Raw genomic sequence first — 43,038 nt, 5'->3', positions numbered from 1 at the left:
TGTTCGAAGACCGCTTCCCGATGGCCTAACAAAACACGTCAGGCACAAAATTCGGCACAGTCTCGCCATAAGAATCAGTTCGCGGCTGTGGGCTTCGGTGAATTCTTCCCAGTCCTCATCTGAGCAATTGTGATTGACGGTAAAGAGCGCGAATTGCCCGTTGGGACCGCGAATCGGAATTGAATAACCCTGATTGCCGACCCCATGCGCCAGCGCGTCTTTCAGAAAAATACGCGCCGATTTGGTGGACCATTCGAGCCGCTTCCAATCGACCGGATGAAACCGCTGATAACAACCAATGATGACCGGATCGGTCCGCAGATAGCCCTGCTCCAGATAGCGCTGGACCCAGACATCATCATAGGTGCCACAGCCGTATTGCTCGCCTGCGCTATCGACCCAGTGATAGACGATATGATCGATCTCAAAGGCATCCCGGACGCGCTCGGTGATCTTTTGCAGACCCTCAAGTGTCGTGGTGGCATCCAAGTCCTCCAGGATGCCGTCCAGATCTACCGTTTTCCCCATAGGATCGCGTACCGTTGTCATCAAGCTGAGGCGTGATCTCTGCATAAGCAATATCCAGCGCGATATCGAGCTGGTCGCCTAGCCTCCCCAGACCTTTTGCAGCGGCAACCTCTCTGAGGTCAACGAGAACGTCCAGAATCCATTCATTTTTTGCCATATCGGCCCCCCCTTGAGCCTATGTCACCCAAGGACAGCCTAATTTTGCGAGAATTTTTCGTATATTCGCAGATTTTCCTTCCCCAGAAATGGTGAGGAAAGCCCAGAGTAACATTCTGAAATTGTTATATTTTAAGATTCAGAAAACAAAAAAGAGCGAACCACTTGAAATGATTCGCTCTTCTGATTTTCAGCAATAGAAACCCGGCAGGGCGGGATTATTTGCCCGCTTCGAGAACGTCCTCAAGGGTGCGAAGACCGGTCTTGGGCGCCTGCACCAGAACCGACATATTGCCGGGCAGATGTTCGTTGCGCAGCATCTTCATGTGCGCCTCAGGCAGGTCGTTCCAGGTGAACACTTCGGACATGCAGGGATCAAGACGACGCTCCAGCATGAGCTTGTTCGCGGAAGACGCCTGTTTCAGGTGGGCAAAGTGGCTGCCCTGCAGGCGCTTCTGGTGCATCCACATGTAGCGCACATCGAGCGTCAGGTTATAACCGGTGGTACCTGCACAGATCACCACCATGCCGCCTTTTTTGCAGACAAAGGTGGAGACCGGGAAGGTCGCCTCACCGGGGTGTTCGAACACCATGTCGACGTTCACGCCCTTGCCGGTGATTTCCCAGATCGCGGCGCCGAACTTGCGCGCTTCCTTGAACCAGGCGGCATATTCCGGGGTGTTGACCGTCGGCATCTGGCCCCAGCAGTTGAAGTCCTTGCGGTTCAGAACGCCCTTGGCACCCAGGCCCATGACGAACTCCCGCTTGCTCTCGTCCGAGATCACGCCGATGGCGTTGGCGCCGGCGGTGTTGATCAGCTGGATCGCGTAGGAGCCAAGACCACCCGACGCGCCCCAGACCAGAACGTTCTGGCCCGGCTTCAGGTCGTGCGGCTCGTGGCCGAACAGCATGCGGTAGGCGGTGGCCAGCGTCAGCGTGTAGCAGGCGCTTTCTTCCCAGGTCAGATGCTTGGGGCGCGGCATCAGCTGCTGGGCCTGCACATTGGTGAACTGAGCAAAGGAGCCATCGGGAGTTTCATAGCCCCAGATACGCTGGCTCGGCGAATACATCGGGTCGCCACCGTTGCATTCCTCGTCGTCGCCGTCGTCCTGGTTGCAATGCACCACGACCTCGTCGCCGACTTTCCAGCGCTTCACCTTGGATCCAACCGCCCAGACGATACCCGCGGCATCGGAGCCGGCGATGTGATAGGGCGCCTTGTGACCGTCAAAGGGCGAGATCGGCTTGCCCAGCGCGGCCCAGACACCATTGTAGTTGACGCCGGCGGCCATCACCAGGACCAGCACCTCGTGGCTGTCCAGCTCGGGCACATCCACCACTTCCTCGACCATGGCAGTGTTCGGCTCACCGTGGCGCTCCTTGCGGATGGTCCAGGCGTACATCTTCTTGGGGACGTAACCCATCGGAGGGATTTCGCCCATCTCATAGAGATCCTTCTCGGGCGCCTCGTAGGACAGAACGTCGGTCTGCGTGTCCAGAGCCATGATGGCCTCCTTCGTTAAAACGGTTTTGCCGCAATGCAGAATCGCGGGTCTACCTAGGGAATAAAAACGGCAAGGTAATAATGCAACCCCATTTGAGGTTGTTTTGTAATTTTATGACCTCGCAGACGCAGAAATTTCCTTGGCGTCTGCAGCATCCGTAGGCAGGGCCGCTGCAGGCAGCAGGTGACGAATGGAGTTGGCATAGTAGGTCAGCAGGTCCCGTTTGGCGGGCACCGGCACGTAACGCCCGTGTTCGGAGCGCAGGATGCCGCGCCGCACCAGGATCCGCAGCGCTGTTTCAACCGCATAGGACCGGCTGTCGCGGGGCAGATGAATATGGGAGAGTGGCATCCGCTCCAGCAGCGCCGCAAGCCGCTGTTCCAGCGCGCTGCGCGTCATTGCGCCTTCGGACAGCAGCAACCAGCAGACCGCGGGTACCGGCAGTACCGGTACAATATCACCGATCCGCTCCATCAGCTCCTGCGACAGGGGTTCGGGTAGATCTGACGCCGTGACCGGCCCAGAAGGATCGGCAGCCTGCTGCGCGGCGGTGAATTCCGCAAGGCTCAAAGGGCGGCCAAAGTTCACCGCAGCATAGCCGAACCGGTGATAGCGACCGGTCATCCACAGCCACAGCTGCCGCAGCATCCGCGCCATCACCACGCCGATACGGGCGCGGAACCGGCGCTCTCCGGCGCGCCCGGCCGAGGTCAGGATCTTGTCCTCCAGCACCCAGTCGTAATTCAGCCCCACCGGCACAAAGACCACATCCCGCCCCGCCCCGGCCGGGTCCCGCGCGTCGACAATGTATTTCAGCAGCCCAAGACGCGGCGGCGCCAGCGCGCCGTCCAGGCTAAGCCCCCCTTCGGGGAACATCGCCTGCGTAGCCCCGCCCTGCGTGGCAAGGCGCACATAGGTGGCCAGCACCCGGCGATAGAGTTCATTGCGGGATTTGCGACGGATGAAATAGGCCCCCATGGCCCGGATCAACCGCGACAGCGGCCAGACCCGCGCCCACTCCCCCACCGCATAAGACAGGGCCGAGCGCCGCGCTGCCAGATAGGTGATCAGCACGTAATCCATATTGCTGCGGTGGTTCATCACGAAAACCAGCGTCGCCTCCGGGTCGATGCGGCGCAGTGCCTCTTCGTCCTGATGGCCCAGACGCACCCGGTAGATCGCATTGGACAGCCAGCGCGTGACGCGAATGGCAAAGCTGAAATAGGTGAAGGCGGAAAAGGAGGGCACGATCTCGCGCGCATAGCGCCGCGCCTCTTCAAAGGCGACGTTGTCGGGAATGCCTTCCGCCGCCGCGTGATCGGCCACCGCCTGCGCCACCTGCGGATCATAGATCAGCCGCTGGATCATGTCATAGCGCCGCGCCAGCCGGAATGGCTCGATCGGGCGCTCCAGCCGCTGGTTGAGCCGTGCCACCGCCCGTTCCAGCCGCCGCCGGAAGAACCAGCGCACGGATGGAAACAGGAAATGCGAGGCAAAGGTGACCGCAGCAAACAGCAGGATCAGCACAAACAGCCAAAGCGGAAGCTCTACGGTACTCGTCATGGCCCGACTGTGGCAGCAAAGGCCTGCACGGGCAATTGTAACGCAGGATCAGCGCCTGACGCGGTGTTCGCCGCAACGCAGCGAATTGACATGGGTTTATTATTCCGCTTTACATCGCCACAGCGAAATAAAATTACCCACCACAGAATCGCGAGGCCCGCCCATGTCGCAGACGCAGAATGACCGCAAAGCCGATCGTCCCTGGCTGATCCGGACCTATGCCGGACACTCCACCGCCGAGGCCTCCAACGCGCTGTACCGCTCGAACCTGGCCAAGGGTCAGACCGGCCTGTCCGTCGCCTTCGACCTGCCGACCCAGACTGGCTATGACAGTGATCACGTCCTGGCGCGCGGCGAGGTGGGCAAGGTCGGTGTGCCGGTCAGCCACCTGGGCGACATGCGTACTCTCTTCGACCAAATCCCACTGGAGCAGATGAATACCTCGATGACGATCAACGCGACCGCGCCCTGGCTGTTGTCGCTTTATATTGCCGTGGCCGAGGAACAGGGCGCTGACATCAGCAAACTGCAAGGCACGGTACAAAACGATCTGATCAAGGAATACCTGTCGCGCGGCACCTATATCTGCCCGCCGAAACCCAGCCTCAAGATGATCGCGGATGTGGCTGAATACTGCTACACCAATGTGCCCAAGTGGAACCCGATGAACGTCTGCTCCTACCACCTGCAAGAGGCGGGCGCGACGCCCGAGCAGGAGCTGGCCTTTGCGCTGGCCACCGCACAGGCGGTTCTGGACGAGCTGCGCCCGCGTATCGCGCCCGAAGATTTCCCGGCGCTGGTGGGACGGATCTCGTTCTTCGTGAACGCGGGCATCCGTTTCGTAACCGAGATGTGCAAGATGCGCGCCTTTGTCGATCTCTGGGACGAGATCTGCGAAAAGCGCTATGGCGTCGACAACCCGAAGTTCCGCCGCTTCCGCTATGGCGTGCAGGTGAACTCCCTTGGCCTGACCGAGCAGCAGCCGGAAAACAACGTCTACCGTATCCTGATCGAAATGCTGGCGGTGACGCTCTCGAAAAAGGCCCGCGCCCGCGCCGTGCAGCTGCCCGCCTGGAACGAGGCGTTGGGCCTGCCCCGCCCCTGGGATCAGCAGTGGTCGATGCGCATGCAGCAGATCCTGGCCTATGAGACCGACCTTCTGGAATACGAGGACCTTTTCGACGGCAACCCGGCGGTAGACCGCAAGGTCGAGGAATTGAAGGACGGCGCCCGTGCCGAGCTGGCCAACCTCGATTCCATGGGCGGGGCGGTTGCCTCGATTGAATACATGAAATCGCGTCTGGTGGATTCCAACGCCGAACGCCTGAACCGGATCGAGCGCAACGAGACCGTCGTGGTCGGCGTCAACCGCTGGACCGAGGGCGAGCCCTCGCCGCTGCAGACCGAAGATGGCGGCATCATGGTCGTCGATCCTGCCGTAGAGCAGCAGCAGATCGCCCGCCTCAACACCTGGCGCGCCGAACGCGACAATGCCGCCGTAGAGCAGGCGCTGGCCGCGCTGCGTCAGGCGGCCAAGGACGGCAGCAACATCATGGAACCCTCCATCGCGGCAGCCAAGGCAGGCGTCACCACCGGTGAATGGGCCGAGGAAATGCGCAAGGCCTATGGCACCTATCGCGGCCCGACCGGCGTCTCCGGTTCCCCCTCAAACAAGACCGAGGGTCTTGAGGACCTGCGCGATGCCGTCAACGCGGTCAGCGACCAGCTGGGACGGCGGCTCAAGTTCGTGGTCGGCAAACCCGGCCTTGATGGTCACTCCAACGGCGCCGAGCAGATCGCCTTCCGCGCCCGCGACTGCGGCATGGACATCACCTATGACGGTATCCGCATGACGCCGCAGGAACTGGTGGCTCAGGCTCAGAAGGACGACGCCCATGTGATCGGCCTGTCGATCCTGTCCGGCAGCCACCTGCCACTGGTCGAGGACATGATGCAGCTGTTGCGCGATGCCGGACTGGATCACATTCCGGTGGTTGTCGGCGGTATTATTCCCGATGACGATGCCGAACGGTTGAAAAAAATGGGAGTGGCGCGGGTCTATACGCCAAAAGACTTCGAGCTAAATTCAATTATGAGCGACATTGTCGACCTCGCAAAACCACCCGCGATTGCATCTTAATGGGTTGATCACGATTTTTTTCCCAAAATGGGGAAAATTCCGCTAATATTTCCGGGTCAATATCGTCATATAGGGCCGCACGAAAAATCGGGTGTGGCCCTAACGATCCGGAGTATCACAATGAGCATTGATCTTTCTTCCATGTCGCGCAGCGAACTTGTTGAGCTGAAATCTCAAATTGATGCGGCAATTAAATCGGCAGAAATCCGCGAACGTCAGGAAGCCCTGAAAGCCGCCGAAGCCGCTGCTGCCAAATACGGTTTTGCTCTGGAAGAGATTACCGGTGGCAACCAGCGTGGCGGCGGTAAAAAACAAAAAGCGGCCGCCAAATACCGCAATCCGAACAATCCCGAAGAAACCTGGAGCGGCCGTGGCCGTAAACCGCACTGGGTGCATGCTGCCCTGACCGCCGGAATGGATATCTCGGATCTGGAAATCTGATCCTGACCGGACTGGAGAAACGCAGTGACAATCCATATTGGCGCCAAAAATGGCGAGATTGCCGAAACGGTTCTGATGCCCGGCGATCCTTATCGCGCGAAATGGGCGGCAGAAACCTTTTTACAGGACGCCCGTCTGGCAAATGACGTCCGGGGCATGCTGGGATTTACCGGCAGCTGGAACGGCAATCCGGTGACAATTCAGGGGAGCGGCATGGGAATGCCATCGCTTTCCATTTACGCAAATGAGCTGATCCGGGATTTTGGCGCCAAAACCCTGATCCGTATCGGCTCCTGTGGTGGCATGCAGAAAACGGTTGGACTGAGAGATGTCATCCTCGCGATGACGGCCACCACTGCCGGATCCCCCTCGGACACGATCTTCAAAGAGGTCAATTTCGCCCCTTGCGCTGACTGGTCGCTGCTGCAGGCCGCTGCGCGGGCCGCCGAGGCGCGTGATGTCACCACCCACGTGGGCGGGATTTATTCTTCGGATACCTTCTATGACGAACGGCCCGATCTCAATGAACAGATGGTGCGTCACGGCATTCTGGGCGTCGAGATGGAAGCCGCCGAGCTCTACACCCTCGCGGCGCGCTATGGCTGCCGGGCGCTGGCGGTGCTGACGGTGTCGGACCATCTGCAAACCGGCGAAGCGCTGCCATCGGATCAGCGCGAGCGCAGCTTTGGCGATATGGTGGAAATCGCGCTGGAAGCCGCCTTCGCCTGAGACCGGCGTGGTCACGATCTCTAAGGAACATAAGAAAGGCAGCGGATCGCCTCCGCTGCCTTTTTTCATGCGCTTGCGTCAGGCGATGGCGCAGCGCGCGGCACGCGCGCTGCCGGGCCCAAGGCTATTATGACCCTGGCAGAGGGCTGCAAAGAGGCGCGGGAGAGCCCGCTTTAGCGGCCGTGGCTGCGGTCGTAGCCATTCACCGGCGGGCTGCTCCATCCCTCCAACGCGCCCGCAGCGGGGGCAAAAACCTCTACCAGCAGCGGATGGCACGCAGCGGTATCACTGGAATGCTCGGAGGAGCAATCCCCGCCGGGGCAGGCGCTGAGCGCCCCCAGCAGATCGATCTCGGCAAAGAATTCCAGATAATCGCCGGGGCGGACCGGGCTGGCCTTCATGAAATACTGCCCGGTATCGCGGGTGAAGCCAGTGCACATGAAAACGTTCAGCACATCATGCACATGCGGTTCCGCCTCCACCAGGCTCACGCCGAGATGATCGGCAAGCGCCCGGGTCAGGTTGGAGTGGCAGCAATGGTGGTACTGGCTGCCCGCCAGCAGATTGCCCGTATAGGGATCACAGCGGGTGCCGATCACATCGTGCACCGATCCGCCATAGGCATCCATGCCGTACCACTCCAGCGTATCCTCGGTGATGGTGGCCATTGGGCGCAGATACGGGAAACTGGTCCACATGCGCTCCCCGCTGGTCAGGTGGGTGCCATGCAGGGCGCGGCTCTTGCCGGAATAGAAACGCTCGGACAAGTCATTGCGGTTCCACAGGTTGAGATCCCCCACCTGCGGCCCCTCGACCGAGGAGATGCGGAAGAAATGCCCGGCAGGCACTTCGAAACAAGCGGCATCGCGGGCCGGAACCAGCACCTCGCCGGTCTTCTCCGCGCTCTCGCGCGCCGCCCGGTAGAGCGGTAGATCCGGCACCGGCAGTGTTTCATTGGGATAGCAGATGACCGGTTTGACGGCCTTGCGGGCCTCGGCGTCTGCCGGGGCGGGATGATGGGTATGGGTCATGGTCGCAAGGGCTCCTCGTATCTGGGTACCGTGTCTCCTCTTCCATTGCGCGCAGGACAGGCCTCGCCCGTGGTGGGGGCAAAGCCCCCGCCTTGGGGGCGGGCGGGGGCTGTCCGGCCTAAGGCCGAACAAGCGGTCGATCTGCGACGATGGGCGCGGTGTCCGGTTGTCGTTCTCTGCATTCAAAAAACCAAAGGCGTCCGGGTACAAGCCCCGAACGCCCTTGCGACCTTCAAATTTCCCTGATCATGGCCCGCGCCGGCGTCAGATCACCACCACATCCAGCGGCGGGAAGCCATTGAACCCGACCGAGGCATAGGTCGAGGTATAGGCGCCACAAGCATGGATCACCACGCGATCCCCTGCCTTGAGGCCAAGCGGCAGCTGGTAGGGCTGCTTTTCATAAAGCACATCCGCGCTGTCGCAGGAGGGCCCCGCCAGAACGCAAGGCCCAGTGCTCTCATGATCGCGGTCAGAGGTGATGCGATAGCGGATCGCCTCATCCATGGTTTCCGCCAGCCCCGAGAACTTTCCGATATCCAGATAAACCCAGCGGTGCAGATCTTCGTCGTGTTTTTTCGACACCAGCAGCACCTCGGCTACGATGGCGCCTGCCTCGGCCACCAGACCGCGGCCCGGCTCGGCCATCACCTCGGACGCATCGGGGAAACGTGCATCAACCTGCGCCATCACCGCGCGGGCATAGTCACTCGGCCCCATCACGGTATTGACGTAAGACGCCGGAAAACCGCCACCGATGTTCAGAAGGCGCATGGAATGGCCTGCCTCTTTTGCGGCCTGCCAGACAACGTGGACCTGATCCAGCGTCGCCCCCCACATCATCGGATCACGTGTCTGCGAGCCGACATGGAAGGACAGACCATCGGCCACGAGGCCCAGCGTGCGCGCACGATCCATCAGCGCCAGCGCCATATCCGGGGTGCAGCCGAACTTGCGGCTGAGCGGCCAGTCGGCACCGGTGGCATCGACCAGCAGACGCACACAGACGTGGGCGCCGGGGGCGTGTTCGGCCAGTTTCTCCAGCTCCTCCACCGCATCGACAGCGAAATGACGGATGCCAATGCCATGGGCAAAGGCGATGTCAGCCGGGCGTTTGATGGTGTTGCCAAAGGTGATCTGATGCGGCGCGGCACCGGCGGCCAGGCACATCTCGATCTCGGCGCGGCTGGCCGCATCGAAGTTGGAACCCGAGCGCACGAGGCGACGCAGCAGGGCTGCTTCGGGGTTGGCCTTGACCGCATAGTGGATGCGCGCCCGGCCCAGACCATTTGCCAGCGCCTGATACTGGCGCGACACTGCGGCGCCGTCGATCACAAGGGTCGGACGTGCGAAAGCGGTGTTCGCGATATACTCGATGTGGCGTGCTGCAGGTACGACTTCACATTCGCGGGCGATTTGCCCGGTGACGTTTGCGTTCATGGTCATCTCCAAAAGACCCGGCCATCTATGACCGCTCACTTCAATCAGAGACGTTACCGTCGCTACGTAACCCTAGGGCTTTGAGCCCTTTCGACAGAGGCGCGTGCGTTGGCGTCTTAAGCGCGCATATCGGGCAAACCTTTGAGTCGTTCAAGTGGTTTTCTGCACGAGGCTGCGGATTTTTTCAGCGCCCCGATAGCTGCACTGAATCGGCAACGCCCGCGCCTAGCCTATGGGTGCAACCCTCGCGTCAGAAACACGCCATCTGCCGCGTGTCCCGCGCCGCGCATCGCGCGGCGCTACGCCCAAGGGCGAAAGGCAGCCTCCGGCTGCCGTGTCGTGCGCGGGAGATCCCCCGGCGCCCCGATCAGCGCCCTCCCCTGCCCTGTCTTGCCGGGTTCAGGCATTGGCGCGGCGCCGCATCGCCCTGCTGTACCGCACCGCAGAAGGTGCAGCGCCACTGGCCCTTGCTGCGCTCGGCGCGCCAGCGGCAGTTGCGGGTCAGCGAAGACGTGGTATGGCGCCAAATGAAATAGGCAAAGACACCGGCGAGAAGGATCAGCAGAAGAATGGGCATACGCGCTGTCTAGCGCCCTCCTGCAGGCCTATCAATCCGGCCTCAGCCAAGGTGCCCGGGTCAGGCTGCCTCGTAGTAAGGCGCGTAGGCGGCAACCGGCTGCTCTTCACGCGGCTGCGGCAGGGCAGCGGGGGTGAAATAGGCCCATGCCTGCTCCAGATCCTTGAGCGCTGCGGCGGCTTTGTCTTCGATCAGTTTGGCGGTCTGTGCGACGGTATTTTCCATGGAAACATGTCCTTGTGTTCAGGCTGCTTCCTCCCTTGGCCAGAACATATGCAAGGAACGCAGGCGTGAGCAGGTCGCTTTTGAGCAAAGTCGCCATGCAGAAATGACAAACCTTTGACCCAAGAAGACCTGGCGCAGCGGCAGCTCTGCCGCCCCACAAACGGGCCATCGCTGAACAGCCCGCACATCATCCGATCAGCAGATGCCCGGCCAGCCCAAGCGCAAAGCCTGCCACGGCCCCCAGCGACGGCGCCGAACTGCCCGCCTCATGCACTTTCGGAGCAATGTCCTGAAACAGCAGATACAGGATCCCGCCCGAGGCAAAGACCATGATCACGTCCAGGATATGCGACTGCTGTTCCAGCCAGATCAGCCCCACTGCGGCACAAAGCGGTCCAAGGGCTGCCAGGCCGACAAACAGCAGCAGCACGTGCCAGGCAGGACTGTCGCAACGCCAGATATCGCGGAATGCGGCAAAGCCTTCGGGCACGTTCTGCAAAAAGATCATCAGCGCCAGCAACAGCGCGGTGCCGTCCTCCGCACTCAGCATGGCGCCAAGGGCCAGCGCCTCAGGCAGGAAATCCAGCAGCATGGCAAACAGCAGCGCCAGGCTGCCCTGCCCCCGGGACATGCCCTTGTCGATCCAGTAGAACGCGAGCCCGCCTGCCCCCAGCCAGAACAGGGCCTCCATCGGCGTCAGCATTCTTGTTCCCTCGGGGATAAGCACCAGCGCTACCGCGCTCAGCAGGGCGCCACCGCCAAAGGAGGTAACCCAGGACAGCACCGCTTTGTGAAGCTCTGCATCGCGGATGTTCTCGATCCACGCCAGCACACCACCAATCGGTAGCGCCAAGCCGGCAAAACCAGCCAGAACAAGAGCAGAGATGAAAGGATCCATGCCGGTGACTTAGACAGGTTTGGCAAAGCGCGGCAAGGATGCGCGGCGCCCCCAGCCCAAAAGAAACCGCCGCGACGATGGACTCGTCGCGGCGGATCAGATTTCAAAACCGTTATTGGGATCAGACGGCGCGTTCGACCATCATCTGCTTGATATGAGCAATCGCCTTGGCGGGGTTCAGGCCCTTCGGGCAGGTCTTGGCGCAGTTCATGATGCTGTGGCAGCGATAAAGCTTGAACGGATCTTCCAGCTGATCCAGACGCTCGCCAGTGGCTTCATCGCGGCTGTCGATGATCCAGCGGTAGGCGTGCAGCAGCGCGGCCGGGCCGAGATAGCGATCGCCGTTCCACCAGTAGCTCGGGCAGGAGGTGGAGCAGGAGGCGCACATCACGCATTCATACAGACCGTCGAGCTTCTTGCGGTCCTCGATGGACTGTTTCCACTCTTTCGCCGGGCGGTTGGTCTTGGTCTCCAGCCACGGCATGATCGAGGCATGCTGGGCGTAGAAATGTGTCAGATCGGGGATCAGGTCCTTCACCACCGGCATATGCGGCAGCGGGTAGATCTTCACGTCGCCCTTCACCTCATCCAGGCCATAGATACAGGCCAGGGTGTTGATCCCGTCGATGTTCATCGCGCAGGAGCCACAGATGCCTTCGCGGCAGGAGCGGCGGAAGGTCAGCGTCGGATCGATCTCGTTCTTGATCTTGATCAGCGCGTCCAGAACCATGGGACCGCATTTGTCCATGTCCAGAAAATAGGTGTCGACCTGCGGGTTCTTGCCGTCATCCGGGTTCCAGCGATAGATCTGGAACTTGCGAACGTTGGTTGCGCCTTCAGGCTTGGGCCACGTCTTACCCGTGGTGATCTTGGAGTTTTTCGGAAGTGCGAATTCGACCATAGATCTGTCTCCTTGCTTAGCCGCCCATCGTCAGGGACCAAAGCGGTGCCTGCAGACAGGAGATCGGATGAACCGGCGCGGGGCGACCCTGCCGGAAAGCGAGTGTTGCGCCCAAAAGGGCGTCAGCGTTGTTCTCTGCGGGGGCCATCATGCCAGCCCTCCGTTTGCCATCGGTGCCTTGGCCGCGATGCCGGACAGCACGGCAGCATCTGCGGGGAACAGGCGCGACAGCCGGTCAGTCAGCGCAGTATCGCGCGCCGCAAGGTGCAGCACCGCCTGATATTCCGCATCCCCGGCCATCTGGCGCCAGCGTTGATCGGTTTGCAGGTCTTCGGCGCTCTGCGCCTCTTTCTGGAAAGAGGAGCCACCGCCATAGCGCTGCACGGAGCCAAGGGTATTGTCGCGGGTCTCAAGACCCAGCTCCGCCAGCAGCGCGGCGCGATAGGCGTCCTCACCGCACCAACGATCATAGGAGATGCAGCTGATCGCCAGATCGCGGGCCTGTTCGACAAGTCCCAGCAGCCGGGTATAGGTGTCCATCGCGCGCAGCAGGATCGCATTGCGCCGCACCAGGCTGTAACCGGAATTGCCCTGCATCTTTTTCAGAAGCGAGGCAGACCAGTTGAGGAAACTGCGATAGATCACCACGTTGCGCGTCAAGAGCCCCTCGTCAAAGGGACCAGAGACCTGCCGCTCACCAGTGAATTCTGCCGGAGAGGTATCCTCGTAGGACATCACCAGAAGCGCGCCATTGCCTGCAGTACCTGCAACCGAAGCCATATCACGCAGCGCCTTGTGCTGGGGCGCGTGGGCCCCATCCACTTCGATCCCGCGAAAGGCCCGGAACGGATCGCTGCCCGGCTTGCAATTGTTGAGGAACACCGACCGTCCGCCCGGCGCATTGCGCTGCATCCACCCCACGATGGCGTGGTTGCCCGAGCGGCGCATGCCGAACAGGCGCAGGGCAACGCCGGGGATAATCCCCAACTGCTGCCATGCAAAGCCCGGTTGCGATGCGACAGAGGCCATCAGATGCCCCTCCCGTCACAGGCAGGATCACAGGCGTGCACAGCCCCGCATGCAGGCAGGCGCCCCCCCGGAAGGGGACGCGCTGCATGAAGCGAGGGATATGCGACCAGAGGCATTGGGTGCTCTGCCTCAGAAGGTCCGCGCTTTGGGCGCGATCCGCTTGAGGCTGATGCCGCCCTCGGCTTCGGTGCTGAGCGGATCCACGACCACCGGACGATAGCTGAGATCGACCGAGTTGCCTTCGACGCGGGCAACCGAGTGGACGCGCCAGTTTTCGTCGTCACGGGTGGTGAAGTCCTCATGCGCGTGGGCGCCGCGGCTTTCCTTGCGGGCCTCTGCGCCAACAATGGTGGCCAGCGCGTTCGGCATCAGGTTGGTCAGCTCCAGCGTTTCCATCAGGTCAGAGTTCCAGACCAGCGAGCGGTCGGTAACCTTGAGGTCGCCCAGTTTCGCAGCGATGGCAGTCATCTTCTCAACGCCTTCGGCCATGGTTTCCGAGGTACGGAACACGGCCGCATCGGATTGCATGGTGCGCTGCATTTCCAGACGCAGATCCGCGGTCGGGATACCGCCACTCGCGTTGCGCAGCCCGTCGAACCGATCAAAGGCCTTGTCGATCTGGGACTGGTTCAGCACCGGGTTCGGCGCGTCTGCGTCGACCACCTTGCCCGCGCGGATCGCAGCGGCGCGGCCGAACACGACGAGGTCGATCAGCGAGTTGGAGCCAAGACGGTTGGCACCGTGCACCGAGGCACAGCCCGCTTCGCCAACAGCCATCAGACCCGGCACCACGGCGGTGGGGTCTTCGGCGGTGGGGTTCAGCACTTCCCCCCAGTAGTTGGTCGGAATGCCGCCCATGTTGTAGTGCACCGTCGGCAGAACCGGGATCGGCTCCTTGGTGACATCGACACCGGCAAAGATCTTGGCGCTTTCCGAGATGCCCGGCAGACGTTCGGCCAGGGCTTCGGGCGGCAGGTGCGACAGGTTCAGGTGAATGTGATCACCATGTTCGCCCACACCGCGGCCTTCGCGGATCTCCATGGTCATGGAGCGGGAGACATAGTCGCGCGGGGCAAGGTCCTTGTACTGGGGCGCGTAACGCTCCATGAACCGTTCGCCTTCGGAGTTGGTGAGATAGCCACCTTCGCCGCGCGCGCCTTCGGTGATCAGGCAGCCGGAACCGTAAATGCCGGTCGGGTGGAACTGCACGAATTCCATGTCCTGCAGCGGCAGACCTGCACGGGCCACCATGCCGCCACCGTCACCGGTGCAGGTGTGGGCCGAGGTGGCGCTGAAGTAGGCACGGCCATAACCGCCGGTCGCCAGAACGACCATCTTGGCGTTGAAGACATGCATGGTGCCGTCGTCGAGTTTCCAGCAAACAACGCCCTGGCACTGCCCATCTTCGGACATGATCAGGTCGATGGCGAAATACTCGATGTAGAACTCCGCATTGTTCTTGAGGCTCTGACCATAAAGCGTGTGCAGGATGGCGTGACCGGTCCGGTCAGCCGCGGCACAGGTCCGCTGCACGGCGGGGCCTTCACCGAATTCGGTGGTGTGACCACCAAACGGGCGCTGGTAGATCTTGCCTTCTTCGGTACGCGAGAAGGGCACGCCATAGTGTTCCAGCTCGTAAACCGCCTTGGGCGCTTCACGGGCGAGGTATTCCATCGCGTCGGTGTCACCCAGCCAGTCCGAGCCCTTGACGGTGTCATACATGTGCCACTGCCAGTGGTCCGGGCCCATGTTCGACAGCGAGGCGGCGATACCGCCTTGCGCCGCAACCGTGTGGGAGCGGGTCGGGAAAACCTTGGTCACACAGGCCGTGCGCAGACCCTGCTCGGCCATGCCGAGGGTCGCGCGCAGACCGGCGCCGCCGGCACCCACCACGACCACGTCATAGTCATGTGTTTCGTATTCGTAAGCAGCCATTGGGAACCTCGGGGATTAAAGGGCCAGACGGACGAGGGCGTAAACCCCGGTCACGGCGACGGCGTAGGACAGGCAGGTCATCAGGATGATCGCCAGGCGGCCCTTGAAGCCGTGGACGTAATCCTCAAGCATGATCTGCGCACCCGATTTAAAGTGCATCATGCCGACCCAGATGGTCAGCGCGGCGATGATCGCCGGGAAAGGACGCGCGTAATAGGCGGTGATCTCTTCGTAGGATCCGCCCAGCGTGCAGCCGAAGGTGAAGATGAACAGCGGCACCAGGATCAGCAGCGCGACCGAGCTGACCTGCATCGACCAGTGATGCTCGGTTCCGGATTTCGCGGCGCCCATGCCAATGGCGCGCTTGCGGTCTGTAAGATATCGCATAGCTTTCTCTCTCCCTTGGCGTCAGACGATGATCAGGGTGATGGCGGTCAGGACGACCGACCCGATGACGACAACCCAGCCTAGTTTCTGCGCGGGTTCCAGATCCATCATCTTGCCGTTGTCCCAGAGCAGGTGACGCACACCGGCCAGCAGGTGATACCACATGCCCAGAACCGACAGGCTGAGGACCAGATCGCCGAACCAGCTGGTCAGCACTCCGTTGGCGATTGCGAAATATTCAGCAGAGGTCGCCGCAGCGAGGAACCACCAGACAACCAGCAATGCGGTCACGATCAGGGCGTTGCCTGTGATCCGCGTGAGGATCGAGGTGACAGAGGTGATCTGCGGGCGGTAAATCGACAGATGCGGCGAAAGCGGGCGATTGCCCCGATTTACATCGGCCATGTTGGCTCCTTTCCGGTTAGCTGCTCACGTTTTAGCGGATTTTTGCGCGCTGTCACGCAAACGAGTGGTAAAAATCGGGTCATATTTGTACTGCATCGCAGAAAAGCCGGATTTTGTGATCACGCGGGTCAGATAAGTGATCACAAATCTTGGTTTCCCAAAAATTGCGCAGAATCACGGCTGCGGCGCTTCGGCTCCGCCTAGCCGCCGATATATCCGTATTTCGATGTCAGAAGTGTAGGGCCCCCGCCCCGTCCCGGGCAACAGCCGGGTCGCAAGCGGGGGCGGGTCTTTTGAGCTTACTTGGGCATCAGGGCCCAGTAGTCGAGATCCAGCAGGACCTCGGGCAGGTATTTGCCGTCTTCGCCCTTCAGCGCGAAGGGGGCGCCGCCGCTGGTAGCGACCAGACGCAGGCGGATGGCACCGACGCCGGGGGCCTCGGTATCGGCCTTGTCCAGTACCTCGGACCAAGCGCGGATGGTGGTGCCGGACAGACAGGGGTTCGCATGCGCACCGCCGTTGAGCCCGACGATCATCTGCGCATTGGCCAACCCGTTGAAGGACAGCGCCCGCGCCATGGAGATGACATGACCGCCATAGATCAGCCGGGTACCATCGGGCCGCGCGGTGGCGTCGAAATGCACCTTGGCGGTGTTCTGCCACAGGCGAGTGGCCAGCATATGCTCGGCCTCTTCTACCGTCACACCATCGACGTGGTCGATGGTCTCGCCCACCTCGTAATCGCCCCAACGATGCGCCTCACCCGCCAGGGTGAAATCGTAGTCGCTGAAATCAAGCCCACCAGGGATCTTCAGATCCGAGGCCGGGATCACTTTGCTCAGATCGGGGATCACGGTTTCGGGCGCGGGCGCATCAAGGTCCTTCTTACGCACCATCACCCAGCGCACGTATTCCATCACGACATCGTCGTTCTGGTTCAGCCCGCGGGTCCGCACGTAGACCACGCCCGATTTGCCGTTGGAGTTCTGCTTGACCCCGATCACCTCGGATTCCGAGCGCAGCGTGTCGCCCTCATAGACCGGCAAGAGCCAGCGGCCCTCGGCATAGCCCAGGTTCGCGACTGCATTGAGCGAGATATCCGGTACCGTCTTGCCGAATACGATGTGGAAGGCCGCCAGATCATCCAGCGGCGCTGCAGGCAGACCACAGCCGCGCGCAAATTCATCCGAGGAATAGAGCGCATGACGCGCCGGATAGAGCGCGTGATACAGCGCCCGTTCGCCCCCCGAAACGGTGCGCGGCACCGCGTGGGCGATCACATCCCCCACTTTATAGTCTTCGAAAAAGCGCCCCGGATTGGTTTTCGCAGCTGTGGTCTTGGCCATCAGTGCTCTCCTAGTTTTGTGTCAGGTGTGTAAGTGCCTTCCACCTCTTTCACCACGGATTGGCCGCAACGCATGATGCCTTTGACCGGGTCAAAGGTCTGGGTGGGGGAGCCATACAGCTCCCATCCCTTGTTCAGCGCATCGGTCACCTTGTGACAAAAGGCAGAAGTGTCGTCTTCGCTCAGAAAGCGGTAAAGTTTCATGGCTCAGTTACCCCGGAAATGGTGTGGGGCCGATCAGCCCGTGAATATAGCCGATCACCGCGAGCAGCACGATCGAGGCGACAAAGAACATGCCATCCTTGGCGATGCTGCCCTTGGGGCCGGGCGTCCATTGCGGCTCGGCGCGGTTGATCAGCATCATCTGCACCGGCACATAAAGCAGCATACCGCCAAACAGCACGATCGAGGCGAGATCGCCATTGACCAGAAGGTGTGCAATCGCCCAGAGCGCAAAGCCGGTCAGCATCGGATGCCGCATACCGGACAAGAGCGCGCCCTTTTTCGGGGCCGGAGACATCATATAGATGGCGATCAGCACCAGCAGGTTATTGATATGCACCATGAAGGACGGCGGCGCCCAGACGTAGATGAAATCTGTAGCGCGATAGCCGATGACCATCAGGACAATGCCCGCCACGATGGCCAATGCGGTGATCCCCTTGCCTTTGTCGCCAAGGGAGGCGCGCGCGTCGGGGGCGAGGCGTTTGAACATATGCCCGCCCCACCAAAGCAGGATGCCCAGGACCAGAAGTGCCATATCAGTCTCCGATTTAGGTGTTAAACTGATTCACACCTAGGCCGAAATGGCTGCGATTGCATCCGCTTTTGCAAGAATCTCCCGCGCCGTCGCGACGTGCAGGTTCTCGACGATCTTGCCATCAACCACGGCCACGCCCTGCCCCGAGGCTTCGACCTCTTCAAAGGCGGCAATCTGGCGGCGGGCCAGATCAATCTCGGCCTCAGACGGGGCAAAGGCGGTGTTGGTCACATCAACCTGCGCCGGGTGGATCAGCGTCTTGCCGTCAAAGCCCATGTCGCGGCCCTGATCGCATTCAACTTTCAGCCCCTCATCATCCTTGAAGGCATTGTAGACGCCATCGACGATGATCCTACCTTCGGCCTTGGCCGCGAGCAGGCACAGGCCCAGCCCGGCCATCATCGGCAGGCGGTCGGCGCGGAACCGGGTCTGCAACTCCTTGGCCAAATCGTTGGTGCCCATCACCATGCCCTGCAATTTGGGATGCGCTGCGATCTCCGCCGCATTCAGCATGCCGCGCGGGGTTTCCATCATTGCCCAGAGCGGCTTGTCACCGGTGATTTCGGCCAGCGCGTCCAGATCAGCCGACGAGGAAACCTTGGGAAGCAGGATCGCATCGCAATCCATCTTTGCCGCCGCCTCGGCATCGGCGCGGCCCCACTGGGTGTCCAGCCCGTTGATCCGCACGATCCGCACCCGGGCGCCATACCCCCCTTCGGCCAGCGCGGCAGCCAGCGTGTCGCGGGCGTTTTCCTTTTCCTCGACCGAAACCGCGTCCTCGAGGTCAAAGATCACCGCATCAACCGGCAGGTTGCGGGCCTTGTCCAGCGCGCGCGGCTTTGAGCCGGGGATATACAGAACCGAACGATAAGGGCGGGTGCGCGGGTCCATCTGATCTCTCCAAGTTATTTTGTTGCGCAAACCGGTATAGATTCGGCCAGATACTTTCAAGAAAAATCCTGCCGCAGTGCAGAAAGCACAAAATCCGCGCAACAAAGCCCTTGAATTTCCAGCCGAATCGTGGGCGCGCACAGGGTTAACCTGTTATCAGCACCTTCTTGGCACAGTTTACCTATCGCGCAGGTGATCACGGCCAGCCCATTTCAGTCCGACTGTGATCCGCCCGCACGGGGCCGGAATGGCCTGCATTGAACCTGCTGACCCGGCGGTCCGCAGCACTCCCCTGGGCCAAAGGCCCGCATAACGATTACGTCACTCACACACCGGCCCACACATGGGACTTCGGAAGAGCGCAGGTTGCTGTCTCTTTCCCTGTCAGGCCGTTCGGGAAAGGGTAAAACCCATGAAGAAGACGATGTTCAAAACAACCGCAGGTCTGGCCATCCTGGTGCTGACCGCAACGCAATCCTTCGCCCAGGGCCGCAACTGCGCCCCGCGCGAGGTCGTCGTCGGACGACTGGCCGAGAAATACGGCGAAAGCCGCCAAAGCATCGGCATTGGCGGTCAGGGCGTGGTGATGGAGACCTTTGCCTCGACCGAATCCGGCACCTGGACCATCACCGTGACGATGCCCAATGGCATGACCTGTCTGATGGCCTCGGGCCAATCCTACGAGGCGCTTGCCGAAGCCCTGCCCAACGCAGACAACGACGCCTGATACGGCCTGCTGACATGGGCCGGGATGCGCAGGGCGTAGCCCTCAGGTCAGCCCGTCCCAGATCAGTTTGACGCCCGTCACCGTCAGCAGGACATAGGCCAAGGCAAAGAATACCCTTTCGGGAATGCTGTGGTGCAGCCGCACCCCCGCCCATGTCCCGAATAGGGCAAAGGGCGCCAGCATCAGATCGAGTTTCAGCGTCTCGGCGCTGAACAGGCCCAGCCCGGCATAGGGTACGGCCTTGGCGATGTTCAGCACCCAGAAGACCAGCACCGTGGTTGCCTGATATTCGGTTTTCGTAGGGCGGCGGCTGAGGAGATAGACCGCGGCGGGCGGCCCGCCTGCGTGGCTGACAAAGCTGGTGAAGCCCGCAACGCCCCCGGCCAGAACCCCGCTCCAGCCCGGCAGATCGCGCTGCGCCCGCATGGCCAGCCCGATACGGCCGCGCAATTGCCAGATCACAAAGGCAATCGACAGCCCGCCGATCAGCAGCCGCATGGTATCGGCCTCGATTGCGGAGAACAGCCAGGCCCCCAGCGCCACCCCCGGCAACCCGCCCGCGATCAGCAACAGACCATCGCGCCCATTCCAGCGCCGCCAATAGGGTCTGAGAGACGCCACATCGATCAGCATCAACAGCGGCAGCATCAGCGCAAGCGCCTGACCCGGCTCGACAATCAGCGCAAGAATCGAAGCTCCGGCAAAGGCCGCGCCCGAGCCAAAGCCGCCCTTGGACACCCCAGCAAAGACCACAGCAGGCACCGCAACGGCGAAAAACATCGGGCTGACATCCACCATCGGCACGCAGCAGAACTCCTTTATTTCAAAATCATTTAGCCCGCCTATCCACTGGCCCGCAAGCCGCGCAAACCCCACGCCGCAGCGCAGAAGGCTTGCGTGGCGGCGCGTTAGGGCTTAGGCATCGCTGCAAATTCAACCGGACCGGAGAGACATCCCCATGGCACGACCCAAAATCGCCCTTATCGGCGCAGGTCAGATCGGTGGCACCCTTGCCCATCTCGCAGCTCTGAAAGAACTCGGCGACGTCGTTCTTTTCGATATTGCCGAAGGCACCCCGGAAGGCAAAGCGCTGGATATCGCAGAATCCGGTCCCTCCGAAGGCTTTGACGCCTCGCTGAAGGGCACCCAGAGCTATGCCGATATCGCGGGCGCAGACGTCTGCATCGTCACCGCCGGCGTGCCGCGCAAGCCGGGCATGAGCCGCGATGACCTGCTGGGTATCAACCTGAAAGTCATGAAATCCGTTGGCGAAGGCATCCGCGACAACGCGCCCGACGCCTTTGTGATCTGCATCACCAACCCGCTGGACGCGATGGTATGGGCTCTGCGCGAATTCTCGGGCCTGCCCCACGAGAAAGTCTGCGGCATGGCCGGCGTTCTGGACTCCGCCCGCTTCCGCCACTTCCTGGCCGAAGAATTCAAGGTCTCCATGAAAGACGTCACCGCCTTTGTTCTGGGCGGCCACGGCGACACCATGGTTCCGCTGACCCGCTACTCCACCGTTGCCGGTATCCCGCTGCCCGACCTGGTGCAGATGGGCTGGACCACACAAGAGAAGATGGACGCCATCGTGCAGCGTACCCGTGATGGCGGCGCCGAAATCGTTGGCCTGCTGAAAACTGGCTCCGCCTTCTACGCACCGGCGACCTCGGCCATCGAAATGGCCGAAGCCTACCTGAAAGACCAGAAGCGCGTTCTGCCCTGCGCCGCCTATGTGGACGGTGCCCTGGGCCTTAACGGCATGTACGTGGGCGTGCCCACCGTGATCGGTGCCGGCGGCGTCGAGCGCGTCATCGACATCAAGATGACCAAGGACGAGCAAGCCATGTTCGACAACTCGGTCAACGCAGTCAAAGGTCTGGTCGACGCCTGCAAAGGCATCGACGCCTCGCTGGCCTAAGACCAGCACCAAGCGATTTGGAAAAGGGTCCGGTTTTCCGGGCCCTTTTTCGTTGCGGGTCAGCGGCTCACTGCTTGACCAGCGCCAGGGTGATCACCCGCTGCATCTCGGCTAGGTAGTCCGCATCGGACCAGCCGTTTTCCAGCACGCAATGCGCCCATCCATCCATGCTGAGCAGAGTGAAGTAGAGATCCGTCGCCTCTGCTTCGCTTAGATGCTCCAGCAGGTCGCCATCTGATTTCAGCGCCTTCACCGCCTCGGCACAGCCTTCCTTCATGGCGCGGATCCTGTCCTGCCAAGCGGATTTCGCCTCTTCATCACTCGCGCCCATCCGCATCAACGACTGTTTCAGCGGGTAGATCTCCGGAAAGAACTCCAGCATCGCCCGAGTGTAGGCCTCCAGGCGGCTGCGCCCGTCCGGCGCCGTGCGGCTGGGCGCCAGCCGCGCCTCGATATCGAGCTGATCGCCGAAATGCAGGATCGCCGAGATCAGCATCTCCGAACGGTTAGAAAAATGGGCATAGACCGTTTGCCGGGTCACCCCGGCGGCCTTGGCCACATCCACCATCCGCAGGGGCGATCCCCCGGGAGCCAGCAGCAACGACAGGACGGTTTCAAGGAGTAGATTGCGGGTTTGCACGCGCTTATTTGACACGATGTAAGATTCCAGCTTGACACGATGTAAGATTATGCGCCACAAGATCACAAATCTTACACCATGTCAAAGGAGGCATTCTCATGTCGAAATACGTGAAACCCTATCTGTTTCTGTCCGCTGCAGTCCTGCTCTTCGTCGGGGTGATGCTCAGCTTTGCGCCCGAAGCGCTTTATGCCAGCTCTGCCCAAATCCTGCCGGACAGCACCATGATCCGATCGGACCTGCGCGCAGGCGGGGTGGTGGTACTGATTTCCGGCCTTTTCGTGCTGGGCGCGGCGCTGCGCGGACGGGATATGCAGCCTGCCCTGCTGCTGTCCCTGCTGATCTATGCGGGCTACGGGCTGGGCCGCATCGTCAGCATCGGATTTGACGGTACCCCAGATGCCGCACTGATCATCGTGACGGTGACCGAATGGGCGTTTGTCCTTGGCGCGCTGATCCTGCTGCGGCGCCGACAATCCGCCGACCCTGCCCAGCCGATGGCGGCGCACTAACCCACCCACCTCCAGAACCGGGTCTTGCGGGTTTCATCCCTTCTTCAATCAAAAGGGGATGAGGCCCGTTTTGCGTTCCGGGGTTGCGCTGACGATCTGGTCACCGTGTTGTTCCGGGGGGTGCCATGGTGACGGGCCTTGGCAGTGGCGCCCGCGCGAGGGTGACGACATTCGGTATTTTGAATAAATTTTCAGCGCCAGACGAATCAAGCGCCGCGTCGGCATTTTTGTGATCACAGCCCTCAAACGTGTGATCACAAATGCGAAAAAACTTCATCATTTCTCGGACTGCCGTCAGAAAACCCTTTAAACCTTTGCTCTATGACGGCGTTATAGTGACGACCAATTTAGCCAGACGGGACAGTTTTCTATGAACATCCACGAATATCAGGCCAAGGCCCTTCTCCGCAGCTACGGCGCTCCGGTGTCCGACGGGCGCGTGGTGCTGAAAGCCGATGAAGCAAAAACCGCAGCCGGCGAGCTGGACGGCCCGCTCTGGGTTGTCAAAGCGCAGATCCACGCAGGTGGTCGCGGCAAGGGTTCCTTCAAGGAAGCCGACGCCGGTGAAAAAGGCGGTGTGCGCCTGACCAAGTCGGTCGAAGAAGCCGCCGAAGAAGCCAAGAAGATGCTGGGACGCACCCTTGTGACCCACCAGACCGGCCCGGCGGGCAAGCAGGTCAACCGCATCTACATCGAAGCCGGCTCTGGCATCGAGACCGAACTGTACCTGGCGCTGCTGGTGGACCGCCAGACCTCGCGCATCTCCTTTGTCTGCTCCACCGAAGGCGGCATGGACATCGAGGAAGTCGCGGCAGAGACCCCGGAAAAAATCCTCTCCTTCTCCGTCGATCCGGCCACCGGTTACCAGCCGTTCCACGGCCGCCGCATCGCCTTCTCGCTCGGTCTCAAGGGCGCGCAGGTCAAGCAGTGCGTGCAGCTGATGGGTCAGCTCTACAAAGCCTTCGTCGAAAAAGACATGGAGATGCTGGAGATCAACCCGCTGATCGTGACCGATGGCGGCGATCTGAAGGTGCTTGACGCCAAGCTGGGCTTTGACGGCAACGCCGTTTACCGCCACCCCGATGTGGCCGCCCTGCGCGACGAGACCGAAGAAGACCCCAAAGAACTCGAAGCCTCCAAGTATGACCTGAACTACATCGCGCTGGACGGTGAGATCGGCTGCATGGTGAACGGTGCGGGCCTGGCGATGGCCACCATGGACATCATCAAGCTCTACGGCGCTGAGCCTGCGAACTTCCTCGACGTGGGCGGCGGCGCCACCAAGGAGAAAGTGACCGAGGCCTTCAAGATCATCACCTCTGACCCCAACGTCAAAGGCATCCTGGTCAACATCTTCGGCGGCATCATGCGCTGCGACGTCATCGCCGAGGGCGTTGTCGCCGCGGTGAAGGAAGTCGGCCTCAAGGTTCCGCTGGTTGTCCGTCTCGAAGGCACCAACGTCGAAGCAGGCAAGGAGATCATCAACACCTCCGGCCTCGATGTGATTGCGGCAGACAACCTGTCCGACGGCGCCGAGAAGATCGTTAAGGCCGTCAAAGGCTAATCCTTGGGGTGGGTGACAACCCACCTTTCCCCAAAGCTCAGAATTCTAAGGAGAACGCCAAATGGCAGTCCTCATCGACGAAAACACCAAGGTCATCTGTCAGGGCTTCACCGGCTCGCAGGGCACCTTCCACTCTGAACAGGCCATCGCCTATGGCACCAAGATGGTCGGCGGCGTGACCCCCGGCAAAGGTGGTCAGACCCACCTTGACCTGCCGGTCTTTAACTCGGTGCACGAAGCCAAGCACGTGACCGAAGCCAACGCCTCGGTAATCTACGTGCCGCCCCCCTTCGCGGCGGATTCCATCCTTGAAGCGATCGACGCCGAGATGGAACTGATCGTCTGCATCACCGAAGGCATCCCGGTTCTGGACATGATGAAGGTGCAGCGCGCGCTGGAAGGCTCCAAATCGCGCCTGATCGGCCCGAACTGCCCCGGTGTCATCACGCCCGACGCCTGCAAGATCGGCATCATGCCCGGTCACATTCACAAACGCGGGAGCGTGGGTGTTGTGAGCCGTTCCGGCACCCTAACTTACGAAGCCGTGAAACAGACTTCTGATATCGGCCTCGGCCAGTCCTCTGCGGTTGGCATCGGCGGTGACCCCATCAAGGGCACCGAGCATATCGACGTGCTGGACATGTTCCTCGATGATGACGAGACCCAGTCGATCATCATGATCGGTGAAATCGGCGGCTCCGCCGAAGAGGAAGCCGCAGCCTTCCTCGCCGAGCAGAAGAAAAAGGGCCGCTGGAAGCCGGTTGCTGGCTTCATCGCCGGCCGTACCGCCCCTCCGGGCCGCCGCATGGGCCACGCGGGCGCGATTGTCGCCGGCGGCAAGGGCGGCGCCGAAGACAAGATCGAAGCCATGAAATCGGCCGGTATCGTGGTCGCCGACAGCCCCGCGGGCCTGGGCGAAGCGGTGCTGAAAGCGATCGAGCTGGGCTGACGTGTCTGCGGCTGACCATATCAGCCACGGGCAGCGCCCGACCCTGGGGGGGTGCGAAAGCGCCCTCCCATGGAGTGGGTTGGGCGCTGCCCGGCGTTGCCGCCGGGCGATGTCTTCAGTTTTGACAAATCACATTCACCCGGACCCTGTTGCTGAAGAGGCCATCCCGGCGTCTTTTGCAGCAGCGTCCCGTTGCGGCTTCACCTTTCGGAAACCTGGGTCGGCCAGTCTGCTCCGAATGACCACAGACCAAGTCGCACACGGTTCCACCCTGCAAGAGGCGCCCAAATGACTGAACACAACCCAGATGATGTCTTCCCTGCGTCCTCATTCCGCACGCGGCTGCACACCACTGCAGGCGCGCTGTGTCTTTCCGTGCTGACCGCAACCTCCGCTGCGGCCATCACCGCCCCGATGCAGGGTGTTCTGAATTTCGAACCCGGCACCCCCATCGAGGACATCAAAGCCCGCCTCGCAAACGAAATCTGCAAAGGCGCCAGTTCCATAACAATTACCTCCGGCCCGGAACCGGCGCTTGACCCGACCAAGGAACAAGTCACGTTCCAGTGCGAACCCTGATCTGACCCCACAACCGCATACCGACTCTTCGGGAGTTATAGATGACCGACCAAAGCCCAAATGACATTTTCCATGCGTCCTCGTTCATGCAAGGACACAATGCGGAATATCTGGAGCAGCTTTATGCCCAGTATGCCAATGACCCGAGTGCGGTAGATGCCGCCTGGGCCGAGTTCTTCCGCCAGATGGGCGATGCCGAGCTTGACGTGAAAGCCGAGGCCGCAGGCCCGTCCTGGGCTCGCAGCGACTGGCCGCCCGCGCCCAATGACGATCTGACCGGCGCACTGACCGGCGAATGGCCCGCTCCGGTGGAGGCCAAGGCTGCAGGCAAGAAGATCGCGGAAAAGGCCGCCAAGGCCGGGGTTGAGGTCTCGGACGAACAGATCCAACGCGCGGTGCTGGATTCGATCCGCGCCCTGATGCTGATCCGCGCCTACCGGATCCGGGGCCATCTGGCCGCCGATCTGGACCCGCTGGGCATGCGCGGCCAGACCCCGCACCCGGAGCTGGACCCCAAGACCTATGGCTTCACCGATGCGGACATGGACCGGCCGATCTTCATCGACAACGTGCTGGGGCTTCAGGTGGCCTCGATGCGGCAGATCATCGACATCGTGAAGCGCACCTATTGCGGCACCTTTGCGCTGCAATACATGCATATCTCCGATCCCGAGCAGTCCTCCTGGCTGAAAGAGCGGATCGAAGGTTTCGGCAAGGAAATCCAGTTCACCCGCGAGGGCCGCAAGGCGATCCTCAACAAGATGGTCGAGGCAGAGGGCTTTGAAAAGTTCCTGCACGTCAAATACATGGGCACCAAGCGCTTCGGTCTTGATGGTGGCGAAAGCCTGATCCCGGCGATGGAGCAGATCATCAAGCGCGGCGGCAACCTCGGCATCGAGGAAATCGTCATCGGCATGCCCCACCGTGGCCGCCTGTCGGTTCTGGCCAACGTGATGCAGAAGCCCTATCGCGCCATCTTCAACGAATTCCAGGGCGGCAGCTTCAAGCCCGAAGACGTGGATGGCTCGGGCGACGTGAAATATCACCTCGGCGCCTCCTCGGACCGCGAGTTCGACAACAACACCGTTCACCTGTCCCTGACCGCCAACCCCTCGCACCTTGAGGCGGTAAACCCGGTGGTTCTGGGCAAGGTCCGCGCCAAGCAGGACCAGAAGAGTGACGCCACCCGCACCAAGGTTCTGCCGATCCTGCTGCACGGCGATGCGGCCTTTGCCGGTCAGGGCGTCGTGGCGGAATGTTTCGCCCTGTCGGGCCTGCGCGGTCACAAGACCGGCGGCACCATCCACATCGTGGTGAACAACCAGATCGGCTTCACCACCGCACCGCATTTCTCGCGCTCCTCGCCCTATCCCACCGACAACGCGCTGGTGGTCGAGGCGCCGATCTTCCACGTCAACGGCGACGATCCCGAAGCCGTGGTGCACGCCGCCAAGGTGGCGACCGAGTTCCGCCAGAAGTTCGGCAAGGACGTGGTCATCGACATGTTCTGCTACCGCCGGTTCGGTCACAACGAGGGCGACGAGCCCATGTTCACCAACCCGCTGATGTACAAGAACATCAAGAGCCACAAGACCACGCTCAGCCTCTATACCGAGCGTCTGGTCAAGGACGGTTTGATCCCCGAGGGCGAAATCGAGGACATGAAGGCCGCCTTCCAGGCCAAGCTGAACGAGGAATTCGAAGCCGGTAAGGACTTCAAGCCCAACAAGGCCGACTGGCTGGATGGCCGCTGGTCGCATCTGGACAAGCAGAAGGACGACTACCAGCGCGGTCAGACCTCGATCAGCGAAGAGACCTTCAACGAGGTTGCCGGTGCCCTGACCCGCCTGCCCGACGGTTTCCCGGTGCACAAGACCATCGGTCGCTTCCTCGATGCACGCGCCAAGATGTTCGAAAACGGTGCTGGCATCGACTGGGCCACCGGCGAGGCACTGGCCTTTGGCTCGCTCCTGACCGAAGGCTACCCGGTGCGTCTGGCCGGGCAGGACTCGACCCGCGGCACCTTCTCGCAGCGCCATTCCGGCATCGTGAACCAGGACACCGAAGAACGCTATTACCCGGTCAACAACATCCGGGCGGGCCAGTCGCAATACGAGGTGATCGATTCCGCCCTGTCGGAATACGCGGTTCTGGGCTTTGAGTACGGCTATTCGCTGGCCGAGCCCAACGCGCTGACCCTGTGGGAAGCCCAGTTCGGCGATTTCGCCAACGGCGCCCAGATCATGTTCGACCAGTTCATCTCCTCCGGTGAAAGCAAATGGCTGCGGATGTCCGGCCTTGTCTGCCTTCTGCCGCATGGTTTCGAAGGTCAGGGCCCCGAGCACTCCTCGGCGCGCCTGGAACGCTTCCTGCAGATGTGCGGACAGGACAACTGGATCGTCGCCAACTGCACCACACCGGCGAACTACTTCCACATCCTGCGCCGTCAGCTGCACCGCACCTTCCGCAAGCCGCTGGTGCTGATGACACCGAAGTCGCTGCTGCGCCACAAGCTGGCGGTCAGCAAGACCGAGGAATTCACCACCGGTTCCAGCTTCCACCGGGTGCTGTGGGATGACGCCCAGCACGGCAATTCGGAAACCAAACTGGCTGCCGACGACAAGATCAAGCGTGTCGTGCTGTGCTCGGGCAAGGTCTATTACGACCTTTTGGAAGAGCGCGACGCCCGCGGCATCGACGACATCTACCTGATGCGGATCGAACAGTATTACCCCTTCCCGGCGATCAGCCTGGTGAAGGAGCTGGAGCGGTTCAAGGATGCCGAAGTGGTCTGGTGCCAGGAAGAGCCCAAGAACCAGGGCGCCTGGACCTTTATCGAGCCCAACATCGAATGGGTGCTGACCCGCATCGGCTCCAAGCACACCCGGCCCCAATACGTCGGCCGCGCCACATCGGCTTCGCCCGCGACGGGCCTGGCCAGCCAACACAAAGCCCAACAAGCCGCGCTTGTGAATGAAGCGCTGAGCATCTGAGGAAAAGAGATATGACCACCGAAGTGCGCGTACCCACCCTGGGTGAATCCGTGACCGAGGCAACCGTGGCCACCTGGTTCAAGAAACCCGGTGATGTGGTTGCTGCCGATGAAATGCTCTGCGAGCTGGAGACCGACAAGGTCACCGTCGAAGTGCCCGCCCCCGCCGCTGGGGTGCTGGCCGAGATCGTTGCCGCCGAAGGCGACACAGTGGGCGTTGATGCGCTGCTGGCGAATATCTCCGAAGCAGGCAGCGCCGGCTCCGAGACGCCGCAGCCCAAGGCCGCAGCCCAGGCCGAAGCGGCCCCCGCAGGCGGGGATGACACCGCCGCGGCCGGCGGTGCCTCCACCGACGTGATGGTGCCGACCCTTGGCGAATCCGTGACCGAGGCGACCGTCTCCACCTGGTTCAAGAAGGTCGGCGACACTGTCGCGCAGGATGAAATGCTCTGCGAGCTGGAAACCGACAAGGTCTCTGTCGAAGTGCCCGCGCCCGCCGCTGGTGTTCTGGCCGAAATCACCGCGCCCGAAGGCACCACCGTGGACGCGTCGGCGAAACTCGGCGTGATCTCCGGCTCCGGTGCAGCGGCAGCGGCGGCCCCGGCTGCTGCGCCCGCTGCTGCTGCGGCTCCTGCCGCCGCGGCCAAGGACGTCGCCAATGCGCCCTCGGCGGAAAAAGCCATGGCCGAGGCCGGGATCTCCGCCGCCAATGTCGAAGGCACCGGCCGCGATGGCCGCATCATGAAGGATGACGTCGCCCGCGCCGTCGCCGCAGCCGCCTCGGCCCCCGCGCCTGCTGCTGCCCCGGCCGCACCGCGCGCGCCGGTTGCTGCCGATGATGCCGCACGCGAAGAGCGGGTGAAGATGACCCGCCTGCGCCAGACCATTGCCAAGCGTCTGAAGGACAGCCAGAACACCGCCGCCATGCTGACCACCTATAACGAGGTGGACATGACCGAGGTGATGGCCCTGCGCAACCAGTACAAGGACCAGTTCGAGAAGAAGCACGGTGTGCGTCTCGGCTTCATGTCCTTCTTCACCAAGGCCTGCTGCCACGCGCTGAAGGAAGTTCCCGAGGTCAACGCCGAAATCGACGGCACCGACATCGTCTACAAGAACTTCGTGCACATGGGCGTTGCCGCCGGCACCCCCACCGGCCTCGTGGTTCCGGTGATCCGCGATGCGGACAGCATGTCCTTTGCCGAGATCGAAAAGGCAATCGCCGAAAAGGGCAAGCGCGCCCGTGACGGCAAGCTGTCTATGGCAGAAATGCAGGGCGGCACCTTCACCCTGTCCAACGGTGGTGTCTATGGCTCCTTGATGTCCTCGCCGATCCTGAACCCGCCGCAATCGGGTATTTTGGGTATGCACAAGATCCAGGACCGTCCGATGGCCATCAATGGTGAGGTGGTGATCCGCCCGATGATGTATCTGGCGCTGTCCTATGACCACCGCATCGTCGACGGAAAAGGCGCCGTGACCTTCCTGGTGCGCGTCAAGGAAGCCCTGGAAGATCCCCGCCGCCTGCTGATGGATCTGTAAAGAACATAGGGCAGCGCCCGACCCTGGGTGGGTGCGAAAGCGCCCTCCCGTGGGGAGGGTCGGGCGCTGCCCGGCACTGCCGGGCAAACGAAGAGGCTAGGAATGACCGCTGAACTCACCGCCCTCACACTTGCCGCCCTGCTGCAGGTTCTGCAATTCTTCGCCTATTCCATCACCGCCAACCGGCAGGTCGGCCCCAAGGTAGCAATGGGGCCGCGTGACACGCCGGTGCAACTGACCGGCACGGCAGGCCGCCTGCAACGGGCGCTGAACAATCACTTCGAAGGGCTGATCCTCTTCACCATCGCATGTGTGGTGGTGACCCTTGGCGGCCAGTCCACCGAATTCACTGCCGCCTGCGGCTGGGTCTATGTGCTGAGCCGGGTTCTGTACGTGCCCGCCTATGCATTCGGCCTCACGCCCTGGCGGTCGGTCGTCTGGTCGGTGGGCTTCCTGGCCACCACCCTCATGCTGATCGCGGCGCTAATCTGATGCGCGGCGCTCCTCCTCATATTCCCGAATACGGGCCGCTGGCGATGCATGACCATCGCCCCTGCCCTCTCCTTAGTTCCAACGAAAGGACCTCCCATGGCTTCCTATGACGTGATCATCATCGGCGCCGGCCCCGGCGGCTATGTCAGCGCCATCCGCTGCGCCCAGCTGGGTCTGAAGACCGCTATCGTCGAAGGGCGTGAAACCCTTGGTGGCACCTGCCTCAACGTGGGTTGCATTCCGTCCAAGGCGCTGCTGCACGCGACCCACTCCCTGCACGAGGCAGAGCACAACTTTGCCAAGATGGGTCTGAAGGGCAAAAGCCCCTCCGTCGACTGGAACCAGATGAAGGCCTACAAGGACAATGTCATCGGCCAGAACACCGGCGGTGTCGAATTCCTGATGAAGAAGAACAAGATCGACTGGCTGAAGGGCTGGGCATCGATCCCCGCTGCCGGTCAGGTCAAGGTTGGCGACGATGTGCATGAAGCCAAGAATATTGTGATCGCCTCCGGCTCGGTTCCCTCCTCCCTCCCCGGCGTCGAGGTCGACAACGATAAGGGCATCGTGGTGGACAGCACCGGCGCGCTGGAGCTTCCGAAGGTGCCGAAAAAGATGGTCGTCATCGGTGCGGGCGTCATCGGGCTGGAGCTTGGCTCGGTCTATGCCCGCCTTGGCGCTGAAGTCACGGTCGTCGAGTACATGGACGCGGTCTGCCCCGGCATGGACAAGGACGTGCAGCGCACCTTCAAGCGGATCCTTGAAAAGCAGGGCCTCAACTTCATCATGGGCGCCGCCGTTCAGGGTGTCGAGACCACCAAGACCAAGGGCAAGGTGACCTACCAGCCGAAAAAAGGCGGCGATGCCGAGGTGCTTGACGCCGATGTGGTGCTGGTCGCCACCGGTCGCAAACCCTATGCCGAGGGGCTGGGCCTTGATGCGCTGGGGGTGAAGCTGACCGAACGCGGCCAGATCGCAACGGATGCCCACTGGGCCACCAACGTCAAAGGCATCTACGCCATCGGCGACGTGATCGAAGGCCCGATGCTGGCCCACAAGGCCGAGGATGAAGGCATGGCGGTGGCCGAGGTGATCGCGGGCAAGCATGGCCACGTGAACTACGGCGTGATCCCTGGTGTCGTCTACACCACGCCTGAGGTTGCCACCGTCGGCGCCACCGAGGACGCGCTGAAGGCCGAAGGCCGCAAGCTGAAGGTCGGCAAGTTCAACTTCATGGGCAATGGCCGCGCCAAGGCCGTGCACCAGGGCGAAGGCTTCGTCAAACTGATCGCGGACAAGGAAACCGACCGCATTCTGGGCGCAGCCATCATCGGCCCCGGCGCCGGTGATCTGATTCACGAGATCTGCGTTGCCATGGAATTCGGCGCCTCTGCCGAGGACCTGGCCCTGACCTGCCACGCGCACCCGACCTATTCCGAAGCGGTGCGCGAAGCTGCCCTGGCCTGCGGCGACGGTGCGATCCACGCCTGACATCAGGCATATAAGGGCAGCCTGCCCTTTGGCCAAAAACAAACGCCCCCGCAACATGCTGCGGGGGCGCTTTCATTTAGCAGGCCCGGTGCAGAATTCGCAGGCCGCGCTGGCTCCTGCCCTCTCACCACATGGTCGCCGCCGCCCGTGCACCCCAGGCATCGTCATAGGGTTTGCCGCCTTCCTCACCATTGGTCTGCTCGGCGAGGATCTCTCCCATGCTGGGCAGGCCTTCGCTTTGATCGCCTGCGGCCCATGTGCCCGCCCGCATCAGGGCGCGGGCGCATTGGCTGTAGATCTCGTCAATCGCGATCACCAGCACCGTGGCGGGCTGTTTACCCTGCCGGTCGAACCGGGCCCGCAGGTCCGCATCTGCGGTGATCCGTGCCTGACCGTTCAGACGTACCACGTTGTTCGATCCCGGCACGAAGAACATCAGCGACACCCGCGGATCCGCCACGATATTACGAAGCGAGTCGATCCGGTTGTTGCCGCGCCAATCCGGCAGCGCCAGGGTGCCGGGGTCCAGCTCCAGCACACAGGGGCCATCATCGCCGCGCGGGCTGGCATCGGTGCCTTCGGGACCGACGGTCGAGAGGACGCACAGGCGCGAGGCCATGATCCATTTGCGGTAAAGCGGCGTCATCCGCCGTGCCACCTTACGTAAAGAAGGCGCTCCCGGTTCCCCGTAAAGCGCCTCCAGATCTTCAAGTGTTTCGATGTAATCCATCCGGTTCAAACCCCGCTTCGCGCATCAATGCATCGGATCGCTCTTCGACCCGTTCTTCCAATATCTTCATGAATTCCTGCCGCTCCAGCCCCGGTTCAATCGGGTCCAGGAACTCCACCACTGCAACGCCGGGGCGGCGCATAATGCCCTTGCGCGGCCATAGCACACCAACGTTGGTGGCCACCGGCACGCAGGTCTGCTGCAGCTGTTCGTAGAGCACGCCGGTGCCGACCTTATACTCGGCCTTGACACCGGGGGCGACGCGGGTGCCTTGCGAATAGATCACCAGCTGGCCCGCCTCCTGCCGCCCGGCATGCACGTCGGCAACCATCTTCTGGATGGCGGCGCCGCGCTTGCCCCGGTCCACCGCCACACAGTCCAACAGCTTGGCGTATTGACCGATCACAGGAGTGCGCAGGATTTCCTTTTTCATGATGAACTTGGCCGTCGGCAGCGCGGTGAAGATCATCATGATATCAAGGAACGACTGATGCTTGGCCGCGATCAGCGCTTCACCCGAAGGCGGGGTGCCGCGCACCTCGCAGCGGATACCGACCATCCAGCGGGCGCTCCAGAACACCCAGCGCGAATAGGTCTTGCAGCAGACCCGCGCACCGCGCTTGCTGAAGATGGCCCAGGGCGCAAAGGCAAGGCCAATCACCGGCATCATCAGATAGATCTGGCCCACGAACAGCAGCGAGCGCAGCCATTGAATTGCATCCTTCACGTCAATTCTCCCAGACGTTTGTTGGCCGCGCGGGTCGTCGCCACATAGGCCACCAACGCCCCCAGCACCGGAATGACCAGCGGCAGCAACCAGCCCCAGCCCTGAAAGCCAAGCCCGGTCAGAAAGCCGCCCTCGTCCGAGGCGGCAGGCATCAGCCAGACACCCAACATGCCAAATCCCATCCCCACAACCGCGCCGCTGAAGGCCCGCAGGGTAAAGCGGCGGATAAAGGCCTGCGCGATATAGCTGTCCTGCGCGCCGACAAGGCGCAGCACTTCGATCACCTGGGCATTGGCCGCAAGCGCCGCATTGGCCGCAAGCGAGATCATCGCCCCCATGGCGCCACCGATCAACAGGATCGACACCACCGCCAGACGCCGCAGCGATTGCGCCGCATCCACCAGCGGCGCCCGCCAGCGGGTGTGATCGTCCAGCACCGCACCGGGCACTTCGGCCTGCAGGCGCAGGCGCAGCCCGGTGGCATCATAGCCGGGATCATCCTCGATCACCTCGATCAGCTGCGGCACCGGTAGCGCATCAATCGGCACCGAGGCACCGAACCAGGGCGCCAACAGCGCCGCCTGTTCCTCGGGGGTAAAGGCGCGTGCCGAGGCCACGCCCGGCGTCTGCCGCAAGATGGTCAGGGCCGCCTCGGTCTGGGCGGCACGCTGTTCGGCGGGAGCATTGATGCGCAGGGTCGCGGCGCGGGCCAGTTCATCCGCCCAACGGTCCGCCAGCCGCCCCGAGGCCAGCGACAGCGCCAGCGCAAAGACCGCCAGGAACGCCATCGCCCCGGCAGCAAACAGGGTCAGCTGCGCCGTGAAGCCACTGGGGGGCACCACCCGGTCGGCCTGTGCATCGCCGCTGATCAGCGCCCGCAGGCGCCCGCCAAAGCCGTCCCTGCTCATAGATCCGCTCCCGCAAGATGCAGCTGTTTGTCGTAAATCCTCAGCACCCGGGCCTGAACCTGGTTCTTGGCCGCCCGGATCAGCGACAGATCATGGGTTGCCACAAGGATGGTCTTGCCCATGCGGTTCAGCTCGACCAGCAATTGCAGCAGCCGTTGCGACATCTCCCAATCGACGTTCCCAGTCGGCTCGTCGGCGATGATCACATCCGGCGACAGGATCACCGACCGCGCCAGCGCCGCACGCTGGCGTTCGCCGCCGGACAACTCTGGCGGCAGCGCATCCGAGCGCTCCGCAAGCCCGACCCAGTTCAGCAATTCGCGCAGGTTCGCCTGCTCCTGCCCCAGATCCCGCCCCGAGACGGTCAGCGGCAGAGCGATATTCTCGATCACCGGCAGGTGGTCCAGAAACCGGCAATCCTGATGCACCACTCCGACCCTGCGGCGCAGAAAGGCCATCTGGTCCCGGTCCAGCCCTTTGACATCCATGTTGAAGACGCGCACCCGGCCCGAGGTCGGGGTCAGCGCTCCATAGCAAAGCTTCAGCAGGGTTGTCTTGCCGGTGCCCGAAGGACCAGTCAGGAAATGGAAGGATCCCGGCGCCAGCTGCATCGACAGATTGCTCAGCAGCTCTCCGCCGCCATAATTGTAGCCTACGTTGTCCAGCTCGATCACGGCGTCCCCCTGGTGCTGCTTGCTCGTTTTGCCCCAGAGCACCGCCAGTTTCAATGGCCCGCAGCCGTGCGGGCGCCGCCGGTCACGCCCGCGTGCGCGGTGCCCCGCGCAATTGCCCCTTCCTTGATGGCCCCGAACTCCCTATGGTCATTTGGAAATACCGCTGAATTGCACCCGGAACACTCCGGGTCCAAGGAGACACAGAATGCGCCTGACATGTCCGAATTGCGCTGCCCAGTACGAAGTGCCGGATGACGTTATCCCGGAAGAAGGACGCGATGTTCAGTGCTCCAGCTGCGGCACCACCTGGTTCCAGCCCGCTGCAGGCGCCAGCGCAGAGCCCCCTGTGGCCGAGGACACAGCCCCAGAGCCTGAGGGCACACCAGAGGTATCCGAACAGGTCGCCACAGAAGAAGCCATCACATCAGAGGCCGCAGCCGAGGAAATACCTTCCCCAGAACACGCTCCCCATGTTGAAGAAGAGCAGATGCCCGAGGCGGCAGAGGATCTGACCACCTCCGAGGAGCTGCCAGCCGAGGAAGAGGACGAGCCGGAAGAGCCTGCCCCCGCCCCTGACATGGACGACGAAGCCGAACGCGCCGCGCGGCGGCAGCGGGGCCTGGACCCGGCGCTATCGGACATCCTGCGCGAAGAGGCAGAGCGCGAAGCCTCCCTCCGCGCGGCCTCTGCGCCTGCACAGGGGCTGGAGAGCCAGCCCAATCTGGGTCTGGATGATCTGCCCGAAAACGAACAGGCCCTGCGCGCCCGTCAGGCCAAGGACCGGATGGCCCGGATCAAGGGGCAGGACCCGCGTCAACTGGCAGCCGAAGCCAGCGGACAACGCCGGGGCGTGCTGCCGGATATCGAAGAGATCAACTCGACCCTGCGCGCCGGGGATGCCGCCGCCGTTCAGGCCGCTGCCGAGGACACGCCAGTGCCACGCAAAAGCGGCTTTGCACGCGGTTTTGCGCTCACCATCCTGCTCGCGCTGATCCTGATGATGATCTACACCAACGCCGCCAAGATCGCCGAGGCGGTACCGCAGGCCGATCCTTACCTCAGCAGCTATGTCACCTGGGTCGATCAGGCGCGGCTGTGGCTGGATGCGCAGGTCAAGGCGCTGCAAACACCGCAGCCTTGATCACCGCTGCTGGTCCAGCAGGCGCATTGATCAACTGCGTTTGAGACCGTCATTTCCTTAAAGAATGCCACGATAGGGTCTCAATTCACCCCTAGCCGCTTCAGAACCGGTCGAACAGCCGCTGCAGATAGTTGCGCTCTTCCTCGCTACGGCTGCGATCCTGCGACCGGCGACGGATTTCCTCCAACAGATCCCAGGCCCGGCCATGCGCCGACCCCCGGTCCGGAACCGCACCTCTGTCGCCATTGTCCATGCCGCTGGCGCGTCCCAGCGGATCCAGGCCCTCGGCCGAGCCATTGGGCTGGGCCTGTCCCTGCTGTCCTTGGTTCTGTCCCGGCTGCTGGCGCTGTGCCATGGCTTCGCCAAGCGAGCGCATGCCTTCGCGCAGGGCCTCCATCGCATCGGATTGCTGGTCGATGGCCTCGGCCAGATCGCCGTTCCGCAACGACTCTTCGGCACCCTCCATGGCGCGGCCTGCCCGATCCAGCGCATCGCGGGCATTGCGCCCTTCCTCGCCCCCAAAGGGCAGCCCGTCGCGCTGACGTTCCAGCTCGTTCCGCAGGGCCTGCTGACGCTGAGCCAGATCCCCCGCGCTGGGATTGCCATCCGCGCCAGAGCCGCCCTGCCCCGGCTGGCTTTGTCCCGGATCGCCGCCACCACCCTGCTGCTGGCCGGATTGTTCGCCACCCTCACCGGTACCGCCGGTTCCATCGTGGCTCTGTCCACGGCCCTGACCGCCGTTGCGGCCCTCGTTGCCCTGGCTTTGACCGCGCTGTGCATCGCTATTGAACTGTTCCTGCAAATCGCGGAAGGCCTGATCGGAGAGGCCCTGCTGTTCGCGCAGGGTCTCGGCCAGACCCTCCATGGCCTGCCGTCCCTGATCACCGCCCTGCTGGCCTTGCTGGCCCCGAGTCATGCGCATGTTTTCCATCATCTGCTGGAATTCGCGCAGGGCCTGCTCGGCCTCGGCCATGCGGCCCTGTTCCATCAACTCCTGAATGCGGTCCATCATCGCCTGCAGGTCGTCCTGGCTGAGCTGCATCATGTCCTCGGGCATCTCGCCCGGTTCCATCGTCTCGCCGTTCTGTTCGGCCTGCCGTTGCAGCCGGCGCAGGTAATCATCGGTTGCTTCGCGCAGCTCCTGCATCAGGCGGGCGATCTCCTGATCGCTGGCGCCTTCGCGCATGGCCTGGCTCAGCCGCTCCTGAGCGCGTTTCATCCGCTCCAGCGCGTCGCCCACATCGCCTTCCTCGAGCGCGATGGCCAGATCCCACAGCGCCGCTGCGATGTCTTCCTGCGCAGGGGGTGTCAGTGCGCCTGCCGCCAGATGGCTTTCGAGCCGCCGCAGAATGCCGCGCAGGCGCAGATAGCTGCCCGCATCGCGGAAAATCCCATCGGGGCGATGCGACACCGCCCGCAGGATCTGCGCCACCCGCGGCGCATTGGCCCGCGCCCAAAGGATATCACGGCGCTGCTCGGCTACTGAAGCGGCCAGCGGATCAAAAAAGCGGCGCGCTGTCAGCGGCGCGCCAAATGGAGCCGCTGTGCCGCTCTGCCCCGCCGCGTCCTGCGCGGTGAAGGTATAAGTGACCGGCAAATTGGCCCAGGGATGCTGCGAGAAATCCTCGATCAGTCGTTCGGTGAAATCGCTGCGCCCGCCAGTGAGGGGCAGCGGCAGATCCAGCACAATGTCCTCGCGCGGGTCCGGGGCGATCTGCAGCCCGTGCCGCCGGTCCAGCGCCGCAAGGTCCAGAGAAATCCGCACGGTTCCGCCGACGACGCCGTAATCATCCTGCGCCGCGAAGGGCAGGTTCAGCGCGCCTTCGGGGCCTAGATCCGGCGCGCCCGCCACCGCAACTGCGGGCGGTGCATCCGGCGTCACCGTGACCTGCCAATCGCGCCCGCCCTGCCCGGCGATGGCCAGTTGACCTTCCTGACGGACCTCGAATTCCTGCTGCGGATCGGTCGCAGGGGGTAGTTCGCCAGTGCGGGCGGAAACGGTTTCATCCAGCGTCAATGCGCCGATCTCACCATAGAACCGAAGGGTGATTTGGCTGCCCTCGGGCAGGGTCAGCTCCCCGGCAGGCTGATCGTTGAGGTAAAGAACCGGCAGGCCCGTGTAACGCGGCGGTGCGATCCAGCCTTCCCAGGTCGGCCCGTTCATCGCTGAGGCCGCGCCCGGTGTCATGCCACTGAGGCTGCTGACCCGCCAGAACGAGCCGAAGACCAGCGCCACGACCAGCGCCAGCAGCGCCATATACCGCAGGGCAAAGGGATCTGCCGCTGCGATTTTCAGATTTGGAGAGGGCGCGCGGGCCTGCCGCGCCGCTGTCGCCATGCGCCGCTGATGCGCCTGCCACAAGGCCGCCGAGGCCGGGTCGGAAGCGCCAATCGCCTGACTATCCAGAAGCGCGCTGACTGGTCGCCCCGGCAGGGTTGCGTCCAGCCGCGCCAGCGCCGCCGCATGGCTTGGCCAGGAAAACCGTTTGATGCCCCAGATGAGCGCCAGCCCCAGCGCGAGCACGCTGAGCACGGCACCAGACCAGACCAGTTCGACCGGTAATTCATCGTGCAGCCCCAGCATCACCGCCGCCAGCGCCAGCATCAGCACCGATGCCGCAGGCCACAGGGCGCGCAGCAGCTGCTCCGCGATCATGCCCGCCCGCGTCAGGCGCAGGGGCCAGCGCAGCGGTTTCAGACGCGGGTCAGCCTTGGGGAATGCAGCGTCGGATGCGGCCATTTCGGCGATGCCTCTCTGCGCGGGTGCGGGCGCGGTTGCGGGGGTGCCCCGACCGCGAAAAGTCCGCAGCCGCGATCAGAGCCATTCCGGAATGGTATCGCGGTTTATCATTTCGTCAAAGGTCGGACGTCGGCGGATAACCGCGAATTGATCCCCATGCACCAGTACCTCGGGGATCAGGGGGCGCGAGTTGTATTCGCTCGACATCACCGCGCCATAGGCTCCGGCGCTGCGGAAGGCGATCAGATCCCCGGCAGCCAGCGGCGGCATATCGCGCTGCTTGGCAAAGGTATCGCCGGATTCGCAGACCGGCCCGACGATATCATAAGGCTGGCTTTCGACGCCCGGCTCCGGTTCGATCACCGGCACGATATCGTGATGCGCCTCGTACATGGCGGGGCGGATCAGATCGTTCATGGCCCCATCGATGATCAGGAAATCACGGCCCTCGCCGGATTTCACATAAATTACCTTGCTGACCATCAGCCCTGCATTGCCCGCGATCAGGCGACCCGGTTCGATCTCGATCTCGCAGCCGAGGTGGCCCAGCGTACGCTTGATCAGGGCGCCATACTCCACCGGCAGCGGCGGCGCCTCGTTCGAGCGGGTATAGGGAATGCCAAGCCCACCCCCCAGATCGAGGCGGCGGATGTCATGACCTTCGGCGCGCAGGGTCTCGGTCAGCTCCGCAACCTTCTGATAGGCGGCCTCGAACGGGGCCAGCTCGGTCAGTTGCGAGCCGATATGCACGTCGATCCCGATCACCTCCAGCCCCGGCAGGCTGGCGGCATGGGCATAGACCTCGCTGGCGCGGGAAATCGGGATGCCGAATTTGTTCTCGGATTTTCCGGTGGCGATCTTGGCGTGGGTCTTTGCATCGACATCGGGGTTGATACGGAGGGTGATCGGCGCCCGGGTGCCCAGTTCCAGAGCGACCGCGTTGATCACCTCCATCTCGGGCTCGGATTCCACGTTGAACTGGCGGATGCCACCGGACAGGGCGCAGCGGATTTCCTCGGCCGTTTTGCCAACGCCGGAAAAGACGATCTTGTCGCCCGGCACACCAGCCGCCTTGGCCCGCAGGTATTCGCCCTGACTGACCACATCCATGCCCGCGCCCGCCTGCGCCAGCGTCTGCAGGATGGCCTGGTTGCTGGCCGCCTTCATCGCAAAACAGACCAGATGCTCGGTGCCTTCCAGCGCCTCGTCGAACAGGCGGAAATGCCTGAGCAGCGTCGCGGTGGAATAGACATAGAACGGCGTGCCTACGGCGGCGGCGATTTCAGCCACCGGAACGTCCTCGGCGCAGAGCGCGCCATCGCGGTAAAGAAAATGATCCATGTCTTGGCGATTAGACCAAAAGAGGCCGCCGGATCAATGGAATTTGTCCTGCTACAGCGCTGTCCACTGCGCGTTTATCCCCGCAGCCCCGATGCGATCATGGTAAAGGCGGTCTCGCGCCGCAGGGTGGCGATCTTGGACCCCGCATCGAACAGGCTCAGATGCAGGAAAACCCCGTCCAGCATCGCGATCACCGCCCGCGCCAGCGCCATCGGATCGCAGTCAGCGCGGATTTCCTGCGCTTCGGCAAGATCTGCGAAATGTTCTGCCCAGTGCCGGGCCAGCCAATCGAAAAACCCGTCAATGATCTCTACTGCCCGAGGATCCTTGAACCCCGGTCCCAGCACTTCAAAGATCAGCGATGTCATATCACGCTGCGCCAGGATCACCGTCTGGCGCAGGCCATCCAGATAAAGCTCAAGCGTCTGCGGGGCAGGCAGCAGGGTGATCTGGCCCCTCAGCCCGTCGAAATATTGCCCGATCAAGCTCAGGATGAGGTCATCCTTGCCGTCGCAATAAAGATAGAGCGTGCCCTTGGCCACGCCCGCGGCCCTGGCAATATCGGTCATTTTGGTGGCCTGATAGCCCGTGCGCGCAAAACACATCATCGCCGCCTCGAGGATCTCAGCCCTCATTTTATCCTTGTCGACGATCTTCGGCATTGCCGTTCCTTTTGGGCCTGATTGCACGGAATGCATAGCGGGGTTGACCTGTCCCGGCATATAAATGACTTGCGGGTCAGTCATGCGGCCCCTAGATAGCGCGCTATATCTGACCAATTGGTCAAAAATGGATTAGTGTCAATGAGTGAAAATCAGAAGATTGCATTTGTCGCCGGTGCAACTGGCCATCTGGGGCGCCATCTGGTGGCGCAACTGTCGGCCCGGGGCTACTCCGTGCGGGCACTGGTCCGGTCCGGCTCGGATACGTCCGGGTTTCCCCGAGGTGTTGAAATCGTCACCGCAGAGGCCACCGACCCGGCCAGCCTCAGCGGACTTATGGATGGGGTGGAACTCGTTGTCTCGGCCTTGGGGCTGACCCGGCAGACCGACCGTGTGACCTATCTGGATGTGGATTATCAGGCCAACCTCAACCTGCTGAAAGAGGCGGTGAACGCCGGGGTCGGTCAGTTTGCCTATGTGCATGTGCTGACCCGGGGCACCCCCACCTCTGATCTGGTGGCGGCCAAATCGCGGTTCGTCGGCGTGCTGCAAACCGCCCCGCTGCAGGCGTGCGTCATCCGCCCCAACGGGTTCTTTGCCGATATGGAAGAGATCCTGTCGATGGCGAAAAAGGGCCGGGTCTGGCTGATCGGTGACGGATCGGTGCGGATCAACCCGATTCATGCCCGCGATCTGTCCTGTGCCATTCTTGATGCCATCGAAGCCGGGGAGGCGGATGTGGAGATCGGCGGCCCCGAGGTACTGAGCCTCGATCAGATCGCAGAACTGGCCTTTGACGCCCTCGGTAAACCCGCCCGGATTACCCACCTGCCACTGTGGCTGGGCCATGCGGCCCTATCAGTGATGAAACGTTGCACCCCGCGTCATGTCTGGGGGCCGTTCGAGTTTTTCCTGACCTCCTGCCAGCAGGACGCCATCGGACCGCAATATGGCAGCCGGTCGCTGGGCGATCACTATGCTGGGATTTGTTCAAATCGTGCCGGGACAAAGGTTTCGGCGTTCAGTTCCCGATAGAAACGCCAACCCGGGCGTACCCCGAAACTGTCACACCCGACCCGGGTGTCTGAGACGCAGAGCTACCGCTTGCGGTACCCGCAGTGCGTTCAGAGGCCGACGGCTCACATCCCGCCAAAGCGATCACGACCGGCAGCCAGAGGACGGCGCAGGCCGAGCGCGAAGGCATCAGAAGCCCAGAAGAAGGCTGAACGGTCCCTGCTGCACACCCACACTGCCCCCGGCATGGACACCGCTGGTAGAGACCCCGACCCCGGCATTGAGCGTGGGGCGCACCGGCTCTCCATCCACGCCACAGGCCGTGAGTGTTGTGGCTGCAACGAAAAGAACGACAAGAACGCGCATCGGAGAGAAGCCCTCGGCTCGGGTGGGTGTTCATTCAATATGGGCGGGGCGCTGGCCAATCACAAGCGCCCCCGCCACAGGATCTCGGCGAATGGCTGCTTAGCCCGCAAGGATGTCTTTCCAGCGTTTCACCTGCGCGCGCACCTGCGCGGGCGCTGTGCCGCCATAGGACATGCGCGAGTTGACCGAGTTTTCGACTCCCAGAACGGTGAAGATATCCTCGGTGATGCCTTCGTGCACGCCCTGCATGTCCTCAAGGCTGAGGTCAGGCAGATCGCAGCCACGGCCCTCGGCCATTGCGACCAAGGCGCCGGTGACATGGTGGGCATCGCGGAAGGGCACCTTCAGCACCCGCACCATCCAGTCGGCCAGATCGGTGGCGGTGGAGAAACCCGAACCTGCGGCGGCAGCCAGCGACTCGCGGTTGCCAGTCATATCCT

Annotated in this window: 43 protein-coding genes (1 of these 43 only partly in view); 15 read left to right on the top strand and 28 right to left on the bottom strand. The window is 62.4% G+C overall.

Annotated elements, in window-relative coordinates:
• The 3 genes from C6W91_RS07455 to C6W91_RS07445 all read right to left on the bottom strand — a co-directional run.
• The coding region (locus C6W91_RS07455; protein ID WP_370570648.1) for an autoinducer binding domain-containing protein at positions 1-528 on the bottom strand (528 nt) is incomplete at its 3' end.
• A gap of 374 nt (positions 529-902) precedes the next feature.
• Positions 903-2,189, bottom strand: coding sequence for a crotonyl-CoA carboxylase/reductase (gene ccrA, locus C6W91_RS07450; protein ID WP_065272532.1), 1,287 nt, complete (start codon positions 2,187-2,189; stop codon positions 903-905).
• A 111-nt stretch (positions 2,190-2,300) separates the two neighbouring features.
• On the bottom strand, positions 2,301-3,752 hold the full coding sequence (locus C6W91_RS07445; protein ID WP_274831409.1) for a 1-acyl-sn-glycerol-3-phosphate acyltransferase: 1,452 nt from the start codon (positions 3,750-3,752) through the stop codon (positions 2,301-2,303).
• A gap of 163 nt (positions 3,753-3,915) precedes the next feature.
• Here C6W91_RS07445 and C6W91_RS07440 point away from each other — a divergent pair, with 163 nt between their 5' ends.
• The 3 genes from C6W91_RS07440 to deoD all read left to right on the top strand — a co-directional run bounded on the left by C6W91_RS07440 (position 3,916) and on the right by deoD (position 7,062).
• Complete coding sequence (locus C6W91_RS07440) at positions 3,916-5,892, top strand: protein meaA (RefSeq protein WP_065272530.1); 1,977 nt, start codon at positions 3,916-3,918, stop codon at positions 5,890-5,892.
• A gap of 120 nt (positions 5,893-6,012) precedes the next feature.
• Positions 6,013-6,333 (top strand): H-NS family nucleoid-associated regulatory protein, encoded by a 321-nt coding sequence (locus C6W91_RS07435; RefSeq protein WP_065272529.1) that lies wholly within the window; start codon positions 6,013-6,015, stop codon positions 6,331-6,333.
• 24 nt (positions 6,334-6,357) lie between these two features.
• Positions 6,358-7,062, top strand: coding sequence for a purine-nucleoside phosphorylase (gene deoD / locus C6W91_RS07430; protein ID WP_370570646.1), 705 nt, complete (start codon positions 6,358-6,360; stop codon positions 7,060-7,062).
• A gap of 173 nt (positions 7,063-7,235) precedes the next feature.
• On the opposite strand, the gene C6W91_RS07425 is transcribed toward deoD, so the two are convergent.
• From C6W91_RS07425 to C6W91_RS07360, 14 genes are all read right to left on the bottom strand, one after another.
• Complete coding sequence (locus C6W91_RS07425; RefSeq protein WP_274831411.1) at positions 7,236-8,093, bottom strand: DUF1989 domain-containing protein; 858 nt, start codon at positions 8,091-8,093, stop codon at positions 7,236-7,238.
• 264 nt (positions 8,094-8,357) lie between these two features.
• Positions 8,358-9,539, bottom strand: a complete 1,182-nt coding sequence (locus tag C6W91_RS07420; RefSeq protein WP_370570645.1) for a type III PLP-dependent enzyme — start codon at positions 9,537-9,539, stop codon at positions 8,358-8,360.
• Positions 9,540-9,900: 361 nt separating this feature from the next.
• Entirely contained in the window at positions 9,901-10,110 is a 210-nt protein-coding gene (locus C6W91_RS07415) for a hypothetical protein (RefSeq protein ID WP_370570644.1), read from the bottom strand.
• 60 nt (positions 10,111-10,170) lie between these two features.
• On the bottom strand, positions 10,171-10,335 hold the full coding sequence (locus tag C6W91_RS07410; RefSeq protein ID WP_156767923.1) for a hypothetical protein: 165 nt from the start codon (positions 10,333-10,335) through the stop codon (positions 10,171-10,173).
• Positions 10,336-10,522: 187 nt separating this feature from the next.
• Positions 10,523-11,233, bottom strand: a complete 711-nt coding sequence (locus C6W91_RS07405) for a ZIP family metal transporter (RefSeq protein WP_065272524.1) — start codon at positions 11,231-11,233, stop codon at positions 10,523-10,525.
• Positions 11,234-11,354: 121 nt separating this feature from the next.
• Positions 11,355-12,134, bottom strand: coding sequence for a succinate dehydrogenase iron-sulfur subunit (locus C6W91_RS07400; RefSeq protein WP_065272523.1), 780 nt, complete (start codon positions 12,132-12,134; stop codon positions 11,355-11,357).
• Positions 12,135-12,281: 147 nt separating this feature from the next.
• Complete coding sequence (locus tag C6W91_RS07395) at positions 12,282-13,163, bottom strand: hypothetical protein (protein WP_370570643.1); 882 nt, start codon at positions 13,161-13,163, stop codon at positions 12,282-12,284.
• 129 nt (positions 13,164-13,292) lie between these two features.
• Complete coding sequence (gene sdhA / locus C6W91_RS07390; RefSeq protein WP_065272521.1) at positions 13,293-15,098, bottom strand: succinate dehydrogenase flavoprotein subunit; 1,806 nt, start codon at positions 15,096-15,098, stop codon at positions 13,293-13,295.
• A gap of 15 nt (positions 15,099-15,113) precedes the next feature.
• A complete protein-coding gene (sdhD, locus tag C6W91_RS07385) occupies positions 15,114-15,485 on the bottom strand; it encodes a succinate dehydrogenase, hydrophobic membrane anchor protein (protein ID WP_370570642.1) in 372 nt (123 codons plus the stop codon).
• 21 nt (positions 15,486-15,506) lie between these two features.
• On the bottom strand, positions 15,507-15,890 hold the full coding sequence (sdhC, locus tag C6W91_RS07380; protein ID WP_065272519.1) for a succinate dehydrogenase, cytochrome b556 subunit: 384 nt from the start codon (positions 15,888-15,890) through the stop codon (positions 15,507-15,509).
• A 299-nt stretch (positions 15,891-16,189) separates the two neighbouring features.
• Entirely contained in the window at positions 16,190-17,236 is a 1,047-nt protein-coding gene (locus C6W91_RS07375; protein WP_370570641.1) for a MaoC family dehydratase, read from the bottom strand.
• Positions 17,236-17,439, bottom strand: a complete 204-nt coding sequence (locus C6W91_RS07370) for a DUF1737 domain-containing protein (RefSeq protein ID WP_065272517.1) — start codon at positions 17,437-17,439, stop codon at positions 17,236-17,238. Before C6W91_RS07370 ends, C6W91_RS07375 begins: the two co-directional genes overlap by 1 nt.
• A gap of 7 nt (positions 17,440-17,446) precedes the next feature.
• Positions 17,447-17,995: an NnrU family protein gene (locus tag C6W91_RS07365; protein ID WP_065272516.1), complete on the bottom strand. Its 549-nt coding sequence runs from the start codon at positions 17,993-17,995 to the stop codon at positions 17,447-17,449.
• 36 nt (positions 17,996-18,031) lie between these two features.
• Positions 18,032-18,886 carry a CoA ester lyase gene (locus tag C6W91_RS07360; RefSeq protein WP_370570640.1) on the bottom strand — a complete coding sequence of 285 codons (855 nt, stop codon included), beginning with the start codon at positions 18,884-18,886 and terminating at the stop codon, positions 18,032-18,034.
• 412 nt (positions 18,887-19,298) lie between these two features.
• Here C6W91_RS07360 and C6W91_RS07355 point away from each other — a divergent pair, with 412 nt between their 5' ends.
• Positions 19,299-19,613, top strand: coding sequence for a hypothetical protein (locus C6W91_RS07355; RefSeq protein ID WP_065272514.1), 315 nt, complete (start codon positions 19,299-19,301; stop codon positions 19,611-19,613).
• 42 nt (positions 19,614-19,655) lie between these two features.
• Here the strand turns inward: C6W91_RS07355 and C6W91_RS07350 are convergent, their stop codons facing one another.
• The gene (locus tag C6W91_RS07350; RefSeq protein WP_274827835.1) at positions 19,656-20,411 is read right to left on the bottom strand and encodes a sulfite exporter TauE/SafE family protein; all 756 of its coding nucleotides are present in this window, start codon (positions 20,409-20,411) and stop codon (positions 19,656-19,658) included.
• A 160-nt stretch (positions 20,412-20,571) separates the two neighbouring features.
• Between C6W91_RS07350 and mdh the strand changes: the two genes are divergently transcribed.
• A complete protein-coding gene (mdh, locus tag C6W91_RS07345; protein ID WP_065272512.1) occupies positions 20,572-21,534 on the top strand; it encodes a malate dehydrogenase in 963 nt (320 codons plus the stop codon).
• A 67-nt stretch (positions 21,535-21,601) separates the two neighbouring features.
• Here the strand turns inward: mdh and C6W91_RS07340 are convergent, their stop codons facing one another.
• Positions 21,602-22,189 carry a TetR/AcrR family transcriptional regulator gene (locus tag C6W91_RS07340; RefSeq protein ID WP_065273707.1) on the bottom strand — a complete coding sequence of 196 codons (588 nt, stop codon included), beginning with the start codon at positions 22,187-22,189 and terminating at the stop codon, positions 21,602-21,604.
• Positions 22,190-22,272: 83 nt separating this feature from the next.
• Between C6W91_RS07340 and C6W91_RS07335 the strand changes: the two genes are divergently transcribed.
• The 8 genes from C6W91_RS07335 to lpdA all read left to right on the top strand — a co-directional run bounded on the left by C6W91_RS07335 (position 22,273) and on the right by lpdA (position 32,295).
• A complete protein-coding gene (locus tag C6W91_RS07335; protein WP_274831417.1) occupies positions 22,273-22,686 on the top strand; it encodes a DUF4345 domain-containing protein in 414 nt (137 codons plus the stop codon).
• A gap of 370 nt (positions 22,687-23,056) precedes the next feature.
• The gene (sucC, locus tag C6W91_RS07330) at positions 23,057-24,250 is read left to right on the top strand and encodes an ADP-forming succinate--CoA ligase subunit beta (protein ID WP_065272510.1); all 1,194 of its coding nucleotides are present in this window, start codon (positions 23,057-23,059) and stop codon (positions 24,248-24,250) included.
• Positions 24,251-24,311: 61 nt separating this feature from the next.
• Positions 24,312-25,199: a succinate--CoA ligase subunit alpha gene (gene sucD / locus C6W91_RS07325; protein ID WP_065272509.1), complete on the top strand. Its 888-nt coding sequence runs from the start codon at positions 24,312-24,314 to the stop codon at positions 25,197-25,199.
• 288 nt (positions 25,200-25,487) lie between these two features.
• Positions 25,488-25,778, top strand: coding sequence for a hypothetical protein (locus C6W91_RS07320; protein WP_065272508.1), 291 nt, complete (start codon positions 25,488-25,490; stop codon positions 25,776-25,778).
• A 41-nt stretch (positions 25,779-25,819) separates the two neighbouring features.
• On the top strand, positions 25,820-28,771 hold the full coding sequence (locus C6W91_RS07315; RefSeq protein WP_065272507.1) for a 2-oxoglutarate dehydrogenase E1 component: 2,952 nt from the start codon (positions 25,820-25,822) through the stop codon (positions 28,769-28,771).
• Between the two features lie 11 nt (positions 28,772-28,782).
• The gene (gene odhB / locus C6W91_RS07310; RefSeq protein ID WP_370570639.1) at positions 28,783-30,312 is read left to right on the top strand and encodes a 2-oxoglutarate dehydrogenase complex dihydrolipoyllysine-residue succinyltransferase; all 1,530 of its coding nucleotides are present in this window, start codon (positions 28,783-28,785) and stop codon (positions 30,310-30,312) included.
• 102 nt (positions 30,313-30,414) lie between these two features.
• Positions 30,415-30,804 (top strand): MAPEG family protein, encoded by a 390-nt coding sequence (locus C6W91_RS07305; protein ID WP_274831420.1) that lies wholly within the window; start codon positions 30,415-30,417, stop codon positions 30,802-30,804.
• Positions 30,805-30,900: 96 nt separating this feature from the next.
• The gene (lpdA, locus tag C6W91_RS07300) at positions 30,901-32,295 is read left to right on the top strand and encodes a dihydrolipoyl dehydrogenase (RefSeq protein ID WP_370570638.1); all 1,395 of its coding nucleotides are present in this window, start codon (positions 30,901-30,903) and stop codon (positions 32,293-32,295) included.
• A 124-nt stretch (positions 32,296-32,419) separates the two neighbouring features.
• Here lpdA and C6W91_RS07295 read toward each other — a convergent pair whose 3' ends face one another.
• Genes C6W91_RS07295 through C6W91_RS07280 form a run of 4 tightly spaced genes read right to left on the bottom strand, consistent with a single transcriptional unit; the run spans position 32,420 to position 35,334 of the window.
• Positions 32,420-33,025, bottom strand: a complete 606-nt coding sequence (locus tag C6W91_RS07295; RefSeq protein WP_274831422.1) for a pyridoxamine 5'-phosphate oxidase family protein — start codon at positions 33,023-33,025, stop codon at positions 32,420-32,422.
• On the bottom strand, positions 33,003-33,752 hold the full coding sequence (locus tag C6W91_RS07290) for a 1-acyl-sn-glycerol-3-phosphate acyltransferase (protein WP_065272500.1): 750 nt from the start codon (positions 33,750-33,752) through the stop codon (positions 33,003-33,005). Before C6W91_RS07290 ends, C6W91_RS07295 begins: the two co-directional genes overlap by 23 nt.
• Positions 33,749-34,660: an ABC transporter permease gene (locus C6W91_RS07285; protein WP_274831423.1), complete on the bottom strand. Its 912-nt coding sequence runs from the start codon at positions 34,658-34,660 to the stop codon at positions 33,749-33,751. The genes C6W91_RS07290 and C6W91_RS07285 overlap by 4 nt, the downstream gene beginning before the upstream one ends.
• Complete coding sequence (locus C6W91_RS07280) at positions 34,657-35,334, bottom strand: cell division ATP-binding protein FtsE (protein WP_065273706.1); 678 nt, start codon at positions 35,332-35,334, stop codon at positions 34,657-34,659. Before C6W91_RS07280 ends, C6W91_RS07285 begins: the two co-directional genes overlap by 4 nt.
• A gap of 205 nt (positions 35,335-35,539) precedes the next feature.
• Between C6W91_RS07280 and C6W91_RS07275 the strand changes: the two genes are divergently transcribed.
• Entirely contained in the window at positions 35,540-36,475 is a 936-nt protein-coding gene (locus tag C6W91_RS07275; protein ID WP_369000858.1) for a zinc-ribbon domain-containing protein, read from the top strand.
• Between the two features lie 100 nt (positions 36,476-36,575).
• Here the strand turns inward: C6W91_RS07275 and C6W91_RS07270 are convergent, their stop codons facing one another.
• The 3 genes from C6W91_RS07270 to C6W91_RS07260 form a co-directional block, all read right to left on the bottom strand.
• Entirely contained in the window at positions 36,576-39,215 is a 2,640-nt protein-coding gene (locus C6W91_RS07270) for a TIGR02302 family protein (protein WP_370570637.1), read from the bottom strand.
• 75 nt (positions 39,216-39,290) lie between these two features.
• Positions 39,291-40,556 (bottom strand): diaminopimelate decarboxylase, encoded by a 1,266-nt coding sequence (lysA, locus tag C6W91_RS07265; RefSeq protein ID WP_274834628.1) that lies wholly within the window; start codon positions 40,554-40,556, stop codon positions 39,291-39,293.
• A 74-nt stretch (positions 40,557-40,630) separates the two neighbouring features.
• Positions 40,631-41,218 (bottom strand): TetR/AcrR family transcriptional regulator, encoded by a 588-nt coding sequence (locus tag C6W91_RS07260; protein ID WP_065272495.1) that lies wholly within the window; start codon positions 41,216-41,218, stop codon positions 40,631-40,633.
• A 141-nt stretch (positions 41,219-41,359) separates the two neighbouring features.
• On the opposite strand from C6W91_RS07260, the gene C6W91_RS07255 reads away from it, so the two are divergent.
• A complete protein-coding gene (locus tag C6W91_RS07255) occupies positions 41,360-42,253 on the top strand; it encodes an SDR family oxidoreductase (RefSeq protein WP_274834629.1) in 894 nt (297 codons plus the stop codon).
• Positions 42,254-42,421: 168 nt separating this feature from the next.
• On the opposite strand, the gene C6W91_RS07250 is transcribed toward C6W91_RS07255, so the two are convergent.
• Both C6W91_RS07250 and argH read right to left on the bottom strand, forming a co-directional pair.
• Positions 42,422-42,598, bottom strand: coding sequence for a hypothetical protein (locus tag C6W91_RS07250; protein WP_370570636.1), 177 nt, complete (start codon positions 42,596-42,598; stop codon positions 42,422-42,424).
• Positions 42,599-42,697: 99 nt separating this feature from the next.
• Positions 42,698-43,038, bottom strand: partial view of an argininosuccinate lyase gene (gene argH / locus C6W91_RS07245; protein WP_370570635.1) — the 3' end only. It continues 1,054 nt past the right edge of the window; 341 of the gene's 1,395 nt are visible here — the last part of the coding sequence; the start codon falls outside the window, past its right edge — the gene reads right to left on this strand; the stop codon is at positions 42,698-42,700.

The sequence above is a fragment of the Phaeobacter sp. SYSU ZJ3003 genome (assembly GCF_041300735.1).
In the GTDB taxonomy this organism is placed as follows: Bacteria; Pseudomonadota; Alphaproteobacteria; order Rhodobacterales; family Rhodobacteraceae; genus Phycobacter; species Phycobacter gallaeciensis_A.
Note: the sequence above shows the minus strand (reverse complement) of the source record. Positions and strands in the feature narration are given on the sequence as shown.

What these genes read in the sequence shown, in the direction of transcription:
- odhB (WP_370570639.1), top strand. Translation starts at nt 28,783, where the DNA reads ATGACCACCGAAGTGCGCGTACCCACCCTGGGTGAATCCGTGACCGAG.
- C6W91_RS07285 (WP_274831423.1), bottom strand. Translation starts at nt 34,660, where the DNA reads ATGAGCAGGGACGGCTTTGGCGGGCGCCTGCGGGCGCTGATCAGCGGC.
- C6W91_RS07360 (WP_370570640.1), bottom strand. Translation starts at nt 18,886, where the DNA reads ATGGACCCGCGCACCCGCCCTTATCGTTCGGTTCTGTATATCCCCGGC.
- C6W91_RS07260 (WP_065272495.1), bottom strand. Translation starts at nt 41,218, where the DNA reads ATGCCGAAGATCGTCGACAAGGATAAAATGAGGGCTGAGATCCTCGAG.
- C6W91_RS07445 (WP_274831409.1), bottom strand. Translation starts at nt 3,752, where the DNA reads ATGACGAGTACCGTAGAGCTTCCGCTTTGGCTGTTTGTGCTGATCCTG.
- C6W91_RS07440 (WP_065272530.1), top strand. Translation starts at nt 3,916, where the DNA reads ATGTCGCAGACGCAGAATGACCGCAAAGCCGATCGTCCCTGGCTGATC.
- C6W91_RS07305 (WP_274831420.1), top strand. Translation starts at nt 30,415, where the DNA reads ATGACCGCTGAACTCACCGCCCTCACACTTGCCGCCCTGCTGCAGGTT.
- sucD (WP_065272509.1), top strand. Translation starts at nt 24,312, where the DNA reads ATGGCAGTCCTCATCGACGAAAACACCAAGGTCATCTGTCAGGGCTTC.
- lysA (WP_274834628.1), bottom strand. Translation starts at nt 40,556, where the DNA reads ATGGATCATTTTCTTTACCGCGATGGCGCGCTCTGCGCCGAGGACGTT.
- mdh (WP_065272512.1), top strand. Translation starts at nt 20,572, where the DNA reads ATGGCACGACCCAAAATCGCCCTTATCGGCGCAGGTCAGATCGGTGGC.
- C6W91_RS07400 (WP_065272523.1), bottom strand. Translation starts at nt 12,134, where the DNA reads ATGGTCGAATTCGCACTTCCGAAAAACTCCAAGATCACCACGGGTAAG.
- C6W91_RS07295 (WP_274831422.1), bottom strand. Translation starts at nt 33,025, where the DNA reads ATGGATTACATCGAAACACTTGAAGATCTGGAGGCGCTTTACGGGGAA.
- C6W91_RS07255 (WP_274834629.1), top strand. Translation starts at nt 41,360, where the DNA reads ATGAGTGAAAATCAGAAGATTGCATTTGTCGCCGGTGCAACTGGCCAT.
- sdhC (WP_065272519.1), bottom strand. Translation starts at nt 15,890, where the DNA reads ATGGCCGATGTAAATCGGGGCAATCGCCCGCTTTCGCCGCATCTGTCG.
- C6W91_RS07425 (WP_274831411.1), bottom strand. Translation starts at nt 8,093, where the DNA reads ATGACCCATACCCATCATCCCGCCCCGGCAGACGCCGAGGCCCGCAAG.
- C6W91_RS07415 (WP_370570644.1), bottom strand. Translation starts at nt 10,110, where the DNA reads ATGCCCATTCTTCTGCTGATCCTTCTCGCCGGTGTCTTTGCCTATTTC.
- C6W91_RS07365 (WP_065272516.1), bottom strand. Translation starts at nt 17,995, where the DNA reads ATGGCACTTCTGGTCCTGGGCATCCTGCTTTGGTGGGGCGGGCATATG.
- C6W91_RS07320 (WP_065272508.1), top strand. Translation starts at nt 25,488, where the DNA reads ATGACTGAACACAACCCAGATGATGTCTTCCCTGCGTCCTCATTCCGC.
- C6W91_RS07375 (WP_370570641.1), bottom strand. Translation starts at nt 17,236, where the DNA reads ATGGCCAAGACCACAGCTGCGAAAACCAATCCGGGGCGCTTTTTCGAA.
- C6W91_RS07275 (WP_369000858.1), top strand. Translation starts at nt 35,540, where the DNA reads ATGCGCCTGACATGTCCGAATTGCGCTGCCCAGTACGAAGTGCCGGAT.
- lpdA (WP_370570638.1), top strand. Translation starts at nt 30,901, where the DNA reads ATGGCTTCCTATGACGTGATCATCATCGGCGCCGGCCCCGGCGGCTAT.
- C6W91_RS07395 (WP_370570643.1), bottom strand. Translation starts at nt 13,163, where the DNA reads ATGGCCTCTGTCGCATCGCAACCGGGCTTTGCATGGCAGCAGTTGGGG.
- C6W91_RS07270 (WP_370570637.1), bottom strand. Translation starts at nt 39,215, where the DNA reads ATGGCCGCATCCGACGCTGCATTCCCCAAGGCTGACCCGCGTCTGAAA.
- C6W91_RS07250 (WP_370570636.1), bottom strand. Translation starts at nt 42,598, where the DNA reads ATGCGCGTTCTTGTCGTTCTTTTCGTTGCAGCCACAACACTCACGGCC.
- C6W91_RS07410 (WP_156767923.1), bottom strand. Translation starts at nt 10,335, where the DNA reads ATGGAAAATACCGTCGCACAGACCGCCAAACTGATCGAAGACAAAGCC.
- ccrA (WP_065272532.1), bottom strand. Translation starts at nt 2,189, where the DNA reads ATGGCTCTGGACACGCAGACCGACGTTCTGTCCTACGAGGCGCCCGAG.
- sucC (WP_065272510.1), top strand. Translation starts at nt 23,057, where the DNA reads ATGAACATCCACGAATATCAGGCCAAGGCCCTTCTCCGCAGCTACGGC.
- C6W91_RS07335 (WP_274831417.1), top strand. Translation starts at nt 22,273, where the DNA reads ATGTCGAAATACGTGAAACCCTATCTGTTTCTGTCCGCTGCAGTCCTG.
- C6W91_RS07315 (WP_065272507.1), top strand. Translation starts at nt 25,820, where the DNA reads ATGACCGACCAAAGCCCAAATGACATTTTCCATGCGTCCTCGTTCATG.
- sdhA (WP_065272521.1), bottom strand. Translation starts at nt 15,098, where the DNA reads ATGGCTGCTTACGAATACGAAACACATGACTATGACGTGGTCGTGGTG.
- C6W91_RS07355 (WP_065272514.1), top strand. Translation starts at nt 19,299, where the DNA reads ATGAAGAAGACGATGTTCAAAACAACCGCAGGTCTGGCCATCCTGGTG.
- C6W91_RS07405 (WP_065272524.1), bottom strand. Translation starts at nt 11,233, where the DNA reads ATGGATCCTTTCATCTCTGCTCTTGTTCTGGCTGGTTTTGCCGGCTTG.
- C6W91_RS07420 (WP_370570645.1), bottom strand. Translation starts at nt 9,539, where the DNA reads ATGACCATGAACGCAAACGTCACCGGGCAAATCGCCCGCGAATGTGAA.
- C6W91_RS07350 (WP_274827835.1), bottom strand. Translation starts at nt 20,411, where the DNA reads ATGGTGGATGTCAGCCCGATGTTTTTCGCCGTTGCGGTGCCTGCTGTG.
- C6W91_RS07370 (WP_065272517.1), bottom strand. Translation starts at nt 17,439, where the DNA reads ATGAAACTTTACCGCTTTCTGAGCGAAGACGACACTTCTGCCTTTTGT.
- sdhD (WP_370570642.1), bottom strand. Translation starts at nt 15,485, where the DNA reads ATGCGATATCTTACAGACCGCAAGCGCGCCATTGGCATGGGCGCCGCG.
- C6W91_RS07435 (WP_065272529.1), top strand. Translation starts at nt 6,013, where the DNA reads ATGAGCATTGATCTTTCTTCCATGTCGCGCAGCGAACTTGTTGAGCTG.